This is a genomic window from Bradyrhizobium sp. WYCCWR15520, assembly GCF_056174665.1.
Genome location: NZ_JBWBWM010000001.1, coordinates 112693 through 169567 on the forward strand (window position 1 = coordinate 112693; position 56875 = coordinate 169567).

At 63.3% G+C, this 56875-nt stretch carries 52 protein-coding genes and 2 pseudogenes (2 of these 54 running past the window's edge); 9 read left to right on the forward strand and 45 right to left on the reverse strand.

Going from position 1 to position 56875, the window contains the following annotated elements; translation table 11 throughout:
• From bamA to AC0QUY_RS00595, 10 genes are all read right to left on the reverse strand, one after another.
• Positions 1 to 933 carry the beginning of an outer membrane protein assembly factor BamA gene (bamA, locus tag AC0QUY_RS00550; protein ID WP_475385348.1) on the reverse strand. It extends 1626 nt beyond the left edge of the window, so only the first 933 of its 2559 coding nucleotides appear in the window; it begins with the start codon at positions 931 to 933; its stop codon lies off the left edge, out of view.
• Between the two features lie 171 nt (positions 934 to 1104).
• Positions 1105 to 2280, reverse strand: a complete 1176-nt coding sequence (gene rseP / locus AC0QUY_RS00555) for an RIP metalloprotease RseP (protein ID WP_475385349.1) — start codon at positions 2278 to 2280, stop codon at positions 1105 to 1107.
• A gap of 43 nt (positions 2281 to 2323) precedes the next feature.
• Positions 2324 to 3547, reverse strand: coding sequence for a 1-deoxy-D-xylulose-5-phosphate reductoisomerase (dxr, locus tag AC0QUY_RS00560; protein ID WP_475385350.1), 1224 nt, complete (start codon positions 3545 to 3547; stop codon positions 2324 to 2326).
• Positions 3548 to 3551: 4 nt separating this feature from the next.
• A complete protein-coding gene (locus AC0QUY_RS00565; protein WP_475385351.1) occupies positions 3552 to 4400 on the reverse strand; it encodes a phosphatidate cytidylyltransferase in 849 nt (282 codons plus the stop codon).
• A complete protein-coding gene (locus tag AC0QUY_RS00570; protein ID WP_161854868.1) occupies positions 4397 to 5152 on the reverse strand; it encodes an isoprenyl transferase in 756 nt (251 codons plus the stop codon). Before AC0QUY_RS00570 ends, AC0QUY_RS00565 begins: the two co-directional genes overlap by 4 nt.
• A gap of 42 nt (positions 5153 to 5194) precedes the next feature.
• Positions 5195 to 5758 carry a ribosome recycling factor gene (gene frr / locus AC0QUY_RS00575; protein WP_161854869.1) on the reverse strand — a complete coding sequence of 188 codons (564 nt, stop codon included), beginning with the start codon at positions 5756 to 5758 and terminating at the stop codon, positions 5195 to 5197.
• A gap of 69 nt (positions 5759 to 5827) precedes the next feature.
• A complete protein-coding gene (gene pyrH / locus AC0QUY_RS00580; protein WP_475385352.1) occupies positions 5828 to 6544 on the reverse strand; it encodes a UMP kinase in 717 nt (238 codons plus the stop codon).
• A 71-nt stretch (positions 6545 to 6615) separates the two neighbouring features.
• On the reverse strand, positions 6616 to 7539 hold the full coding sequence (gene tsf, locus AC0QUY_RS00585; protein WP_475385353.1) for a translation elongation factor Ts: 924 nt from the start codon (positions 7537 to 7539) through the stop codon (positions 6616 to 6618).
• A 132-nt stretch (positions 7540 to 7671) separates the two neighbouring features.
• Positions 7672 to 8670 carry a 30S ribosomal protein S2 gene (locus AC0QUY_RS00590; protein ID WP_161854872.1) on the reverse strand — a complete coding sequence of 333 codons (999 nt, stop codon included), beginning with the start codon at positions 8668 to 8670 and terminating at the stop codon, positions 7672 to 7674.
• A 225-nt stretch (positions 8671 to 8895) separates the two neighbouring features.
• Positions 8896 to 11343 (reverse strand): caspase family protein, encoded by a 2448-nt coding sequence (locus AC0QUY_RS00595; protein WP_475385354.1) that lies wholly within the window; start codon positions 11341 to 11343, stop codon positions 8896 to 8898.
• Positions 11344 to 11605: 262 nt separating this feature from the next.
• Here AC0QUY_RS00595 and AC0QUY_RS00600 point away from each other — a divergent pair, with 262 nt between their 5' ends.
• Positions 11606 to 12073, forward strand: coding sequence for an aminoacyl-tRNA deacylase (locus AC0QUY_RS00600; RefSeq protein ID WP_475385355.1), 468 nt, complete (start codon positions 11606 to 11608; stop codon positions 12071 to 12073).
• Positions 12074 to 12155: 82 nt separating this feature from the next.
• Here AC0QUY_RS00600 and AC0QUY_RS00605 read toward each other — a convergent pair whose 3' ends face one another.
• The 10 genes and pseudogenes from AC0QUY_RS00605 to AC0QUY_RS00650 all read right to left on the reverse strand — a co-directional run bounded on the left by AC0QUY_RS00605 (position 12156) and on the right by AC0QUY_RS00650 (position 24580).
• A complete protein-coding gene (locus AC0QUY_RS00605; RefSeq protein WP_161854874.1) occupies positions 12156 to 12575 on the reverse strand; it encodes a CBS domain-containing protein in 420 nt (139 codons plus the stop codon).
• A 193-nt stretch (positions 12576 to 12768) separates the two neighbouring features.
• Positions 12769 to 14286, reverse strand: coding sequence for an aldehyde dehydrogenase (gene adh / locus AC0QUY_RS00610; protein WP_475385356.1), 1518 nt, complete (start codon positions 14284 to 14286; stop codon positions 12769 to 12771).
• Between the two features lie 136 nt (positions 14287 to 14422).
• Positions 14423 to 15388 carry a helix-turn-helix domain-containing protein gene (locus AC0QUY_RS00615; protein WP_475385357.1) on the reverse strand — a complete coding sequence of 322 codons (966 nt, stop codon included), beginning with the start codon at positions 15386 to 15388 and terminating at the stop codon, positions 14423 to 14425.
• Positions 15389 to 15673: 285 nt separating this feature from the next.
• Positions 15674 to 16651 carry an FHA domain-containing protein gene (locus AC0QUY_RS00620; protein WP_475385358.1) on the reverse strand — a complete coding sequence of 326 codons (978 nt, stop codon included), beginning with the start codon at positions 16649 to 16651 and terminating at the stop codon, positions 15674 to 15676.
• Positions 16648 to 17991: a S1C family serine protease gene (locus AC0QUY_RS00625; protein ID WP_475385359.1), complete on the reverse strand. Its 1344-nt coding sequence runs from the start codon at positions 17989 to 17991 to the stop codon at positions 16648 to 16650. Before AC0QUY_RS00625 ends, AC0QUY_RS00620 begins: the two co-directional genes overlap by 4 nt.
• Positions 17992 to 18023: 32 nt before the next feature.
• The gene (locus AC0QUY_RS00630) at positions 18024 to 18497 is read right to left on the reverse strand and encodes a DUF2846 domain-containing protein (RefSeq protein WP_246738243.1); all 474 of its coding nucleotides are present in this window, start codon (positions 18495 to 18497) and stop codon (positions 18024 to 18026) included.
• A 150-nt stretch (positions 18498 to 18647) separates the two neighbouring features.
• Positions 18648 to 18887: pseudogene (locus AC0QUY_RS00635) on the reverse strand (hypothetical protein); the annotation flags it as partial.
• Positions 18888 to 18927: 40 nt separating this feature from the next.
• Entirely contained in the window at positions 18928 to 19662 is a 735-nt protein-coding gene (locus AC0QUY_RS00640) for a carbonic anhydrase (protein ID WP_475385360.1), read from the reverse strand.
• A gap of 202 nt (positions 19663 to 19864) precedes the next feature.
• A complete protein-coding gene (gene dnaE / locus AC0QUY_RS00645) occupies positions 19865 to 23374 on the reverse strand; it encodes a DNA polymerase III subunit alpha (protein ID WP_475385361.1) in 3510 nt (1169 codons plus the stop codon).
• Between the two features lie 468 nt (positions 23375 to 23842).
• Positions 23843 to 24580, reverse strand: coding sequence for an outer membrane protein (locus AC0QUY_RS00650; RefSeq protein ID WP_475385362.1), 738 nt, complete (start codon positions 24578 to 24580; stop codon positions 23843 to 23845).
• 324 nt (positions 24581 to 24904) lie between these two features.
• On the opposite strand from AC0QUY_RS00650, the gene AC0QUY_RS00655 reads away from it, so the two are divergent.
• Both AC0QUY_RS00655 and AC0QUY_RS00660 read left to right on the forward strand, forming a co-directional pair.
• Positions 24905 to 25195: a DUF3551 domain-containing protein gene (locus tag AC0QUY_RS00655; protein ID WP_161854880.1), complete on the forward strand. Its 291-nt coding sequence runs from the start codon at positions 24905 to 24907 to the stop codon at positions 25193 to 25195.
• A 148-nt stretch (positions 25196 to 25343) separates the two neighbouring features.
• Positions 25344 to 25610 carry a DUF3551 domain-containing protein gene (locus AC0QUY_RS00660; RefSeq protein WP_161854881.1) on the forward strand — a complete coding sequence of 89 codons (267 nt, stop codon included), beginning with the start codon at positions 25344 to 25346 and terminating at the stop codon, positions 25608 to 25610.
• Positions 25611 to 25742: 132 nt separating this feature from the next.
• On the opposite strand, the gene AC0QUY_RS00665 is transcribed toward AC0QUY_RS00660, so the two are convergent.
• The 8 genes from AC0QUY_RS00665 to AC0QUY_RS00700 all read right to left on the reverse strand — a co-directional run bounded on the left by AC0QUY_RS00665 (position 25743) and on the right by AC0QUY_RS00700 (position 34651).
• Positions 25743 to 26441, reverse strand: coding sequence for an ABC transporter ATP-binding protein (locus tag AC0QUY_RS00665; protein WP_057834405.1), 699 nt, complete (start codon positions 26439 to 26441; stop codon positions 25743 to 25745).
• Between the two features lie 7 nt (positions 26442 to 26448).
• Positions 26449 to 27729 carry a lipoprotein-releasing ABC transporter permease subunit gene (locus AC0QUY_RS00670; protein WP_475385363.1) on the reverse strand — a complete coding sequence of 427 codons (1281 nt, stop codon included), beginning with the start codon at positions 27727 to 27729 and terminating at the stop codon, positions 26449 to 26451.
• Between the two features lie 69 nt (positions 27730 to 27798).
• Entirely contained in the window at positions 27799 to 29118 is a 1320-nt protein-coding gene (gene proS / locus AC0QUY_RS00675; RefSeq protein ID WP_161854884.1) for a proline--tRNA ligase, read from the reverse strand.
• Between the two features lie 306 nt (positions 29119 to 29424).
• A complete protein-coding gene (locus AC0QUY_RS00680; protein WP_475385364.1) occupies positions 29425 to 29931 on the reverse strand; it encodes a copper chaperone PCu(A)C in 507 nt (168 codons plus the stop codon).
• A gap of 109 nt (positions 29932 to 30040) precedes the next feature.
• Positions 30041 to 30541, reverse strand: coding sequence for a TlpA family protein disulfide reductase (locus AC0QUY_RS00685; RefSeq protein WP_475385365.1), 501 nt, complete (start codon positions 30539 to 30541; stop codon positions 30041 to 30043).
• On the reverse strand, positions 30538 to 31752 hold the full coding sequence (locus tag AC0QUY_RS00690; RefSeq protein ID WP_475385366.1) for a sialidase family protein: 1215 nt from the start codon (positions 31750 to 31752) through the stop codon (positions 30538 to 30540). Before AC0QUY_RS00690 ends, AC0QUY_RS00685 begins: the two co-directional genes overlap by 4 nt.
• 29 nt (positions 31753 to 31781) lie before the next feature.
• Positions 31782 to 34184 (reverse strand): TonB-dependent receptor family protein, encoded by a 2403-nt coding sequence (locus AC0QUY_RS00695; protein ID WP_475385367.1) that lies wholly within the window; start codon positions 34182 to 34184, stop codon positions 31782 to 31784.
• Positions 34185 to 34276: 92 nt separating this feature from the next.
• Positions 34277 to 34651 carry a DUF2946 domain-containing protein gene (locus tag AC0QUY_RS00700; protein ID WP_475385368.1) on the reverse strand — a complete coding sequence of 125 codons (375 nt, stop codon included), beginning with the start codon at positions 34649 to 34651 and terminating at the stop codon, positions 34277 to 34279.
• 463 nt (positions 34652 to 35114) lie between these two features.
• Between AC0QUY_RS00700 and AC0QUY_RS00705 the strand changes: the two are divergent.
• From AC0QUY_RS00705 to AC0QUY_RS00725, 5 genes and pseudogenes are all read left to right on the forward strand, one after another.
• A pseudogene (locus AC0QUY_RS00705) lies at positions 35115 to 35368 on the forward strand (globin); the annotation flags it as partial.
• Between the two features lie 66 nt (positions 35369 to 35434).
• Positions 35435 to 35626 (forward strand): hypothetical protein, encoded by a 192-nt coding sequence (locus AC0QUY_RS00710; RefSeq protein ID WP_475385521.1) that lies wholly within the window; start codon positions 35435 to 35437, stop codon positions 35624 to 35626.
• Between the two features lie 153 nt (positions 35627 to 35779).
• The gene (locus tag AC0QUY_RS00715) at positions 35780 to 36799 is read left to right on the forward strand and encodes a sugar ABC transporter substrate-binding protein (RefSeq protein ID WP_161854894.1); all 1020 of its coding nucleotides are present in this window, start codon (positions 35780 to 35782) and stop codon (positions 36797 to 36799) included.
• Between the two features lie 6 nt (positions 36800 to 36805).
• The gene (locus AC0QUY_RS00720) at positions 36806 to 38308 is read left to right on the forward strand and encodes a sugar ABC transporter ATP-binding protein (protein WP_161854895.1); all 1503 of its coding nucleotides are present in this window, start codon (positions 36806 to 36808) and stop codon (positions 38306 to 38308) included.
• A 10-nt stretch (positions 38309 to 38318) separates the two neighbouring features.
• Entirely contained in the window at positions 38319 to 39353 is a 1035-nt protein-coding gene (locus AC0QUY_RS00725) for an ABC transporter permease (protein ID WP_475385369.1), read from the forward strand.
• Positions 39354 to 39372: 19 nt separating this feature from the next.
• Here the strand turns inward: AC0QUY_RS00725 and AC0QUY_RS00730 are convergent, their stop codons facing one another.
• The 4 genes from AC0QUY_RS00730 to AC0QUY_RS00745 all read right to left on the reverse strand — a co-directional run bounded on the left by AC0QUY_RS00730 (position 39373) and on the right by AC0QUY_RS00745 (position 42641).
• Positions 39373 to 39852, reverse strand: a complete 480-nt coding sequence (locus tag AC0QUY_RS00730) for a hypothetical protein (protein ID WP_161854897.1) — start codon at positions 39850 to 39852, stop codon at positions 39373 to 39375.
• Between the two features lie 309 nt (positions 39853 to 40161).
• The gene (mtnK, locus tag AC0QUY_RS00735; protein ID WP_475385370.1) at positions 40162 to 41469 is read right to left on the reverse strand and encodes an S-methyl-5-thioribose kinase; all 1308 of its coding nucleotides are present in this window, start codon (positions 41467 to 41469) and stop codon (positions 40162 to 40164) included.
• A 141-nt stretch (positions 41470 to 41610) separates the two neighbouring features.
• A complete protein-coding gene (locus tag AC0QUY_RS00740) occupies positions 41611 to 42219 on the reverse strand; it encodes a class I SAM-dependent methyltransferase (RefSeq protein ID WP_475385371.1) in 609 nt (202 codons plus the stop codon).
• 32 nt (positions 42220 to 42251) lie between these two features.
• The gene (locus AC0QUY_RS00745) at positions 42252 to 42641 is read right to left on the reverse strand and encodes a hypothetical protein (RefSeq protein WP_475385372.1); all 390 of its coding nucleotides are present in this window, start codon (positions 42639 to 42641) and stop codon (positions 42252 to 42254) included.
• Positions 42642 to 43130: 489 nt separating this feature from the next.
• Here AC0QUY_RS00745 and AC0QUY_RS00750 point away from each other — a divergent pair, with 489 nt between their 5' ends.
• Entirely contained in the window at positions 43131 to 43370 is a 240-nt protein-coding gene (locus AC0QUY_RS00750) for a PilZ domain-containing protein (RefSeq protein WP_161856704.1), read from the forward strand.
• Positions 43371 to 43392: 22 nt separating this feature from the next.
• On the opposite strand, the gene AC0QUY_RS00755 is transcribed toward AC0QUY_RS00750, so the two are convergent.
• The 13 genes from AC0QUY_RS00755 to AC0QUY_RS00815 form a co-directional block, all read right to left on the reverse strand.
• A complete protein-coding gene (locus AC0QUY_RS00755; RefSeq protein WP_065750677.1) occupies positions 43393 to 43668 on the reverse strand; it encodes a DUF1467 family protein in 276 nt (91 codons plus the stop codon).
• 6 nt (positions 43669 to 43674) lie between these two features.
• The gene (mce, locus tag AC0QUY_RS00760) at positions 43675 to 44079 is read right to left on the reverse strand and encodes a methylmalonyl-CoA epimerase (protein WP_475385373.1); all 405 of its coding nucleotides are present in this window, start codon (positions 44077 to 44079) and stop codon (positions 43675 to 43677) included.
• Between the two features lie 55 nt (positions 44080 to 44134).
• Complete coding sequence (locus tag AC0QUY_RS00765; RefSeq protein ID WP_475385374.1) at positions 44135 to 45805, reverse strand: ribonuclease J; 1671 nt, start codon at positions 45803 to 45805, stop codon at positions 44135 to 44137.
• Complete coding sequence (locus tag AC0QUY_RS00770; protein WP_475385375.1) at positions 45805 to 46617, reverse strand: biotin--[acetyl-CoA-carboxylase] ligase; 813 nt, start codon at positions 46615 to 46617, stop codon at positions 45805 to 45807. The genes AC0QUY_RS00765 and AC0QUY_RS00770 overlap by 1 nt, the downstream gene beginning before the upstream one ends.
• Position 46618: 1 nt before the next feature.
• On the reverse strand, positions 46619 to 48055 hold the full coding sequence (gene nuoN / locus AC0QUY_RS00775) for an NADH-quinone oxidoreductase subunit NuoN (RefSeq protein ID WP_475385376.1): 1437 nt from the start codon (positions 48053 to 48055) through the stop codon (positions 46619 to 46621).
• 66 nt (positions 48056 to 48121) lie between these two features.
• Entirely contained in the window at positions 48122 to 49633 is a 1512-nt protein-coding gene (locus AC0QUY_RS00780) for an NADH-quinone oxidoreductase subunit M (protein WP_475385377.1), read from the reverse strand.
• Positions 49633 to 51702 carry an NADH-quinone oxidoreductase subunit L gene (gene nuoL / locus AC0QUY_RS00785; RefSeq protein WP_475385378.1) on the reverse strand — a complete coding sequence of 690 codons (2070 nt, stop codon included), beginning with the start codon at positions 51700 to 51702 and terminating at the stop codon, positions 49633 to 49635. Before nuoL ends, AC0QUY_RS00780 begins: the two co-directional genes overlap by 1 nt.
• Positions 51703 to 51710: 8 nt before the next feature.
• Positions 51711 to 52019, reverse strand: coding sequence for an NADH-quinone oxidoreductase subunit NuoK (nuoK, locus tag AC0QUY_RS00790; protein WP_161854908.1), 309 nt, complete (start codon positions 52017 to 52019; stop codon positions 51711 to 51713).
• Positions 52016 to 52654 (reverse strand): NADH-quinone oxidoreductase subunit J, encoded by a 639-nt coding sequence (locus tag AC0QUY_RS00795; RefSeq protein WP_161854909.1) that lies wholly within the window; start codon positions 52652 to 52654, stop codon positions 52016 to 52018. The genes nuoK and AC0QUY_RS00795 overlap by 4 nt, the downstream gene beginning before the upstream one ends.
• Positions 52655 to 52773: 119 nt before the next feature.
• Entirely contained in the window at positions 52774 to 53268 is a 495-nt protein-coding gene (gene nuoI / locus AC0QUY_RS00800) for an NADH-quinone oxidoreductase subunit NuoI (RefSeq protein ID WP_475385379.1), read from the reverse strand.
• Positions 53269 to 53275: 7 nt separating this feature from the next.
• On the reverse strand, positions 53276 to 54346 hold the full coding sequence (gene nuoH / locus AC0QUY_RS00805) for an NADH-quinone oxidoreductase subunit NuoH (protein ID WP_161854910.1): 1071 nt from the start codon (positions 54344 to 54346) through the stop codon (positions 53276 to 53278).
• A 10-nt stretch (positions 54347 to 54356) separates the two neighbouring features.
• Positions 54357 to 56435 carry an NADH-quinone oxidoreductase subunit NuoG gene (nuoG, locus tag AC0QUY_RS00810; RefSeq protein WP_475385380.1) on the reverse strand — a complete coding sequence of 693 codons (2079 nt, stop codon included), beginning with the start codon at positions 56433 to 56435 and terminating at the stop codon, positions 54357 to 54359.
• 7 nt (positions 56436 to 56442) lie between these two features.
• A protein-coding gene (locus AC0QUY_RS00815) for a hypothetical protein (protein ID WP_161854912.1) crosses the window boundary here: on the reverse strand, positions 56443 to 56875 show its 3' portion. It continues 56 nt past the right edge of the window; the window shows 433 of its 489 coding nt (coding positions 57–489); its start codon lies off the right edge, out of view — the gene reads right to left on this strand; the stop codon is at positions 56443 to 56445.

Here is a 56875-nt window from a genome sequence, read left to right on the forward strand (position 1 = left end):
TTTCTCGAGTGCCTCGGCATTGTAGACCGAGCCGACGGCGACGCGCGAGAAGCTGCGCATCGAGGCCGCATCGAGGGTTGGAATAGAGGTCTGGAAATCGACGGAGGCAACGCGATATTGCTGCCCTTCCTCGATCTTGAAGGTGACGAGGAAGCCCTTCTTGTCGGGATCATACTCGGTCAGCGCCGCAATCACCTGCACGTCAGCGTAACCGTTCTTGAGATAGAAGCGGCGAATCAGGTCGCGGTCGGCCTCGACCCGATCCGGATCGTAGACGTCGGCGCCGCCGAGGAAGCTCAGCAGGTTCGATTCGCGGGTCTTGATGACGTCCTTCAGGCGATAGGACGAATAGGCGACGTTGCCGACGAACTCGATCGACCTGACGCCGGTTTTGGTGCCCTCGGTGATCGTAAAGATCAGGTCGACGCGGTTGTTCGGCTGCTCGATGATTTCAGGGGTCACGCGCACGTCGTAGCGGCCGGAGCGCCGGTAGATTTCAGCGATTCGCTGGGCATCCGACTGAACCATCGGGCGCGAGAATGTGCCGCGCGGCTTGGACTGGATTTCGGCCGAGAGCTGCTCGTCCTTGACCTTCTTGTTGCCTTCGAAGGCGATGCGCCCGATCACGGCATTTTCGACCACGGTCACGACCAGTCGGCCGCCGACTTGGCTGATTCGCACGTCCTGGAACAGGCCGGTTTCGATCAGCGCCTTCAGACCATCGTCGATCTGGGCCTGCCCGAGGCGGCCGCCAGGTCCTGGCTTGAAATAGGAACGGATGGTCTCGACTTCGACACGCCGGTTCCCCTCAACGGCGATCGACGCCACTGTCTGGGCCGCAGCCGGCACAGACACCAGCGCGCCCCCCATCGGCGCGGCCAACATGATCAGAGTGCCCAGCAGAGCCCCCCGCACTCGCATTCCCAACATCATGCGCAACGCGCCCTCGTCATTGCATGCCGGCCCGTACCCCTACGAACCGGCAGATTCCCAAGTTGCATTGCTTGTAGCTAATTTCGACAGGGGGGCAAACCAGACTTCACGCGGCAATTCCAATTTCATTCCAAGGCGTTGCCAATGGGCAACGTCACAAAAAAGCCGCTACTACGATCTTCCGAACAGCCCCTTCAGCCACGGCACCTGATGGAAATCGTTATAGAAAGCGAACACCATCAGCATCAGCACCAGAACAAGCCCCACGCGGAACCCGTATTCCTGCGATTTTTCCGACAATGGGCGTCCCCGCAGCACCTCGGCCGTGTAGAACATAAGGTGGCCGCCATCCAGCAAGGGAACCGGGAACAGGTTCAGCAGCCCGATCGAAATCGACAGCACCGCCGCCAGATGCAGCAAGGGAATCAGCCCCAGCGTGGCCACCTGCCCTGAAATCTGCGCGATCCGAATCGGCCCGCCGATCTGGTCCGCGCTGGCCCGGCCGGTGAAGATGTTGCCGATATAGGACAGCGTCTGCTCGATAACGAACCAGGTTTCCTTGATTCCGAGCCAGAGCGCGGTCGCCGGGTCGACCTTCTCGGTCGTCACTTCGCCCGGCGAAGTTGCGCGGGTGATGCCGAGAATCCCGAGCCGCTGCGTGTTCCCGAACGGATCCTTCACTTCACGCAGTTCCGGCGTGCCCTTCAATTGCAGCGTGGAATCGCCGCGCTTGACGGTGAAGGTCAGGGTGTCGCCAGCACGCACGCTGACTAGCCGCTGCATGTCGGAAAAGCTGCCGACCTTCTTGCCGTCGATGGCGGTGACGATGTCGCCGACCTGGAAGCCCGCCCGCTCGGCGGCGCTCGCGGCTTCGATCTTGTCGACGCGCGCCGTCGTGCTCGGCTTGCCGAAGAAGGTGAACAGGCAGGTGAAGATGACGATCGCGAGAATGAAATTCGCGATCGGACCGGCGGCCACGATGGCGGCGCGGGCGCCGACTTTCTTGTGATGGAAGCTGCCAGCCCGCTCTTCGTCGCTCATGCGGGCAAGCGTTTCGGCCGAAGCCGGCGTCGAGGCTTCCGATTCGTCGCCGAAGAACTTCACATAGCCGCCGAGCGGGATCGCGGAGATCTTCCAGCGGGTACCATGGCGGTCATTGAAACCGGCGAGTTCCGGCCCGAAACCGAGAGAGAAGGTCAACACCTTCACGCCGGCCCAGCGGGCGACGAGGAAGTGGCCGAGTTCGTGGAAGAACACGACGATGGTCAGCACAAACAAAAAGGGAATGATGTAGCCGATGAGCCCGTGGCCCAACGTATTGAAACTGTTTAGAAAAAACTCAATCATCAGGTTCCCCTCGACAAGAGCCAAAGGCTCCGTCCCCAACCCTCTAGGATGCCTTTAAGGCAATTTGAGGCAATAGGGAGGCGGCTCTGTTTCGCGCGTTTTGGTCAACGGAGATCGCGTCGTCAGCCGAGCTCAGAGGCGCAAGGTTCCCGGTGCGAATCCAGTCATTAATGGTGGCCTCGACGAGGCGCGCGATCGATCCGAACTTGATCTTTCCGGCAATGAACGCCGCCACCGCCACCTCATTGGCGGCATTGAACACCGTGGTCGCGCCACGCCCCGTACGTAACGCCTCGTAGGCCAGCCGCAAGCCCGGAAACCGCTCAAAATCCGGCGCCTCGAAGGTGAGCTGACCGATTTTCGCGAGATCGAGCCTCGCCGACGGGCCAACGATTCGCTCGGGCCATCCAAGGCAATGCGCAATCGGGATGCGCATGTCGGGTGCGCCGAGCTGTGCGACCACAGAGCGATCGGAGAATTCGACCATGCCATGGATGATCGACTGCGGGTGCACGAGAACGTCGATCTCGTCGGCGGAGAGCGCGAAGAGATAGGAAGCTTCGATGACTTCGAGGCCCTTGTTCATCATCGAGGCCGAATCGATCGTGATCTTCTGGCCCATGCTCCAGTTCGGATGCTTCAACGCCTGCTCCAGCGTCGCCTGCTCGATGTCGGCCGGCGCCCAGGTGCGGAATGGGCCGCCGGATGCGGTGATGATCACGCGCACCAACTCTTCGCGATTGCCGGAAGAGAGCGCCTGAAACAGCGCGTTGTGCTCGGAATCCGCCGGCAGAATGCATGCGCCGGCTTTTGCCGCGCGCTGCATGAAGAAGTCGCCGGCACAGACCAGGCATTCCTTGTTCGCCAATGCGACGGCAGCGCCGCGATCGACCGCGGCGAGCGCTGGCTTCAGCCCGGCCGCACCGCTCACCGCCGCCATCACCCAGTCGGCGGGACGCGCCGCGGCCTCGATGATCGCGCTTTCGCCGGCACCGCATTCGATGTTCGTGCCTGCCAGTGCGTCCTTCAGTTCGCCAAGACGCGCGGGATCGGCGATTGCAGCGAATCGTGCGCCGAATTCCTTTGCAAGTTTAGCCAGCGCTTCGACATTGGAATTCGCGGTCAGCGCTTCGACCTGGTAGCGGTCGCGCGCGCCACGCAGCAAATCCATGGTGCTGTCGCCGATCGAACCGGTGGCGCCTAGCACCGTGACCGTACGCACGGCGGCCAACGCGGCCTTGTTGTTACGCAATGGAACTGCGCTCATCCTGTCACCAAACCATAAGACCGCGGCCGACGCCATCGGCGCCGCCCCGCAGAAGGCCGAAAAGTGCCGCCACGACGACGGCTGCGACAAATCCATCCAGGCGATCCATTAGTCCGCCGTGGCCGGGAATAATGTGACTTGAGTCCTTTACGCCAAAACGCCGCTTCACGGCGGATTCGAAGAGATCGCCGAGCTGCGAAACCACCGAGAGGACCCCCGCAAGCATCAATAGCGGCCCCATTCTGCCCAGATCGAACACCGCAAACCCGATTGCCACGGCGAGGCTAGCGGCAAAACCGCCGATGGCGCCCGCCCAGGTCTTTTTTGGGCTGACGCGCGGCCAGAGTTTCGGTCCGCCGATGCCGCGGCCCGCAAAATAGCCGCCGCTGTCGGTGACCCACACGATCAGCAGCACGAACATCAAGGCGGCAAAGCCCTTCACGGAATCGAGACGCACCAGCACCGAGGCAATTTCGGCCGCCGCCGCGTACAAAAAGCCCGCCGCCGCCCAGTTTCGCCGTTCCGGGGCGATCGCCACGACCGCGACGAAACCAACCGCCAACACAATCAGCGCGGCATCGAGCCGGCCAAACGCAAAGCAAAGTCCGGCAATCGCAAGCGCCGCCACGCCGGGCACGATCACACGCATCGCGCCGGCGAGACCAACGATTGCCAGCCATTCCACAAACAGGCCGATCGCCGCCAGCGTCACCAGCGCGGCCCACAGAAAACCGCCCGCATAGGCGATAGCGACCGCAAGCGGGATCAGTACCGCGGCGGCGGCGATGCGCATCACGAGATTGCGCGAATCGGGTGCGCTTGCTGCCGCCGGTGCGGCCTCGGGCTCGGTCACGATCCGGTTTTCGCGGCCAGACCGCCGAAACGGCGTTCCCGTCTGGCATATTCGGCAATGGCGCTTTCGAGCGCGGCCTTGTCGAAATCCGGCCAGTGGATCGGCACGAACACGAGTTCGCTGTAAGCCGCCTGCCACATCAGGAAGTTCGACAGCCGCTGCTCGCCGCTGGTGCGAATGATCAGGTCGGGATCGGGAATGTCGGGCGCATCGAGATATTGCCCGAGTGCATCGGCATCGATCGATGCCGGATCGCGTTTGCCCTCGGCCACTTCGCGCGCCAAGCGTTGCGCGGCGCCGGCGATTTCCTGGCGCGATCCGTAATTGAACGCGACCACGAGATTGAGCTTGGTGTTGGTCTTGGTCAGTTCCTCGGCCTCGTTCAGCAGCGTGCAGATGTCGGGCTCCAGCCCTTCCCGCTCGCCGATCACGCGGACGCGCACGCCGTCGCTATGCAGCGTCGCCAGATCGTTGCGGATGAAGCGGCGCAGCAGGCCGAACAGGTCGCCGATTTCGGTCGCCGGCCGCGACCAGTTTTCGGAACTGAACGAAAAGATCGTCAGATAGAGCACGCCGAGTTCATGGGCGGCGCGAACCACGCGACGCAGCGCGTCGACGCCGCGGCGGTGGCCTTCGGCGCGCGGCAAGCCGCGCGCTGCCGCCCAGCGCCCATTTCCGTCCATGATGATCGCCACATGCAACGGGACGGATCGGTCAGATCCTTCCGTGGCGGGGGCGGCGGCGTTCGGCATCATCAATATTCCAGGACCAGTCTCAACTCTTCAACGTTGCTCTCAAACGGTGAGGATTTCCTTTTCCTTCGCCGCCAGCAACTGATCGATTTCCGCAATCATTCCGTCGGTCGCCTTCTGCACATCGTTGGCGAGCCGCTCCTGATCGTCCTCGGAAATCTCGTGATTCTTCTCGAGCTTCTTGACGATATCGAGCCCGTCGCGGCGGACATGGCGAACCGCAACCTTGGCAGCTTCGGCGTATTTATGCGCGACCTTCACCAGTTCCTTGCGCCGTTCCTCATTGAGCTCGGGAATCCGCAGGCGCAGCACCTGCCCTTCGGTCGCCGGCGACAGGCCAAGATTGGAATCGACGATGGCCTTTTCGACGGCTTTCACCATCGACTTGTCCCATACCTGCACAGAGAGCAGGCGCGGCTCGGGCACACTGACGGTCGCGAGCTGGTTGAGCGGCATGTGCGTGCCATAGGCATCGACCTGCACCGGCTCCAGCATGGACGCCGCCGCGCGGCCGGTCCGCAAGCCGCCCAGCTCGTGCTTGAGCGAGTTGGTGGCGCCTTGCATGCGGCGCTTCAATTCGTTGATGTCAAAACCGGGCGTGGGCATAACACTCTCCCCTCCTTAGAAACCAGCCGCCGGCATCAAAAGCTGGCGGTTCGAAGCAGCACCAGCCTGTCAGCCGGCAACCACCGTGCCGTGGCCGGTCCCGCGCAGGATCGCGCCGATCGAACCCGGCTCGGCGATCGAGAATACGATGATAGGCAGTGACGTCTCGCGGGCAAGCGCGAATGCGGTCGCATCCATCACCTTGTAGTCGCCGGCAATCGCCTGCGAATGCGTCAAACGGTCAAAACGCTTGGCCGACGGGTCTTTTTTGGGATCGGCGCTGTAAACGCCGTCGACGTTGGTAGCTTTGAGCACCGCCTGCGCCCCGATCTCGGCCGCCCGCAGCACCGCCGTGGTGTCGGTGGTGAAGAACGGATTGCCGGTTCCTCCGCCGAGCAGCACGATTCGTCCCTCCGCGAGGTATTTGTGCGCTGCACTACGGGTGAACACCTCGGAAATCTCGGGCATCACGAACGCCGAAAGCGTCCGCGCCGGCGCACCCTTGCGCTCGATCGCGGCTTCCAGCGCCAGGCAGTTCATCATGGTGGCGAGCATACCCATGGTGTCGCCGGTCGGACGCGACACACCGCGCGAGGACACTTCCACGCCGCGAACGATGTTGCCGCCGCCGATCACGACGGCCACCTCGACGCCGAGCTTCTTGGCCGCGATCAGGTCGTCGGCGATGCGATCAACGGTGGGCTGGTCGATGCCGAAGGACTGGCTGCCTGCGAGATACTCGCCCGAGAGCTTGATCACGACGCGACGATAGACCGGCTCAGCCATTGCTTATCGCTTTCCTCTCCCGCGCAGGCGACTTCCGGCGCGGCCGCGCCGGAAGACTAGTACCGCAGCGGTTACTTCTTGCCGCTGGCCGCCGCGACTTCGGCTGCGAAATCGGATTCCTGCTTTTCGATTCCCTCGCCGAGAGCATAGCGCACAAATCCGGCAATCTTCACCGGCGCGCCGACCTTGCCTTCAGATTCCTTGACCGCCTGCGCCACCGACTTGCCGGTGTCGTGGATGAACGCCTGCTCCAGCAGGCAGACTTCCTTGTAGTAGGTCTTCAGGCCGGACTCGACGATCTTCTCGATCACGTTGTCGGGCTTGCCCTGCTGGCGGTACTTGTCGGCCAGCACGTCCTTTTCGCGCTTCACGATCTCGGGGTCGAGGCCGGACGGATCCAGCGCCTGCGGATTGGTCGCGGCGACGTGCATCGCGAGCTGGCGGCCGAGAGCTGCGAGTTCATCGGTCTTGCCGGTGGACTCCAGCGCGACCAGCACGCCCATCTTGCCGGCGCCATCGATCACGGCGCCATGGACGTAGCTTGAGACCACGCCCTTGCCGACCTCGAGCGAGGCCGCACGGCGCAGCGACATGTTCTCGCCGATGGTGGCGATCGCGTCCGAAATCGCGGTCTCGACGGTGACGTCGCCAACCTTCGCGGCCTTGATCTTCTCGACGTCGGCGCCGTTGTGGAGCGCGACCTGGGCGATCATCTTGACGAGGCCCTGGAACTGCTCGTTGCGAGCCACGAAGTCGGTCTCCGAATTGACCTCGACCACGACGCCCTTGGGGCCCGAGGTCACGGCGCCGATCAGGCCTTCGGCCGCGACACGGCCAGCCTTTTTCGCAGCCTTCGACAGGCCCTTCTTGCGCAGCCAATCCTGCGCCGCCTGCATGTCGCCGGAGGTTTCGGTGAGGGCTGCCTTGCAGTCCATCATGCCTGCGCCGGTCGACTCGCGCAGTTCCTTGACCATCGCCGCCGTGATCGTTGCCATCGTCGAATATCCTTCTTGCCTGCTAGCCGCGGGCGCGGCGCGCTTTGCGCCGTGCCGTCGTCAGCTACAGGGAATGCCGTAATCTGGGGAGCAGAACCGGCGGCCGGAAGACCCGGCCACGCGGCGTAACAATTATTCCGCTTCCGCGGTCAGCGTCTTGGCCTGGGCAACCCAGGCATCGGCGCGGCTCGGAAGACCAACCTCTTCACCAATCTTGTGCGCGGTGTCGTGATCGAGCTCGGCGAGCTGCCAGTAATGGAAGATGCCGAGGTCGTTGAGCTTCTTCTCGATGGTACCAGACACGCCGGTGAGCTTCTTGAGGTTGTCTGCGGTGCCGCGCGGACCGGCCAGCCCCTGGAAGCCGGCCGGCTGCGGAGCCGCCGGAACTTCCTCGCGAACCGGCTGAACCGCGGCGCCGATGTCGATGCCGGAATCGCCCTGCGCGCGCGAAATGCCGTCGATGGCGGCGCGGGCCACCAGATCGCAATACAGCGAAATGGCGCGGCCGGCGTCGTCATTGCCCGGCACCACGAAGGTGATGCCCTTGGGGTCGGAGTTGGTGTCGACGATGGCGGCGACGGGAATGTTGAGCCGCTGCGCTTCCTGGATCGCGATGTCTTCCTTGTTGGTGTCGATCACGAAGATCATGTCGGGAAGCCCGCCCATGTCCTTGATGCCGCCGAGCGAGCGGTCGAGCTTGTCGCGCTCGCGCTGCAGCGTCAGCCGCTCCTTCTTGGTGTAGGAGTTGGCTTCGCCCGACGAGAGCACCTCATCGAGGTGACGCAGGCGCTTGATCGAACCCGAGATCGTCTTCCAGTTGGTCAGCGTGCCGCCGAGCCAGCGCGAGTTGACGAAATACTGCGCCGAGCGCTTGGCCGCGTCGGCCACGCCGTCCTGCGCCTGGCGCTTGGTGCCGACGAACAGGATGCGGCCGCCCTTGGCGACGGTGTCGGACACCGCCTGCAGCGCACGATGCAGCATCGGCACGGTCTGGGCGAGGTCGATGATGTGGATGTTGTTGCGGGCACCGAAGATGTAATCCGCCATCTTCGGATTCCAGCGATGCGATTGGTGACCAAAGTGCACGCCAGCTTCGAGGAGCTGACGCATAGAGAAATCGGGTAGCGCCATAGTTATAGTTCTCCGGTTGGTTCCTCCGGAAACGTGTGAGCAAACGAGCCTGATTGGCCCGGTTGCCACCGGACGGCCTTTGAGAGCCATGTTTCCGTGTGAGATGGCGCGCTATATAGCCGGATTCCAGCCAGAAGCAAGGAAATACGGCCGGATTTTCGGTCTTGTAGATCAGCGATTCAGGGCCGCCTCGGGCCAGACCCGGCGGATCTGGCCCTTTAACAATCAGCATCGGGCTCCTGGCGGGCAGCTCCTGGCCGGAGCTGGGCGGGCCGCGGGCGGCGGTGCAGCCATCCGAGGCGGCGGCGGCGGTGGCGCGGCCATACGCGGTGGTGGCGGCGATGGTGCCGCCATCCTCGGTGGAGGAGGCGGCGCAGCCATACGCGGTGGCGGGGCCGGTGGCGCGGCCATCCTGGGTGGCGGCGATGGTGCCGCCATCCTCGGTGGAGGAGGCGGCGGCGCAGCCATGCGCGGCGGCGGGGCCGATGGGGCGGCCATCCTGGGTGGAGGCGACGGGGCTGCCACCCTCGCCGGTGGAGGCGGCGCGGCCATCCTGGGCGGCGGTGCCGACGGAGCAACGCGTGCAGCGGACGGTGGCGGAGGCCGGGCCACCTGCACTGCGGACGGCGGCGGCGTTCGTCGCGATTCAGGCTGCAATTCAGGTTTTGGACTAACCGCAGCCGCAGGTCTTGAGGGCGCGGCGGCGCTTGGGGGCGGTGTGACCACCCTTGACCCTTCTCTTGGCCCTTCTCTTGGTTGCTGGCCAGCCGGCGCCGTTGCGCCGATCGCGGGTCTGGCTCCGGCAGCGGAAGGTGCCGCCGATCCCGGCGGCGGACCGCCCGGCCCAGGCCTCGCGTTCGGACTGACGGCGGCGCTCGGAGGCGCCGGTGGCGTGCCCCTGGCGCCCGGGACCGGCAGGGCGTTGGTCCTCGGCACGGGCTGCTGTGTCGACGGCAGCGCGGCTGGCGCGTTTGCCGGTTGCACTGCGTTCGGCCTTCCGGTCTGCCCCGCGGGAGTACCGGGCAGACCAGTTCTCACGGCGGGATTGATCGTGGCGCTCGGCGGCACCGGCGCCTTGCCCTGCTGGATCAGCGTCGCCCGTTGCGCCACCGCAGGCGGCAGCACCGGCGTGGCGCTCCCCTGCCCCGGCGCGGCCACCCGATCCGGGGTGCCGGGGCGCCCGACCGGCCTGCCAGCAGGTCCGGCCATACCAGGTCCGGCGATAGGCGCAGCCGGCGGCCGGTTGATCACGTTGTTGATGACGGTCCTGTTGTGAATGTTGGCATAGATGATGTTGTTCGGCGGCGGCGCCACGTAGCGCGGCGGCCTGACATAGACCGGTATCGGCACGAAGATCGGCTGCGGCAGAATGAACAGCCCGATCGGCGGCGGCGGCGGCTCCAGCACCACGAAATCATCCGGCGGCGGCGGCAGGTAATAGACCGGCGCCGGCGGCGGGGCGACGAAATCGAACTCGGGATCGCCGAAGGCCAGCACCGGACGATCGATATAGATGAGCTCGTCCGGCGGCGGCGGCGGCACATCGTAATCGATCACGTCGAATGTCGGCGGCGGCTCCAGCGGCGCGGTGAGAATGGTGAGGCGCCGGCGTGCGTCGGCCGCATGCGGCCCGCGCGGGTAGCGTTGCAGGTACGACCAATAGGCGTTCGGAGTGTCGGTGCGGTAGGTGCGGCGCCAGGTGATCGCCTCGCGCCGTGCCGCCGCGATCGCCCTCACCCGCTTGGCCAGGGGATCGCTCGCATAGGCGCCGAGAAACTCCTCATAGCCCTGCAGCGTGTCGCGCTCGACCGCCATGGCGTAGGCATCCTGCACGCCGAGTTCGCGGATCGGCTTGCTGCGGACGGCGGCGGCCTGATCCGCCGACGGCGGCGCCGGCGCGTCGGGCTCACGCTCGAAGAACGTGAAGGCCGCATCGACCTTCTGGCTGTCCCAGGGCATCTGCGCGCCCTTGCTCGCCTCGTTGACGCGGAGCCGCAGGCGATTGAAGACCTCCGGCAACGGCAGTCCGCCGGTCCGGATCATCTCGGCCAGCGACTGGGCGTAAATGCCGTACGGACCCTGCTCGGCCGGCGCCACCGTTCCGGGCGCCGCGTTGAACGCGATCAGCATGTGCGGGTCGGCCTCGACGAGGGCGAGGCCACTTGCGATCTGCCCGTCGACGAAAGGCTGCTGGCGCGCCGCATCCAGCACGACGATGCCGGCCTTCAGCGGCAGCGAGGCGAGCTGGCGGATGTAGTCGCCGGTCCGCAGCGCCTCGGTCGGAACGTCGGTATCGCGGTTGATCGCGGAATCAACCGGCACGAAATAGTTGTCGCCGGCGAGCTGCAGCCCGTAACCGGCCAGATAGACCATTGCGACCGTATCAGGCCCCGAGCTTTCGGCCTTCTGGATGAAATCGCGGAAACTCTTGCGCAGCGTGTCGCCATCGAGATCGCGGGCGCCGACCACGTCGAAGCCTGCCGCCTGCAACGTCTGCGCGATCAGGCCGGCGTCGTTGGCCGCGGTCGCCAGCGGCGATTTCGCGTAAGCGCCGTTGCCGACCACCAGCGCAATGCGCTTTTCCGGTAGCTGCGCCGCGGCGGGGCTCAAATATCCCGCCAGCGCCGTGACGAGACACATCGCGAGGATCGACAGACTTCTTACTAACCGCATGGCTTCCACCCTGTCGCCGCCCGAGCGCCGCATCGAAGGCTCGTTGAGCTGAACATTTCTTGAATAAATGCGCTCGCAGCAAGGCAATTCGCGCAAAATCCGATCGAGACGGGTCCTCCCTCGACGGTTCCAGCACCGAATTCGCATTGTCGCGGCCTGCCGGCGGGCGTATCCTTGCTGCAAATCGTGTTCGCCCGCATCGTGAGGCGACTGCGCGAGTTCCTCCCGGTGTGCGGATTGCCCATGCAATGGAGGAGCCGCCATGACCGTTTCCCCGACCCTGCAGAAGTACCTGGATCAGAGCGTCACCTACGACGTGATCCCGCATGCCCCAACCATGTCATCGAACCGTACGGCCGAGGCTTGCCACGTGCCGGGCGAGGCGCTGGCGAAAGCCGTCGTGCTGCGCCGTGACGGCGGCTACATGATGGCCGTGCTTCCGGCCTCCCATCACCTGCATCTATCGGCCCTGAAAAGTCAGCTCGGCCACAAGGTCGACCTGGCGAGCGAGGACGAGATCGAACGGCTGTTCGAGGACTGCGAGCGCGGCGCGATCCCGCCGCTCGGAGAATGCTATGGGCTGGACGTCATCATCGACGACAGCATCGACGCGCGACGGGAGATTTACCTGGAAGGCGGCGACCACGCGACGCTGATCCGCATGGATGGCGAGCAGTTCGCCCGACTGACGGCGAAGGCCTGGCGCGGCCACTTCAGCACCCACGATTGAGGCCCGCGCACTTCCTTCGGTCGTCCGCGTCGATTTCGACGCGGACGCCATCGCGCGTGAACGGCAAGGACTGCCGCCGTGTTCAGTGATGGGCCGCCACGCTCTTCACGCACCCGGCCAGCAAATCATTGGGTGCAAAGCGGCTGACATCGCCCAGGCTGATCATGCCGACCATTCGCTTGCTCTTGTTGATCACCGGCAACCTTCGGACCTGCAGCGCCTCCATGTGATGGACGGCCTTGGCAAGGTCATCGTCCTCCCGGCAGCAATGAATGCCTTCGGTCATCACGTCGCGCGCCAGGGCGCGGCTGGGGTCGAACTTGCCGTTCGCAATTCCTTTGCAGACGATGTCGCGATCGGTCACCATCCCGACCAGCTGGTCGTTCTCTCCGATCGGAATGCAGCCGATGTCATGTTCTCGCATCAGCTTGGCAATTTCGGTGATGGGCGTATCGGGATTGACCCAGTCGACGCCCTTGTGCATCGCGTCTTTGACTTTCATGGCGGACCTCCGTCACTGCGATATCAGGTGAAATTCACGTGATGCAGCACAGTTCCCCCTCGATGCGATTATACGCCGGTTCGGCCGGGGCGGAATCGCAAAGGCAATGAAAACTTCTTGAAAAGACGATCGCGACGTAGCGCGCTGGACCGAAATGGTCCGCGCGCTACGCCGTTACCGATGTCAGGACAGGTTAGAAGAAGCCGAGCTTCTTCGGGCTGTAGCTGACGAGCAGGTTCTTGGTCTGCTGGTAGTGGTCGAGCATCATCTTGTGGGTCTCGCGACCGACGCCCGATTGCTTGTAGCCGCCGAAGGCGGCATGCGCCGGATAGGCGTGGTAGCAATTGGTCCAGACCCGACCGGCCTGGATGGCGCGGCCGAAGCGGTACAGCCGGCTCGCATCGCGGCTCCAGATGCCGGCGCCGAGACCGTAGAGCGTGTCGTTGGCAATCGCGAGCGCCTCGTCGTCGTCCTTGAAGGTCGTGACCGAAACGACGGGCCCAAAGATCTCCTCCTGGAACACGCGCATCTTGTTGTTGCCCTTGAACACCGTCGGCTTGACGTAGAAGCCACCGGCAAGATCGCCCGGGAGTTCGTTGCGCGCCCCGCCCGTCAGCACCTGCGCACCCTCCCCGCGGCCGATGTCGATATAGGACAGGATCTTCTGCATCTGTTCGGAGGACGCTTGCGCGCCGATCATGGTGGCCGGATCGAGCGGATCGCCCTGCACGATCGCCTCGACGCGCTTTAAGGCTCTTTCCATGAAGCGGTCGAAAATCGATTCATGGATCAGCGCGCGGCTCGGACAGGTGCAGACCTCGCCCTGGTTGAAGGCGAACATCACGAAGCCTTCGATCGCCTTGTCGAAGAACTCGTCGTCTTCGGCGGTGACATCCTTGAAGAAGATGTTAGGCGACTTGCCGCCGAGTTCGAGCGTCACCGGAATGAGGTTCTGGCTGGCATACTGCATGATCAGCCGGCCCGTCGAGGTTTCGCCGGTGAAGGCGATCTTGGCAATGCGCGGCGAGGAGGCCAGCGGCTTGCCGGCCTCGAGGCCGAAGCCGTTGACGATATTGAGCACGCCCGGCGGCAGCAGGTCGCCGATCAGCCCCGCCCACACCATGATCGCGGCCGGGGTCTGTTCGGCCGGCTTCAGCACGACGCAGTTGCCGGCAGCCAGCGCCGGCGCCAGCTTCCAGCACGCCATCAGCAGCGGAAAATTCCACGGGATGATCTGCCCGACGACGCCGAGCGGTTCGTGGAAATGATAGGCGACGGTATCGTGGTCGATTTCGGAAAGGCCGCCCTCCTGCGCGCGGATCGCTCCGGCGAAGTAGCGGAAATGGTCGATCGCGAGCGGCACGTCGGCAGCAGTAGTCTCGCGGATCGGCTTGCCGTTGTCCCAGGTTTCGGCGAGCGCGAGCAGATCGAGGTTCTGCTCCATGCGGTCGGCGATGCGATTGAGGATCAGCGCGCGTTCGGCGACGCTGGTGCGGCCCCACGCTTCCTTGGCGCCGTGCGCCGCATCGAGCGCAGCCTCGACGTCCTTGGCGTCAGAGCGCGCAACCTCGCAGAGCAACTGCCCATTCACCGGCGAATGATTATCGAAATATCTGCCCGAGCGCGGCTCGGCCCATTTTCCGTTGATGTAGTTCCCGTAACGCCTTTCGAACGGGGCCTTCGCAGTCCGTGAGAATTCGACCTTGTTCATGGCTCTTCCTCGCTATGGCGTCGCTGGATGCGGCGCTCTGGGAAAACCATGGCGAAGGCCGGTTACGTTGTCAGTCCGTCCAAACTTGATCGCCGGCGCGCGTGTCGCAGAACTGCGACAGTGCGCGGGGCAATCGTCAGTGCGCGCGATGGAGGTCGAGGCGCCGCAGCTTTCGGTGCAGCGTCGCGCGGCTGATGCCGAGCGCCTCGGCGGCGGCCGAAACGTTGCCGTCGCTGCGCGCCAGCGCCCGTTGTACCGCCGCCCGCTCGGCCTGATCGAGGTCGCGCGCCGGGCTCGATGCACCGCCGAGCAGGTCAGCCGCCGGCAACGGTTTCTTCAGAAAGTCCCGCGTCACGCCGAGCGCCAGCCGCGCCGACCGTGTCGCACCGATGACGAGATCGTCGGCATCGACCGCAATCAGCCCGCCGCCGCCGCGATTGATGTCGGGAGCGAACAGAAAGCGCGCATCGGGAAACGCCAGGCGGAAATTCTCCGTCTCGATCCGCCGCGCGGCGTCGCTGACGGCAACCGATATGAGGTTGACGAAACCTTCGGTCAGGTCGGCGCGACAGGAGGAAACGTCGAGCGCCGCGGCCAGCCTGCCCTCGTGATCGTAGATCGGCGCCGAGGTGCAGCTCAACAGCGTGTTGCGCGCGTAAAAATGCTGGTCGCGATGAACGGTGAGCGCGCGTTGTTCGGCAAGACAGGTGCCGATGCCGTTGGTGCCCTCGCAATCCTCGCTCCAGACCGTTCCGGTCCACAATCCCCACGCCTTGAACGTCTCGTCGTCACACGCAGCGCCGCGCCGGTCGACCGGCACGCCGTTTCGGTCGGCCAGCAGCACGCAACATCCGACGCCGCCGACCGCGAGGAACAGGCGATCTAGGTTGGACTGAGCGGCGCGGACCAGCGGTTCGATCTGCTGCCGCGCCGTTTCGAATTCAGCCTGGCTCAGCCGGCGCGGCAGACTGCATTCGGCGGGATCGAGGCGATGAAAATTGGAGGACCGGCGCCAGGACGCGACCATGGCTGACGTCGCGGCCGAGCCGCGCGCGACGGTCGCCTGTACCTGATCGGCATGGTGTCTGGTGGTCTGCGCCACGCTTGATCCTCCCGTGCTGTAAATTATTCTGCCTGGAGCGGTTGACGAGTTGATGCAGATCAAACGCGCGGTCGTAACTGTCCCGTCCCCAAGCCGGCAATAGCCGATTATGCCTGACGATGCTGACAGGTTTGGCAGCATGTCCTGGTAGACTTTAGTCGGCTTGGTAACGGGGCGATCGATGGCGCGATAGCCGCGCAAAAGCTGAATGAGATCAAGCAGGCGCTGCGCGGCGTCGGGTGAGCGGGCTCGTGCTGGCCGAGGCGCCCCTTGGCGGGCCAATGTTTATCGGCCCGCCTCCCCGGCCCTCGCCTTGCCGCGATCAGCATCGAGCCTGGCTTTCAACTGGCCGACATCACGGAAGAAGGTATCCTCCTCCTTGACCGGCACCACGCGAAGCGCCGGCGGCATCAGCAAGCGGGCGTTGTTCTGCCGGCCGGATTCGGAGAAGGCTTCGGACTGCTGCAGGGTCTGCGCTGCGACCGCGGTCGCCAGCACCGTGGTCACGATCGCGCCCTTCAGCCACAGTCGCGCCGGGCCGATCTCGCGCAGATGCAGGAAGCAGATTGTCGCAAGGACCGTCCAGGCGGCGGCATACTGATAGATGATGCCCGAAGGCCAGTTGAGGGCGAACGCGAAATAGCGCGCGAATTCGTTGTAGACGGTCAGCGCCAGTATGCCGGCAAGCGCAATCAGCAGGTTGCGCAGGAAGCGCGATCGGCCGGAAAAGATGCGCGATAGCAGCGCCCACAGCCCGGTCCAAAGCAATACGGCGGCGATGATCCCCAGCAGCGGCGTCAAATAGGACGAGGCCCGCGGCTCGGAAGTCTGGGCGAGCCAAATGGTAAGCGCAGACAGCCCGAGAACAGCGCTTGCGAGCCCCACAGCCAGCGCGACCGGCAGCGCTGGCCGATCGCGTGGCGCAAGCCGCTCGGGCTCGACCGCGTGGCTCGCCTGGCGGACACGCAACAACGTCTGCCCGATCCGGATCAGTTGCCTGCCGTCTGTCGCAAAGCGCGCTTGTTTCGCACGGACGCCATCGAGGAACGTGCCGTTGGCGCTTCCCAGGTCCTCGGAGATCCATTGCCCCGCATCGTCGCGAAAGATCCGCAGATGGCTCGCGGCAACATAGGGATCATCGACGATGACGTCGTTGTCGTAACCGCGGCCGATCCGCGCTTCCGCAGAGACGATCCGGAAACGTGCGGTGACCTCGCGATGGCGCGACAGAATCTCGATCCAGATTATCGCTTCACTTGTCATCGAGTCACTTGCACCGATTCAAGGAACCGTTTGCCGAGCGCGATCGCGTCCTCATAACCGATCGCCGGCAGGTTGAGCCGCGACACCAGCGCCTCGCGACCGTCGTCCTGGCTGACGGCGACCATGACAACGTTATAGAGGCCGTCGAATTCACGGTACGCCTGCGCGCACCAGATGGCGCGGAACGGCGGGTGGCTCGACGTGACGGCGGCGGCGACAAAGTCCTCGTGGCAGCGCTCCGGCGTGTACCATTTGCGGAACGGCCCACCGCCGACCACGCGCGGCTGGCTGAGGTTTGTCAGGAGCGAGGCGAGCTGGAATTGGTTGAGATCGATCGTCTTGACATAGGAATGGTTGATCTGGATCGAGCCGGTTGTGAGATCGGAGGCGACATACAGGCCGGTGTCGCTGGTGCAGGTCGTCGAATTGATGCTCGCGCGCGGCTTGGGCGTCGCATCCGCATTGGTCTGCGCCCAGCAATTGAACCACGATGCCGAGGTCTCAGGCGCACGGTACGGCCCGAGTGTGGCGGAACGGAAACCCCGCTCGGCAAACGATCTGTAGAGCGAGGCCTGCCAGGCGGCGAGCTGGCGCCCGACCTCGCCACGCAGTTCGGAAGGCGCAGCGCTGCGGCCGCGTACGCGCTCGAGCAGCGCCTCAGCGAAACGGGCGGGGACGAGGAAGCTGACGAGCTGGCCGCCGCGCCTGGTGGCGACATTGACGCCGACGACGCGGCCGTCAGCGGTGACGGCGGGGCCGCCGCTCATGCCCGGATTGAGCGCCCCGGTGAAGTGGACGCGTTCGTTGTAACTATGTTCGACCAGGCCGTTATAGGTGCCTTCGACGATGGTGAAACCGAGGTCGAGCGGATTGCCCATCGAGTAGAGCCGCTCGCCCTTGGGCATGGCTCCGTCCATCGCCGCCTTGTTGAAGGTGAAGAACGGCGCATCGCGCTTGTCGAGTTGAACGATCGCGAGATCGTTCGGCACGTCCACCCCGATCAGGCTGAGATTGCCGTGGCTGCCGTCAGCGCCCCGGTATTCGAGCCGGTAAGTCTTCGGCTCCAGTGCGGCCTGCGAGATCACATGATAGTTCGTGACCGCAAGCCCGTCGGCGGAGACGAGGAAGCCGGAGCCGATCGATGTCTGCCGTCCGGCATCTGCAAGCAGCGTACGGATTTGCAATAACCGCGGCGGCGCGGCAGCGTAAATGCCTTCCGCGGAAGACGATGGCGGACCGGCAGCAGACGCTGCGCTTGGTGCAAATGTTGCAGCAGACAGAAGCAGGAACGACAGAAGCAGGAGGGAGGCGCGCAACGCGCAGGCAATCAAGACAATCAAATCGTTCCCCAGTCCCGCGCTTCGAATTGACGCTAATCGGCCAGTTGCAGGTCCGCGAGCATCGTTCTCGCGGTTGGCTCGTCCAGCGGAATAAATTCGCCCGGCCCGAGATTATCGCTGCCGGACGTTGCGACAGCCGCGACCGCGACGCCAGCCAATCCTCCGACCAGTGACATTCCGCTCACCGCATCATGCCTCGGGCTCGATTTGACGAGAAAGAAGTAGGTGCGGCCGGGCGCGGTGGTGAAATCGCGCCTGGTCTCGCCCGGAAACAGCGTTTCGCTTGCGACAAGCTGATGCGGACCCGCCGGGAGATCGGCATAGGCGTAGGTGCCTACCAGCACCTTACCCATTGGACTGCTATCCACCCTCACCTCACAGGCACAAAAGGCCATGGACAGCCCGTCGCGCTTTTTTTGAAGCACCACCACCCGGGACTGCCCCGGCTTCGGCGGGCCGATCTTTTGCGAGATCGCCGCATAGTCGGTACCGACCTTGGCCGTCATGCAGCCCGACAACAGTAGCGCGCACGACAGCAACGCAATTCCACGCCCCAACATAACGCCCCCCAAACCTATTCCCCTCAACGGGCATATCCGGAAACACCGTGAGGTTGCAATAGCACTTATGGCGTTATCCGCGGGCGCCGGGTAACCCTACAGCGTCTGCACGTCGACCACGCCGGGGACCGCCTTGATCGCGCCGGCGATCTGCGGCGAGACCTTGAAACGGCCCGGCAGCTTCATTTCCACCTCGGTCTGCAGGTCGAGCATCATGACCATCGACACGTCGCCATCGGCGCCGCCCGATGGCGCGGGCGCGGGCCTTGCCGGCAGGCCCTTGGCCGGACCGTTTGGCGCCGATGCATCCGGCATGTTGAGCCGCCGCGCGACCGCGCCGCGGGAGATGACGGCGCCGCGCCCTATCCGGCTGCGGTCAGCTCAACAGCTCGACCTTGCCGGTTGCAAGCCGGTAGATGCCGCCGACCACTTTGATCTTGTTCTGCTCGACGGCGGCGTTGAGGATCGGTGCGGCCGACTTCAGCTTGGCGACGTTATCAATCACGTTCTGCCGAATGGCGTTGTCGAGCGCATTTCCGCTCTGCTGGGCCGACGCCTTCACCGAGGGTGCAATCGCAGCCACCAGAGACGGAATATGTCCCGGAGGCGGCTTGTCGTCCTTCAGGGATTTGATCGTCGCGTCGACGGCACCGCAACTGTCGTGACCCAGCACGAGGATCATCGGCGTGCCAAGCACGGCGACGGCATATTCCATGCTTGCAACCGTATCGTCGTTGGCGAAATTGCCGGCCACGCGACAGACGAACAAGTCACCACGCGCGCTATCGAAGGCATATTCGGGCGCGATGCGCGAATCCGCGCAGCTCAGAACGGCTGCGTAGGGGTTCTGACCTCCGACCAATGCTTCCCTTTCATGCTTGAAGTCGTGGCGCCGCGATGTGCCGGCAACATAGCGCGCATTTCCTTCCATCAATTTCTTGAGGGCGGCGTCCGGCGGCAACACGTTCTGCGGCTTGGGAGGAGTCTTCGTATCCTTGGCGTTAGCTATGTCGGCGAGCATTAGCCCGAGTGTCGAGGCCGCGAAGAGAACTACGGAACGCCGCGAGGGCGCCGTCGAATGAAGCTGATTTGAGACGCATTTTTCGCACATTGCACCTCTCCTTGCCTTCGGCGTCCATGTCGCTGACGCCTGATCCGTGATAACGGTTATGATGGAGCGGCAAAGCTTCGGCGGAATCGGTTCTTGAGCCGCCGTAACAGATCGAGGATTCCCGCACACAATTAACGGTTGGCAGAGGCGAATTCGCTGCATGGCTCGCGAAGATGTTGCATGCGCCATGTCCAAGCGTTGGTTATAGCGTCTGCACGTCCACCACGCCAGCGACCGCCTTGATCGCGCCCGCAATCTGCGGCGAGACCTTGAAGCGCCCCGGCAGCTTCATTTCCACCTCGGTCTGCAGGTCGAGCATCATGACCACCGACACGTCGCCATCGGCGCCACCCGATGGCGCGGGCGCGGGCTTTGCCGGCAGGCCTTTGGCCGGACCGTTTGGCGCCGATGCCTCCGGCATGTTGAGCCGCCGCGCGATCGAATCCAAAGGCTTGGTGTCGCGAACGAAAATCCGCAGGCCCTTTTGAGTTTTGGCCGCGGCATCATCCAGCGGCTCGGCATGCAGCACCCGGGCGCGGACGTCCTCGCCCTGCAGTTCGGCGCCGAGTTGCAGCAATACGGCAGCGCCCGGCTCGAGCACATCGCGATATTGCGCAAGGCCTTCGGAAAACAGCACGGCCTCGAAATGCCCGGTCGGGTCCGACAGGCCCATGATGCCCATCTTGTTGCCGGTCTTGGTACGGCGCTCCATCCGCGACACCACGGTGGCCGCGACCTTGCCCGCGGTCGCGCCGGTTTTGACGGCGCGGGAAAATTCCGCCCAGGACTGCACCCGCAGCCGCTTCAACACGGTCGCGTAATCGTCGAGCGGATGGCCGGACAGGAAGAAGCCGACGGCGTCGTATTCGCGGCGGAGTTTTTCGGCCGGCAGCCACGGCTCGATCTGCGGCAGCATGATGGTCGGCGCGTCGGCGGCATTGCCGAACATGTCGTTCTGGCCGATCGTCGCCGCCTCGTGGCTGCGCTGGCAGGCGGCGAGAATGGCGTCGGCACCGGCGAAGACGCGGGCGCGGTTGGATTCGAGCGTGTCGAATGCGCCGGCCGCGGCGAGACTCTCGATGATACGCTTGTTGATCGCGCGCGGATTGACCCGCGCGGCGAAGTCCGCAAGCGAGGTGAAGGCGCCCTTCTTGCGCTCTTCCACGATCTGATCGATCGCCTGTTGCCCGACGCCCTTCAGCGCGGCCAACGCGTAGTAGATGGTGTTGTCACCGACCTCGAAGGTGGCGCCCGAACGGTTGATGTTCGGCGCCTCGACCTTGATGCCGAGCCGCTGCGCCTCGGCGCGGAATTCCGAGAGCTTGTCGGTGTTGTTGAGTTCGAGCGTCATCGACGCCGCCAAAAACTCCACCGGGTAATGCGCCTTCATGTAGGCGGTGTGGTACGACACCAGCGCGTAGGCGGCGGCGTGGCTCTTGTTGAAGCCGTAGTCGGCGAATTTTGCCAGCAGTTCGAAGATCGTATCCGCCTGCCCTTTCGGCACGCCATTCTTCACCGCGCCGGCGACAAAGATGTCGCGCTGCTTGTCCATCTCGGCGCGGATCTTCTTGCCCATTGCGCGGCGCAACAGGTCGGCGTCGCCGAGCGAATAGCCCGACATCACCTGCGCGATCTGCATCACCTGTTCCTGATAGATGATGACCCCGAAGGTCTCTTTGAGGATCGGCTCCAGGACGGGGTGCAGATATTCCGGCTCCTCGTCGCCGTGTTTGCGGGCGCAATAGGTCGGGATGTTAGCCATCGGGCCCGGGCGATAGAGCGCCACCAGCGCGATGATGTCCTCGAAACGGTCGGGCCGCATGTCGATCAGCGCGCGCCGCATGCCCTGGCTTTCCACCTGGAACACGCCGACCACATCGCCCCGCGCCAGCATCTGGTAACTCGGCGCATCGTCAATCGGCAACGTCGCCAGATCGACCTGGATGTCGCGCTGTCTGAGCAGTTTTACCGCGACGTCGAGCACGGTCAGCGTCTTCAGGCCGAGGAAGTCGAACTTCACGAGTCCCGCGGGCTCGACCCATTTCATGTTGAACTGGGTCACAGGCATGTCGGATTTGGGATCGCGATAGAGCGGCACCAGTTCGCTCAACGGGCGATCGCCGATCACGATGCCGGCCGCGTGGGTCGAGGCGTGGCGCGTCAGCCCTTCGAGGCGCTGGGCGATGTCGAAGGCGCGGGCGACCACCGGATCCTCGTCGCGGAACGCCTGCAGCTTCGGCTCGCCTTCGATCGCCTGCGCCAGCGTCACGGGTGCAGCGGGATTTTGCGGCACGAGCTTAGTGAGCTTGTCGACCTGGCCGTAGGGCATCTGCAGCACGCGGCCGACGTCGCGCAGCACGCCGCGCGCCTGCAGCGTACCGAAGGTGATGATCTGCGCCACCTGATCGCGGCCGTAGCGCTCTTGCACGTAGTCGATCACCTCGCCGCGGCGGTCCTGACAGAAGTCGATGTCAAAGTCCGGCATCGAGACGCGCTCGGGATTGAGGAAGCGCTCGAACAGCAGGCCGAAGCGGATCGGATCGAGATCGGTGATCGTCAGCGCGTAGGCGACCAGCGAACCGGCGCCGGAGCCGCGGCCGGGACCGACCGGGATGTCGTGGGCCTTGGCCCATTTGATGAAGTCGGAAACGATCAGGAAGTAGCCCGCATAGTTCATGCGGTTGATGACGTCGATCTCGAAGGCGAGACGCTTCTGATAGTCCTCTTCCGTAGTGCCGGGCGACAGGCCATGAACCTTAAGACGCCGTGCGAGCCCCTCCTCCGCCTGGCGCTTCAGCTCGGCCGCTTCCTCGGTTGCCGCATCCGAGCCCGATCCGGCACCGACGGTGAAACGCGGCAGGATCGGCTTTCGCGTCTTCGGGCGGAACGAACAGCGCTCGGCGATCTCGACGGTCGAGGCCAGCGCTTCCGGAATGTCGGCAAACAGCACCGCCATTTCGGCGCGGGTCTTGAAGCGGTGGTCCGGCGTGAGCTGTTCGCGATCGGTCTCGGCGATCAGCTTGCCGCCGGCGATGCAGAGCAGCGCGTCATGGGCCTCATAATCGTCATTGGATGCAAAATACGGCTCGTTGGTCGCGACCAGCGGCAGGCCCTTGGCGTAGGCGAGATCGATCAGGCCGCCCTCGACGCGGCGCTCCTTGTCGATGCCGTGGCGCTGCAATTCGATATAGAGGCGATCGCCGAACAAATTCGCCAACCGCTCGCAACGGCTTGCTGCGAGCGCCGTATGATCGGCCTGCAGCGCCAGCGAGATCGGCCCGTCGGGACCGCCGGTCAGCGCAATCAAATCCTCCGAATCGCCCTCCAGCCATTCGAGCTTGATATGCGGGGATTGATGGACCGGCGTTTCCAGAAACGCCCGCGAGTTCAGCCGCATCAGGCTGCGGTAGCCGCGCTCCCGCGCCGCCAGCAGCACGATTCGCGACGGGCTAGCAGCCAGCGCATTGCGCGCGTTCGGATCCTGGTCGCCGAAATCGACGGCGAGCTCGCAGCCGACGATCGGCTGGATGCCATAGCCCGCCATCTTGTCGGAGAATTCCAGCGCCCCGAACATGTTGTCGGTATCGGTCAGCGCCAGCGCCGGCTGGCGGTCGCCTTTCGCCAGTTCGCCGAGCTTGGCAATCTTGATCGAGCCTTTCAGCAGCGAATAGGCCGAATGAACGTGGAGATGAACGAATCCGGCACTGGACATGTGCTAAATGGGCTCTTGCAGCGTGGTGGGGAGCGATCGCCGGCCGCTTACGTGCGCACCGACTCGCCGCCGCAATGGTGATGCCTTGGCCTGACGGAGTCCACGCGGAACGCGCGCTCCGCGCCCGCCATCCGGCTTTTCCCCAACCCGTCCGCTACCAAGTCCGGGTCGGCTTCCGCCACCATCAAAGCTGCGGAATCACCTGCGCCCAGACCGCAATCATGCCGACGAACAGCGTAATCGACGCCAGCGCCGCCGCTTCTTCCACGAACATCCGCAACATGGTCCGACTCCTTACGATCTGAGAACATATGAGGAACATTGTTCCTTTTTTGTTCTAGGAGTCAAGGCCCGTCTCACGGCATGTTCTGCGACACCTCCGCTTGGTTAACCGGCCCCGGGCCGCCGCAATAAAAAAGCCCCGGGACAGCGCCCGGGGCTTCCATGATTCGCGAGAATTGCGAACGATCAGTACCGCGAGACGGCCGGGCCACCGAACTTGTAGTTCAGGCGGGCGGTGACGAGATCGACGTCCTGACGGATGCGGTCGGTGCCGAAGGCAAGGCCGCCCGGCGTGGTGAAGTTGTAGGTACGGTCCTGCATGAACAGGTGATTGTACTCGACGCCAACCGACCAGTTCGGGGCAAAAGCGTATTCGAGGCCGACACCGATCGTGCCGCCCCAACGGGTGTCGTCGCCGGTCACGCCAGCGAGCGCGCCGCCTACAACGTTGGTGACGCGGTAGCTGTTCGAGGTCACCGCAGCACCGCCTTTGACGTAGAGCAGGACGTTGTTGACGGCATAACCGACCTGGCCGGTGAACAGGCCGAACGCATCGACGTTCGTGTGGTTGCGGAAGGCCGGGAACTGCTGGCTCACATTGCTGCCCGAGAAATCGGCCCAGTTGCCCTGGGCTTCAAGGCCGAACACGAACGTGCCAGCCTGCCAGCGGTAGCCGACCTGGCCACCGATCGTGCCGCCGGTCGCGTCATGGGAGCCCTCTGGGCCAAACCCAACCAGATCCCAGGAGTTGCGGCTCGAACCCCAGCCGCCGTTGGCACCGATGTAGAATCCGGTCCAGTCATATACAGCAGCAACCATCGGGGGCGCCTTGGTGTAAGGACGCGCAGCGAGATCCGCAGCGAGTGCCGGCGCAGTTGCGCCGAGCGCAATCAGACTGGCCGTAACAAGCAAAACCTTCTTCATTCTTATTCCCGTTCCTTCGTTGACAGCCCCCAAGGCCGCGGCATGCTCTTAGCATCGTTCGCTCGAATTGCTGTAACCTCACGGCCACAGCACACACCAAACGGCCGCAGTGTGAACGTAAATTAATGTTGTCTTGCAGGCGTTTTTCGAAACATTGCTTCGCAATGCTCGCCGCAAATAATTCACATTCGATTTACAGCGAAGTAACGATCAATTTTTGCAGCGACGTAACGATGTGAATCGGTTGACGGGATTGCGCAGCTGCGGCTTGTCGACGAAAATGGAACAGCGCAAAACGCCGATGCGCCATGAAGGAGATTCGAAATGCGTAGAGCGATTCTGGCCGTGCTGGCCGCGAGCGGATTGGCAGTTATCGGTGCCGCTCCCGCCGAAGCCGTCGGCACAAGATATCCGTTCTGCCTTCAGGGCAACGAGTATCCGGGACTGAGCTACTGCACCTTCACGAGCTACGAGCAGTGTCAGGCGACCGCGTCGGGGCGCTTTCTCTACTGCATCGCCAATCCCTATTATATCGGCGAGAGCGAACCACCGCCCTCCGCCTACCGCCCGCTGCCCGGCCGCGCGCTGCCGCCCGCCCCCGCTTACGGCAGATAACGAGCGGCGCGGCTGTCCGCCCGCGAGACATTCCGCACACGCGCCTGCGCACGCCTACAACGCGTGAACGTGATTTGACGCCCGGTCGCGTCGAATATCTGCTGGCCGTCAGCCCTCGCGGATCGGCCGCGCTCTCAAGGAGGTTCTGATGCGCAATCTGGCTTTGGCAATTTTAGCGATCGGCGCGGCCTCGGCGGCTGTACCGGCGCAAGCGCAGACGTACGATCCCAGCTATCCGGTTTGCCTGCATGTCTATGGCAGGATCAGCTATTACGAATGTGCTTATACGTCGCTACCCCAATGCAACGCGACCGCGTCGGGCCGCTCGGCGCAGTGCGTTATCAATCCCTATTTCGCCTATGCTTCTCAGGGGCCGTCGGCACCTCGCAATAAGCGGTACCGCAGCGGCTACTGACTCCGTTAGAGCATGACCCGGAAAAGTGTGTAGCGGTTTTCCCTCGCGACAAACGCGGAACGCGTTTGCGCGGAGATCATGCTCAAACAAAAGAAAAAGCGGAATGACGATCCGAAGAAAAGTCATCACGCTTTAGTCCATTTCGACGACTTGGCCGTCGACCAGCGACACCCGCCGGTCCATCCGACCGGCCAATTCCATGTTGTGGGTGGCGATCAGCATCGCGACCTGAGTCGCCTTCACAAGCTGCATCAACGCATTGAAGACATGGTCAGCCGTGGTCGGATCGAGATTGCCGGTCGGCTCGTCCGCGAGTAGCACCCGCGGCGCATTGGCGACCGCGCGCGCGATGGCGACGCGCTGCTGTTCGCCGCCGGAGAGTTCGGCCGGGCGGTGCGTTATGCGGTCACCGAGGCCGAGATAGGCCAAAATCTCCTGCGAGCGCTTGATGGTCTCGGAACGTTTCAGGCCGCGGATCATCTGCGGCAGCATGACGTTTTCGAGCGCGGTGAATTCCGGCAGCAGCCGATGCGACTGATAGACGAAGCCGATGTCGGAGCGGCGGATCTGGGTGCGGTCGATGTCTGATAATTGCGAGGTCGGCGTGCCCGCGACATAGACCTCGCCATCATCGGGGGTTTCGAGCAGGCCAGCGATATGCAGCAACGTCGACTTGCCCGACCCCGACGGCGCCACCAGCGCCACCGACTGTCCCGCCCACAGCGCGAGCTTGGCGCCGTTCAGAATCGTCAGCGTCGCCTCGCCCTGCCTGTACTCGCGTTTTATCTCGTGGAGATAGATAACCGGTACGTCTTCCGCCTCTTCGGCCATCTCGCCCTCACTCATACCGGAGAGCGTCGACGGGATCGAGCCGCGCGGCGCGCCACGACGGATAGAGCGTCGCCAGGAACGACAGCGTCAGCGCCATGATGACGACCGCAGTGGTTTCGCCGAAATCGATCTCGGCCGGCAGGCGCGAGAGGAAATAGAGTTCCGGCGAGAACAATTCGGTGTTGGTCATCCAGGACAGGAACTGCCTGATGGATTCGATGTTCAGGCAGATCAGCATGCCGACGAAGAACCCGGTCAGCGTGCCGACCACGCCAATCGCGGCGCCCGTGATCAGGAAGATCCGCATGATCGAGCCCTGCGAGGCACCCATGGTGCGCAGGATCGCGATGTCCTGCCCCTTGTCCTTGACCAGCATGATCAGGCCGGAAACGATGTTGAGCGCGGCAACCAGCACGATCATGGTCAGGATCAAGAACATCACGTTGCGCTCGACCTGAAGCGCGTTGAAGAAGGTCGAGTTGCGCTGCCGCCAGTCGACCAGGAACACCGGGCGCCCGGCGGCCTCCGTCACGCTCTTGCGGAAGGCGTCGATGCGGTCGGGATTGGTGGTGAATACCTCGATCGCGGTCACGTCGTCCTTGCGGTTGAAATAGGCCTGCGACTCCGGCAGCGGCATGAACACGAAGCTGGCGTCATATTCCGACATGCCGATCTCGAACACGGCCGCCACCTTGTAAGGCTTGATGCGCGGCGTGGTTCCCATCGGCGTCACCGCGCCCTTGGGCGCGACCAGCGTAATGGTGTCGCCGGCATGCAGCGACAATTGATCGGCGAGCCGTCGTCCGATGGTCACGCCCTGCCCCTCGTCAAACCCCTCCAGCGTGCCCTGCTTGATGTTCTTGGCGATCGAGGTGAGCTTGTTGAGGTCCGCAGATCGCATACCGCGCACCAGCACGCCGGCGGCGTTGAAGGCGGAAGACGCCAGCGCCTGGCCGTCCACGACCGGCGCGGCAAGACGAATGCCCTCAAGCTGGCTGATACGCTCGGCGACATCCTTCCAGTCGGTCAGGGGCGATTCCAGCGGCTGCACCAGAAGATGGCCGTTCAGCCCGAGGATCTTGTCCAGGAGTTCCTTGCGAAAGCCGTTCATGACGGCCATCACGATGATCAGCGTGGCGACGCCGAGCATGATGCCGAGGAACGAAAAGCCGGCGATGACGGAAATGAAACCTTCCCTGCGGCGCGCGCGCAGGTAACGCCCGGACAACAGCCATTCGAAGGGCGCAAAAGGCTTGGTTCGGGCTGTATCGCTCATGGTCTCATCCATTACTCGATAATCCCATGATTCGGGCCAAATGTGGCCTTATTGACCAACATTACCGTCGCGGTGGATATCTTATCCCGCGATCTTCGCCACCACATCGGCCGGGCTGAGATTCTCGCGCGAGCCGTCGCTGCGCCGCTTGATCTCGAGCTTGCCCTCGGCGAGGCCCTTGGGACCTACCAGAATTTGCCAGGGGATGCCGATCAAGTCAGCGGCGGCGAATTTCGCGCCGGCGCGCTGGTCGGTATCGTCATAAAGCACATCGACGCCCTTGGCCTGAAGCTCGCGATAGAGTTTCTCGCAGGCGCCATCGACGGCAGCATCGCCCTGCTTCAGGTTCAGGATCACGGCCGTGAACGGCGCCACGGCGTCCGGCCATTTGATGCCGGCATCGTCATGGCAGGCCTCGATGATGGCGCCAACCAGGCGCGAGACGCCGACCCCGTAGGAACCGCCATGGATCGGCACGTCGACGCCGTCGGGGCCGGCGACCAGCGCCTTCATCGCGTCGGAATATTTGGTGCCGAAATAGAAGATCTGGCCGACCTCGATGCCACGCGTGTTGACGCGCTTGTCGGCCGGCACTTCGCTTTCGTAGCGCGCGGCATCGTGAACGTCCTCGGTTGCCGCATAGACCGACGTCCACTGCTTGATGATCGGCGTCAAATCGCCGTCATAATCGACATCGTCCGGTGGAATCGGCAGGTTGAGCACATCGCTGTTGCAGAACACGCCGGATTCGCCGGTCTCCGCCAGCACGATGAACTCGTGGCTGAGGTCGCCGCCGATCGGCCCAGTCTCGGCGCGCATCGGGATCGCCTTCAATCCCATCCGCGCGAAGGTGCGCAAATAGGCGACGAACATCTTGTTATAGGCGCGGCGCGCCGCCGCCTCGTCGATGTCGAAGGAATAGGCGTCCTTCATCAGGAATTCGCGGCCGCGCATCACGCCGAAGCGCGGGCGCTGCTCGTCACGGAACTTCCACTGGATGTGATAGAGATTGAGCGGCAGGTTCCTGTAGGATTTGACGTAGGCGCGGAAGATCTCGGTGATCATTTCCTCATTGGTCGGCCCGTACAGCAATTCGCGCTTGTGGCGGTCGGCGATGCGCAGCATCTCCGGGCCGTAGGCATCGTAGCGGCCGCTTTCGCGCCAGAGGTCGGCAAGCTGCAGCGTCGGCATCAACAGTTCCAGCGCGCCGGCGCGGTCCTGTTCCTCGCGCACGATCTGCTCGATCTTCTTCAGCACCCGAAATCCGAGCGGCAACCAGGCATAAATGCCGGCCGCTTCCTGCCGCATCATCCCAGCGCGCAGCATCAGCCGATGCGAGACGATCTCCGCCTCTTTCGGATTCTCCTTCAGGATGGGCAGAAAAAACCGAGACAATCGCATGGGTCAACTCGAGGAATCAGCGGGCTACCGAAAGAAGGTGCAGTGAAAGCGGATCGGCTGCGAAAAGACAAGGCCGGAAACGGCTAAAAAGCCTCTGAAAACGAGGATTTGTAGGCCGTTTTGGCGGTGAATTATTAGTTTCGCAGCCCGTAGCTCGTAGGATGGGTGGAGCGCAAGCGATACCCATCAATCCGGCAACACAGGCTCATGCGATGATGGTTTCGCTTCGCTCTACCCATCCTGCAGAATTATCGGAAGGCGGCGTCAGCGCACCTGCAATCTGTTCAGCGCCGCAAAACCACCGCCCTATTTCTTCATGCCGGAATGATCGTGCTTCATTTCACCGCCGGACGGCCCCTTTGCACCGACGCTCTGCACGTCGAGCGAAAGCGTCACCTTGCCCGCCTTCTCGAATTCAAGCGTGACCGGGATCTTGTCGCCCTGCTTGAATGGCTGCTTGAGGTCCATCAGCATCAGATGATGGCCGCCCGGCGCGAGCTTGACGGTCTTGCCGGGTTCGATCGGCAACCCCTTGTCGAGCGATCGCATGGTCATGACGCCGTTGTTCATGGCCATCTCGTGAACCTCGACCTTGCCGGCGATATCGCCGGAGCCGCCAACCAGCCGATCCGGTGACGCGCCCTTGTTCTCGATGGTGAGATAGCCGCCAGCGACCTTCGCGCCGCTCGGCGTCGCGCGGCTCCAAGCCTGCGTGATGACGAGGTCGCCGGCCTTGACCTCCTGGGCGTGCGCGGGCGTGCCCAGGAAAGCAAACAGGGTGGCGAAGGCGAAGAATGGCAGGACAGGTTTCATCGGATGTCTTTCGATCTATGAAGTATGGCCGGCACAACGGACGACCGAGGCCGCCGTTGCATTAACTTGAGAATGCAACGTTCATGTTCACAATAGCGGGATTGCGTCCTTATTTGTTCGCGGCCTTTTGCTGAACCGACCATTTTTCGAGGTCCGGTATTTCTGCTGAACCTTCGATCGTGGTGACGGTTCCATCCCGCGCGATCAGGAGCGTGCGCGGGATATCGCCCTGCCAGGCCGGGTCGATCTCGAACCGCAGGCGTTCGACAAAGCCGTCGCTGAAAATCCAATTTTCCGCCGACGCGAGCCCCGACTTCTGCAGCATCGCCCGGGTTGCGCCGGCCAGATTCGGGACGAGATCGGCGCTGATCATCACGACGTCGACCTCGGAATGGTCCTTCATGAATTGCCCGAGCAGCGGCAGTTCGACCTTGCACGGGCCGCAGGTGACACCCCAGAAATGCACCAGTGTCGGACGCCCGGCGTGCGAGCGCAGCATTTCCTGCCAGCTTCCGCGCACGAACGGCTTGAGCTCGGACGGCGTCTCCGCTCCCGGCGCGGCGCCCAGACAGGCAATAAGGAAAATAACGGCGAGCAGGAGGCGCTTCATGATCCGTCTCCGATCGGCAGAAGGCGATAGCCGTCGGCCTTGGTCATCCAGGATAGGTAGATCTTCTGTCCGTTGCTGACCAGCAGCGGGTGATCGGAGGTGTCAGTCGTCGTGGCGATCGCGACCGGCTTCGACCAGCTCTTGCCCTCGTCATGCGAGGTCATCGCGCTGACCGCGGTCTTCTCGCCGTCGAACTCCTTCCAGACCACGGTGGTGGCGTGCGGGCCGGCAAGAACATATGGCCGCGTCGGATTGCGGTCGGCGCGGCCGAGCGGAAGCGGATCGGAGAATGTGCGGCCCTCGTCTTGCGAGCGGGCATAGAACAGCCCCTTGCGGGCCTTGCCGTTGGTGTACCAGGTCGCGTGGTAAGTGCCCGCGGACGAGATGGAAAGACTGGGACCATGATGCGGGCACGCGGCGATCTGCCACTCGTCATGACTGACGCGGCGAACCTCGCCCGGCGTCGCCGGATCGGTGAACGTCATGATCGCATGATCCCGCACGCCGCCCTCGAAAATGTTCCTGAACACCACCACGGGACGGCCGGGGCCTGCGAATGCAAGACCGAGCCGGCAGCATTCGCAGGTGTTGTCGCTTGCCAGCCGCGTCTCGGAATAGGTCGCGCCACCGTCCTTCGACGAGGCGAAGAACAGCCCTGCCCCCTCGTACTTCTTGCCCTCCTGTTGCGCTGGCACCCGGTTGCGCTTGTCGATCCAGGCCGCAAACACCGAACCATCAGCATCAAGACCGAGCGCTACAAAGCGCTGGCTCTCGTTACTCGCTGTGATCGGCTGCGGCTCGGCAAAGTTTTGGCCGCCATCGGCCGACCTGGTGGTCAGCACCTGGCCATTAAAAGCCTTGTCCCTGAAGCGCGAAAACGCCAGCGCAATGCCGCCGTTCTTCTCGACAACGATCTGCGGGCGCGCGTCCGGCCCCCAATCGAGCGTGAGCTTTTCGCGTGTCACCTGAACCGGGGTTGAAAAGCTGCGCCCTTCATCCTTCGAACTAGCCACCGAGATGTGGCCGCCCGCCATGAAGGCGAGCCACAGCGTTCCGTCTTGCGCAAAGGCCGGTGCGACTTTCGACGCGCAGCGCAGCGCTGTCTCCTCGCATGCCGCTTCCGAGGCATGCTGGTGATGGCTCATCTGCGCATTCGCAGCCGTGTGGCAAAGCGAGAAAGCGAACGTCGCGAGCAGGCTCATTCGCAGCATGGCTTTATTCCTCCTGCAGGGCTGTCCAGTCATTTGAACGCCAGTTTCATTCCGGCCATGAACGCGCGCGGCGATCCCGCGTAGATCGAGCCGGTCGTACCCGCCAATGCGATCGCACCGTCCGGAATGCCCGTTGCTTGCACCGTATTCGCGATATTGTTGGCCGAAGCTACATACGTGCGGTCGAACACGTTTCTAACTTCAAAGTAGACATTCAGTGACTTGAAGTAGTCGGACTGGAGGTCCGTCTTGTAGTGCACGTTGAGATTGACCAATTCGTAGCCGGGCGCCTTCAGCAGATTGGCGTTGTCCATATAGAACGCGTCTTTCCACTGCACTTCGACAAACGCGCCAAAGCCTGCCAAGGGGCCCCACATTTGGTCATAGCCAAGCCGCGCCGTCAGCTCGTGCGGTGATACGCCGGGAATCTTGTTGCCCGCGCGATTGAAGTTGAAGGCCGCTCCACCTGCGCCGGGGCTCCTGAGAGTTTCCGTATATTCAGTGTAGTATTGATCGAGATAGGTATACGCCGCCGTGAAACGCCAGCCGGGATAGAACTTCCAGTCAGCGGCCAACTCCACCCCGCGATGCTCCGACTTGGGCGCGTTGAAGGTGAAGCTTGCGTTGGGGGCACCAGCAGGCGTTGCCTGAGTCACGAGTTCGTCCCTGAAGAACTCGTAGAAGCCGGTCACGCTGAACTTCAGCGCGCTGTTCGGCGTCCAGTCGAAGCCGAGATCATAGCCCAGGTTCTTTTGCGCTTTCAGTTGCGTGTTGTTGCCGCTGGCGCCCGTGGAATCGACGAAGAGGTTGCCGACCTGTGGCGTGCCGTATCCGGTGGCAACGCGCGCGCGAAGCAGCCACTCCGGATTCAGCTTGTAGAGCAGCGCCAGTTCCGGCGCGGTGTTCTGGAATTGCCTGTCGGCAGACACTAGTCTCGGCGTCGCCGTCGGGACGTTGGGCGTGTTGTAGGCGTAGGATGTATTGATCCCCTTCAAAAGCGTGGTTTCCCATCCGATGCCGGCAATGGCCGTCAGATTGGGAGCGAGCTTGAGCTCTTCGCGCGCGCGGACACCGTAGTTCGTGGTGGAACTCCAGGTATTGCTTTGCAACAGACCAAGCTTCGCATTGCCGCCCGGCATCACGTTGCGCGTATCGCTCGATGCCGTCAGCGTGTTGTAGAACGCGCCGAAATACGTCGTCGATTCCATGCCGAGGATTTCGCCGCGCTTGGTCACGTCACTCATGTAATTGTAGGACGGGAAGTCACCGATCGCGCTGGTTGTTCCCGTCGGCTGATTGATGTTGCGATCGTCGAACACGAACTGGTTGCGCCAGGTGGTCGTGTTGTCGAAATCGTGCTCCCACCGTCCGCCGACGATGGTGCGGCGATCCTCGCGGCCGAGGCCGGCCTGTATGGCGGTGAGCGGCGTTCTGGTCCCGTTGAAGCCGTTGTTGAAGAGGGAGACGGTTCCGCAGCCGGCGACGCCGGCCATCTCGCAGCCCTGCTGGAATGGGTTTTGGTAATATTGATTGAGCGACAGCCTAACCGGCAGCCTTGTATCGAGATTGTTGTTGATGAACTTGACCGTGAAACGGTCGTTGGGCGTCGCGTGCAGGGTGCCGAGAAAATTCACGGTCTGGGTATTGAACCAGCTGTTCTGGATAAACCCATCGCCGCGCGCGTCGCTCGTAAACAGCGAGTACTCGAAATTGCCGACCTGCTTGCCTGCGGCGAGGTAATTGTTGAGATAGCCGAAGCTGCCGCCTTCGACGCCGTATTCGACCCCGTCGATGGTACGGCCCGGCCGGGTGCGGAAATTGAGCGCGCCACCGGTGGCATAGTTGCCAAAGAGCGCCGACGACGGCCCGCGGATGACGTCAATCGCGCCATAGGCCTTGGGATCGATCAGGTCGCTGCGGGAAAGCCCGTCCGGTTGCGTGACCGGAAAACCGTCATCGAAAATCACGAGATTGCGGATGCCAAAGCCGTTGCGGGCATTTGAACCGCGGATCGAGATGCCGATATCGCGGGGCCCGTTGCCCTGCTTCACCGAAATGCCCGGGCTCTCGCGCAGCACGTCGGCCACGGAGAATGCCGGCCGGTTGTCGAACTGGCTGCGATCGATCGTGGTCTGGGTCTGGCCGGCCGGCGCCTGGTACAGCAGCGCGCGCGCCACGCTTGGCGTGATACCGGCGGTCAGGGAGGGAGCCGTTGGCGCGATGGCCAGCGGCTGCCGCGCCTGCGTCCTGGCGGCGGAACGAGCCGCCGGCCTGCGGGCCGCAGGCCTGGCCGCGGCGGTTCGCGGCGCGTCGACCGTCACGGCCGGCAGGCTTTGACTGGCCGTCTGCGCCTGTGTTGCCGAGGGAAACGCCAGCGAGACGCTGCACAATGCAAGCGTGCTCACCCCGGCAAGGGCACGATAACGAAACATGGGAACGATCCTGACGCCGGCCTTCTGCCGGGCTGCTCATGTGAATCAACCGTGACGGCCGAAGGCCGCACCAATCTCGACAGGGATGGAGGTCAGGAAACGGAGGGTGGCGCGCGCGCCTGCGCGTGCGAGCCGGCGCGGGAGGCGAACCGGTCAGGCGTGAATTCGATCCAGACCACGCGCTCGGGCTGGCGATCGACAGTAACGATGTCGGCAATCTTTGGCGTGTCGATCGGGGCGCCGGTCTGCAGCACACTGCAGACCGAACAGCATCCGTCGTGGGCGCGGTGATTGGCCTGATCGGACTGCCCGGCACCGGGCGCACCATTGCCATGGCAGATCACGGCGCCGGTGAGCGGATCGGAGGCCGCGATGCTGGCCGCCCAGCATGCGCCGACCGGTGCAAAAATCTGCACCAGTAGCGCAATCAGGACTATTGGCAGGAAATTCTTCAGCCGCCGACGCATCGCAAACCTATCCGCTTCAGACCTTAATCATCTCAGGGGTCCGAAGTCGAGACGAGGTTCCCGGAACTATGTTGCAGCTTCAAGGAGTAAAGCTGGCGAAAAAAGATGCCTTTTGCAGCATTTGAAGGGCGCCCTACCCCGATACCAAGCCTCGGGCGTATTGTAGCTAAACCAACAACCAACGGTAGCAATTTCCCAATCATTTCGCAGAGTGCTGGAATTTTGAACAAACGTTGCCGAAAATGGTGACAAGACGAAAAAGATGGTCTACCAATTCAACCTCAGGCTGGCCGAGAGGCAAAGCTTGGTGGTCCAAGTCTCGGGAGGAGCCCTGACGCGCACAAGCAGCGTCGCCTCGACAATCAAGATCAAATCTAAATTTTCGAGGAAATTAAGGGTCGACACAATTTTTGAGCAGGGCTCCGAGCCCTGCTCTTTTTTTTCGAGACGATCGCAAACAATAATGACGGCATCGTCAAATCCGATCGAGCGAAGCTTTGAACTCGCCGCCGAGCGCTGCGCGGATCTCACGCCGCTGGTCTATCGCCACCTGTTCGAGGCGCATCCAGAAGCGCAGACGATGTTCCGCACCGAGGGCAGCGAACTCGTCAAGGGTTCGATGCTGGCAATTACGATCGACGCCATCCTGGACTTTGCCGGCGAACGCACCGGCCATTTCCGCCTGATCACATCGGAAGTCTCCTCGCACGACGCCCGCGCGCGATCAGCAAAAGTGGAAGCCGGTTTTGCGTCCGATCGCGCGCTATTCATTTGAATCGGCGCATGATCTTGTCACCAAACCGTGCACACTTTGGCGGATCATGCGCTGGCACGCCGCGCGACTTGTTCGTCGCGTTCTTCGGCATCGTCGCGCAGACGCTGCGTGAGGTCATCGGCCCGGAATGGTCTGATGACATCGACGCGGCGTGGCGGACATTGCTCGGCGACATCGAAAGTCTCGTTGCAGCGCAGTGAAGCGACGAGCACCGAAGTTTCCCTGATCTCATTGATACGGACGATCAAGTCATCCGGTGGCGGAACCGCGCCGAGTGTGAAAGACTGCCTCGATCCGCGGTGCGTGCAATCGACGCCGAGGGCGATAACAAAGACAAAACGAGGGAGCAAACGATGTCCGGAACTGACAAATCCGCAACGACCAGACGCGACCTTCTTCAGGCGGCGGGCGCGGCTGGCGCAGCGACCGCCCTGCTCGGAGGATTGGGCATAAACCCGGCGCTGGCGGCAGCCACACGCTCGGAGAAACCGCTGAAGGCGGCGTTCTCCAACGCCGGCCTGCAGGCGACCTGGTGCGCCCAGGGCAAGCAGGCGGCGGAGTGGTGGGGCAAGCTGTTCAACGTCGAGGTCACCTGGTTCGACGGCCAGCTCGACGCGGTCAAGCAGCGCGCCGCGATCGACAATATGGCCTCGCAGAAATGGGATTTTGTCGCCATCCAGGCATTCGGCATCGGCACGCTGACCCAGCCGGTGCAGAAGATGATCGACGCCGGCATTCCCGTGATCGACATGGACACGCTGATCGCGCCGCTCGACCAGATCAAGGTGCATTCGTTCCTGGCGCCCGACAATGAATTCATGGGCGCGTCGGTAACCCAGGCGCTCTGCAACGCCATGGGCGGCAAGGGCAAGATCATCATGACGCAAGGCGCGCTCGGCCATACCGGCGCACAGGGCCGCGCCAAGGGTTTTGAGTCCGTCGTCAAGCAGTTCCCGAACATCGAGGTGCTCGACACCCAGCCCGCCGATTGGGACGTCTCGAAGACAGCTCGGCTATGGGAGACCTACCTGACGAAGCACCCGCAGATCGACGCGGCCTTCTTCCACAATGACGACATGGCGCTGGCCGCCTACAACATCATGAAGGCGCGCAACCGCACCAACATCCTGATCGGCGGCGTCGACGCCATGCCGCCGGCGATCCAGGCGGTGAGCGAAGGCCGTATGTTCGCGACCGTGCGCAATCCCTCCTGCCGTATCCATGGCGGCGCCATCGTCGCCGGTGTCGCCGCAGTGACCGGAGGCGAGAAGAGCGGACAGGGCATTCCGAAGCACGTCATCACGGACGGACCGGTCGTGACCAAGGCCAACGCCGCCGGCATGCAATGGATGGAGGACCACTTCCTGATCTGAACCAGCATGCCCGCGGGACAACAGCCCATCCTCGAACTGCAAGAGATCACGAAGGCCTTCGGCGGCGTCGAAGCCCTTCGTGGTGTCGATTTCGCGCTGACCGCCGGCGAGATCCACGGTCTCGTCGGCGAGAACGGTGCAGGCAAAAGCACGCTGATGAAGATCATCGCCGGCGTGCATGCGGATTTTTCCGGCCGCTTCATCCTGGACGGAAAGGAAACCCGATTCCGGTCGGTGCGCGACGCCCATGCTGCGGGTATCGCCATGGTGCATCAGGAACTCAGCGTGGCGCCCGACCTGTCGGTGGCCGAGAACGTCTTTCTCGGCAACCAGCCGACCAACCGCCTCGGCTTCGTGCAATGGCGGCGCATGGCGCGCGAAGCCGGCGAGCAACTCAAGCGGTTCGGCATCGACGTCGACCCGATGTCACGGCTCGGCGACCTGCCGATCGGGTTGCAGCAACTGATCGAGATCGCCCGCGTGCTGTTCTCGGGCGCGCGCATCATCATCCTGGACGAACCGACCTCGGCGCTATCGCCGCCGGAAGTGGAGCGGCTGTTCGCGACGCTGAAGCGGTTGCGGGACGAAGGCACCAGCATCGTCTTCATTTCGCATTTCATCGAGGACATCTTGCGCGTCTCCGATGTCGTGACCGTGTTCCGCAACGGCAGGAAGGTCGCGGAAACCAGGGCCGCCCAGACCAGCAAGTCCGCCCTGATCGAGGCGATGATCGGCAAGGGCCGCGAGGCGCTGGAGGAGACCTATACGCACGACATTATGCTGCCGCCGGCCGCCGAAAGGCCGGTCGTGCTGAACGCGAACGGGCTCTCGCTCTCCCGCAGCCTGCGCGATGTTTCGTTCGACGTCCGCGCCGGCGAAGTGCTCGGCATCTACGGTTTTATGGGATGCGGCCAGCTCGAACTGGCGCGAATCCTGTTCGGCAAACTGAGACCCGATCAGGGCTCGCTGACGGTGGCAGGCGACCAAAAGAGCTTCCGCAGCACGGCCGATGCGCGGCGCGCCGGGATTGCCTTCGTGCCCGAGAGCCGGCGCGACATGCTGTTCCACCAGGAGCCGGTCTACAAGAACATCTCGATCAGCGTCCTCGACCGGATTTCATCCCTGCTGCTCAAGCCGTCGCGTGAGCGCGAGATCGCCACGCGGCAGGTCGACCAGTTGCGGATCCGCCCGGCGGCGGTGGAGCTCGATCTCGGCATGCTGTCCGGCGGCAATCAGCAGAAGGTGGCGCTGGCGAAATGGCTGAGCTACCCGCCGCGGCTGCTCGTGCTGTGCGAGCCGACCCGCGGCATGGACGTTGGCGCCAAGGACGACGTCATCCACATCGTCAGGGATCTGCGCGCCAAGGGGCTCGCCGTCATCGTGCTGTCCACCGAGCCGGAGACGGTGCTGTCGCTCGCCGACCGCGTCATCGTGCTCAAGCGCGGCGCGGTGGTGCGGGAGTTTTCCAACGAACGGATCAGCAAGGACCGCCTGCTCGAGGCGGCATGAGGAGAGCGACATGACGACCGGTGACAGCGTGACAGTCGCGGCAGATCGCAAACGCCCGCACCGGCTCGCCGCGATACTGCGCTCCCAGATGCGCAACATCGCGCCGTTCCTGACGCTGATCTGCCTGTTTTCGTTCTTCGCGGTCGCAAGCCCCTCTTTTGCGACGCTCGACAATTTCGGCAACATCCTCACCCAGATTTCGGTTACCGGCATCATCGCCGTCGGCCTCACCTTCGTAATCCTCTGCGCCGAGATCGACCTCTCGATCGCCGCGATTGCCAACGTCACTGGCATCGCAGTTGCCTATTTCACGCTGCAGGAATCCTACGTCAACATCGCCAATGTCCCGATGCCCGGATGGGCCGCGATCTTGTTGGCGCTGGCGCTCTGCGCCCTGCTCGGCCTCGTCAACGCGTTCGGGTTGACGGTCATCGGCATCCCCTCCTTCATCATGACGCTGGCAATGATGCAGATCGCGGCCGGCATCTCGGCGCTACTCGTGCGCGGCCAGATCGCCTACAAGGTGCCGCCGCTGGTCTCGACGCTCGGATCGACATCCATCGGCGGCATTCCCTGGATCGTGATCGTGGCAGCGCTGATGCTGCTCGGCGGCCATCTGGTGCTGACCTACACCCGCTTCGGCCGCTACGTCTACATGGTTGGCGGAAACCGCGAGGCCGCCGAATATTCCGGCCTCAACGTCAAGCTCATCCTCGGCAGCGTGATGGTGATTTCAGCCGTCTGCGCCGGCATCGGCGGCATGCTCGGCGTCGCTCATTTCGGCAGCGCGCAGCAGAACGAGTTCGACACTTATTTGCTGGACTCGATCGCCGCCGTCGTTGTCGGCGGCACCAGTCTCTTTGGCGGCCGCGGCGGCATCGGCAACACCATCGTCGGCCTGTTCGTGCTCGGCGTCCTTAACAACGGCCTCGACCACGTCAACATCGACAGTTTTCTGAAGATTTTGATCCGCGGCCTGATCCTGCTGGCGGCGCTCATCATCAACGTCTATGCGCAGCGGCTGCGGGAGAGGACCGCCGAATAGGACTGCGGTGTGGCTCGCTTTACTCCCCGGCTTTGGCTTCGGCCATGGCCGGAGCTGCGATCTTTTCCTTCATTTCCTCGCAGATCTTGCGGACTTCCGCCGTCAACAAAGAACAGCTCTCAATTTGAACGAAGACGCGTTTGGCCTCCGCGCGGTAGCGCGCCGCGGTTTCCTTCAGTTCTTCGGTCACCACGAGCGCCTCGCGAGTCATGGCCTCGCACTGCCTGGCCTGTTCCATGAGTTCAACGCCCAGGGCCTCGATGTCCTTTGCCGCAGCTTCGTATTCGCGAACGACGGCTTCCGCCGACAGCCTGCCGATCTCCGTGGCCCCGTCGTTGTGCTCCACATAATCCGGCATCCCTAAATCGGGAGCGCGCACCGAGGGCGGCGCGAATTCGGTCGGCCCGGATTCGTGGGGCGGAAATTTGCGAAACTCTTTTTCAATCTCGCGCTCAAGATCGATCGCATCGAGAATCGGCGGTTTTGCTACCCGTACCATGGGAATGCTCCCTGAATGAAAAATGTGAGCAGAGACAACAACTGTCTCGAAAAATGCAGCTTCGACGGTTAGCTTGCCTGTGGAAGCGAGCAAACCGAATCCCTTGAGTAAGCTTGTTAGTTAACCTTGATGTCCGCGCTGGCGGTTAATTCTGGAACCATCGAACGCTTGCCGTCGTAGCTATTGCGCGCGTTTCAGGCTTGAAGATTTGATCGGCGGTATGATCCTGCTGGCGGCTATCATCAACGTCCATGCGCAGCGCTTGCGCGAGCGGCCCCCCACTTAGAGCAACCATCCCCGCGGGGAGCATCAACGGAAATCCGGCTGCCAGTCGCGAATCTCGCGCGCCGCTTTTGTCACGGCGCCGATCGTTGGAAATGAAGCCGCATCCACCATCATTGCCCGCGCCAGCCGCAGGCTGCGCGCCTCGGAGATCGCTCGCCGCTTCGGGTCTTCGATCAGTTCGAAATCGATGTTGTGGGCCAGCCCCAGAATGCGGCGGATGATTTTCGCGGCCGAGAAGCCGACGGTGTCGCGGAACAGCCGCGCCATGTAGGCCTGACGCTCGGCCTCCAGACGCGCAGCTCCTGCCTCGCCGGGAAACAACGTTCGCGGATAGGCGTCGCCGTGGCCTTCCGTGCGCCAGAGCTCGAGGAACTCACGGGCGAACTCGTTCCAGACGTCTTCGATCGTTTCCAGCACCCAGGCCTCGAACAGCCGCCGTTCGCCCAGTGAGCGCTCGTGACCGGCGGACGCCAGATAAGCCATCAGGAGATTGGCGATGACCGCGCCGACGTCGAAGCCCATCGGTCCATAGAACGCAAATTCAGGATCGATCACCATGGTTGCGCTTTCCGTCACCATGATCGAGCCGGTGTGGAGGTCGCCATGGATCAGGGCTTCCGGAGAGGCCATGAATTTGAGCTTGAGCCGCGATATCGCAATATGCAGGTCGAGGTCTTCGCGAAAGGCCGCCGCGGTCGCATCGAGCCAGGGCTGCGTCCAACGGTTCTGCTCGGCCTCGCGGTAGGGATCGGTGAAGATCAGATCCTCGGTGATCTTGCAGAGCGCATGGTTGCCGGCGAAGGCGGCGATCCCCTCCTTCTTGTGCGCGGCCGTCACCGCCAGATCGGACGAGAAAAACAGCGTCCGCGCCAGAAAGGTCGTGATGTCTCCGACAAAGCGGGGATAGAGCGTGCCGGCCACCAGCCCCTTGCGCATGATGATATGCGGCTTGAGCAATTCCATGACGACAAGCGCCAGCCCCTCGTTGTGGTGCAGCACAACAGGCACCAGACCGGGCGCCAGCCGCGCCTGATGCGTCAGCGCCAGATATTCGTAATGCGAGCGCGACAGCGGCAGCGGCCAGCTTTCGCCGACGAGGCGCACGTAAGGCAGCGCCTGCTTGACGGCAACGCCGCCCGCCGCACCCTTGACGATGAATACGAGATTGAGGTTGCCATCACCGACTTCGCTGATCGACCATGACGCGGGTGCGCCGCCGAGCCATCCGGCGACCTCCGGAAGTCCTGCGAGGTAATCCCGCAGATCGGCCTCGTGAAGAATTCGATACTCGCTCTCCCGCGGATCAGCCAATGATCGGCGCTGTGAACTCATCGTGGTCTCCCCCCATGCCGGCGCCGGGAGTTGCGGTTCACTCCCGTTTCAGGAACTTGATCCGGCCTTTCTTGGCTGGATCATAGCCGCAAGGCGTTGCCGGCGGCCAGCGCGTTCACCGTCCACAGTTGTCCCAACGTCTCAAATGAGCTGCGCGAGCCAGATGGTGTGGCCGCCGCAGTCGGGATCTTCGGCGATATACACCACCACGCGAAACCCGTTCTGATCGAGCAATGAACGATATTCGGCCGGAGCGAGGCTCGCATGGTACAGCGGCTCGCCTGCAAAACTCCCGATTGCCTCGCCATGCACGGGACCGCTGGTGAACATCAGCGCCGCGTTCGGCGCTGCGTGTTCGCGAAACAGCGGAAACATCCGGCGCTGATCGTCGCAAGACAGATGAAAGAAACTGTCCCACGCCAGGATGCCGGAGAATTGCCGCTGCAAGGCAAGCCGACGCATATCGGCCACGATCCATTCCTGCTTGGGAAAATGCTTTCGGCAAACCTCGATCATGGTCGAGGAGGAATCCACGCCAGTGACGGGATGACCAAGCCCGATCAGATAAGCGGCCATCGGCTCGGCGGAGCCGCAGCCGAGATCGAGGATCGGGCCCGCAGGCGGCAGCAGCGCCCGGAAACGGTCGAGCCATGGCTTTTCAATAAGTTTGGTGCGCGCTCGACTCTCGATCCAGTCCAGTGCCTTGCGCTGGTACAGATCGATGATCCCTTCGGCTTCTTCCGACGCCATTTGCGAACTCACGCACCACGTATCGCCAGCGCCTAGAATGTTTCCCGTTCCAGGAAGTTCGAGCCGATATCGGCCTTTTTCTTGATCGGGTCATAGTCGCAAAACACGCTATCGGCGACTAGCGTGTAGCTTGGGATGATCGTGTCCTTGTTCAGCTTCACGGAGGTCAGGCCAATGACCGCGGTCCGCTTGCCATCGGTCCATTTGAATGGGGTCGTGCTCTGCGCCCTCTCGCAGGCCGCGACCGCATCGGCGAAGACGGAGCTCTCAACGAAGGCTTTCACTGTCCGAAGCTGCCCCAGGATTTTCCAGTTCATGTAGAACGATCCGGCAAGGCCGGCGGCGAGCAGGACAACAAACAATAATAAAATGCGCTGAAAATTCATTGATTTCCCCCAGGTGGAACTGACCCGGCGGCACAACTAGCCGATCCCGCCGGATTTGTCAGAGCCGGAATTTACCAATGATTTCGGCCAGCGGGCTATTGTCCCGATCGCCCGGATGTGACTAACGGTATCATCCGGCCTACATGATCGGATCAGGGACATCCGATGACGACTGACGATCTGGAAACGATTGCATTGCGGCCCACCGTCGTTGGCGGCGCCCGCCAGGACGACGACTTTGAGGTGGTCTGGCGCGGCTTCCCGATCGGACGGATCATGAAGCAGGCGGACGGCCCGCACTGGTGGTGGGCCTGCACGGTCTATGGGCTTCCCCCGACCCCCAATGACCGGGGGCCCGCCATCAATTTCAAGGACTGCCAGGTCCGCTTCCGGCTCGCCTGGGCCAGAATCCGGCCTACACTAACGGACGAAACCATCCAGACCGCAACGCGGCACGCCCAAGGGCTGCTGCAGCAACAAACGGCGAAGGAAGAAAAGCCCAAGGCGCCTGAACCGCTTCAGATCATGAACAACCATCGCGCGGCGCCCCGGCACCGGGTATTGAAGGCAGGATCGATCGAGTTCAATGGCGGCGTCATCGACTGCACCATCCGGAACGTATCTGACACGGGTGCCGCGATTGAAGTTGCCAGCCAACTCGGCATTCCCGATAGCTTCTGGTTGGTGATCTCGGGCACTCACACGCGTCGCTACTGCCGGGTTGCCTGGCGAAACGAAAAACGAATTGGCGTCGCGTTCGACTAGCGCCTTTTCAGATCGCGCCGGATCAGAACGGCAGACCCATCAGCTTCGACAGCCGCTCGATATTCAAAAGCCCCTGGTGATAGGCCCACATTCCGATGCCGAACACCACGCCCGAGATCAGCGTGGTCCAGAGCAGCTTCCAGCCCATCCGCGCCATCACCGGCGCGCCGGGGTCGGTGCCGGGCGCGCCCTCCCCATCCTCATGCTGGCTGCGGACGCCGAACGGCAGCGTCACGAACAGCACGACCCACCAGAGCACGAAGTAGATCGCAAGCGCGGTTGAGATGCTGTAGGCCATAAGGGTTCAGGCCTGTTCGATTTCGACGAGCGCGCCGGAGAAATCCTTCGGGTGGAAAAACAGCACCGGCTTGCCATGCGCACCGATCTTCGGCATGCCGTCGCCGAGCACGCGCGCGCCCTCCGCGATCAGCTTGTCGCGCGCGGCGATGATATCAGGCACATCGTAGCAGATGTGATGGATGCCGCCGTCGGCGTTGCGCTCGACGAACTTGGCGATCGGCGAGGCGTCACCGAGCGGCTGGATGAATTCGATCTTGGTGTTGGGCAGCGTCACGAACACGGTGATGACGCCATGCTCCGGCAGCGGCACCGCGCCGGAGATTTCGGCGCCGAACGCGCCGCCATAGATTTTGGCAGCCTTTTCCGCATCCTTGACCGCGATTGCCACATGATTGAGCCGGCCCAGCATGACGCCCTACTCCCTACTTCGTTTCCGGCGGCCAGCCGTCCGGACGCTTTCTACCTCAAACCACCAGAACATGAACGACGCAAATCGGCTTCTTGCCCCATTGCTCGTTGATGACCGCCCGCACCGCGCGGCGGACCGATTCCGCTGTGGCGTCCGGATCGCGCCTCCGCGCCCGCGGCAGGCCTTCGACGGTCGTGACCACCGTATCGAACACGATCTCGTCGATGATCTCGCCAGCCGCATTCTTCTCGGGGACGCCGACGAGATCAACCTCGGGATCGTCGGCCAGCTCGCCCTTGTCGGTCACGCCGATTGCCACGAAGGCGCATCCGGCGAACCCCATCCGCCGCCGTTCCACCACGGCGCGGGATTTGGAATCCTCCAGGATCGCGCCGTCCTTGTAGATCCGGCCCGACGGCAATTCGTCGATAATAGCGGGGTCGCCGGGGCCGAGCCTGACCAGATCGCCATTGCGGCAGGTCAGGACCTTCGGCACGGCGGCGGCGCGGGCGAGCTTGGCATGCTCTGACAAATGCAGCGCCTCGCCATGGACCGGGATCAGGATCTGCGGGCGCACCCAGGTGATCATGTCGCGCAGCTCGTCGCGGCGCGGATGGCCGGAGACGTGGACGAGATCGGTACGGTCGGTGATGACCTCGATCCCCTGCGCCACCAGCCCGTTGATGATGGCGCCCACCGCCTTCTCGTTGCCGGGGATGGTGCGCGAGGAAAAGATCACGCTGTCGCCTTTGTTCAGCGTCACCTGCGGATGGTCGTTATTGGCGATCCGGGCGAGCGCTGCCCGCGGCTCGCCCTGGCTGCCGGTGCACAGCGCCAGCACCTTGTCCGGCGGGAAATGGCCGTAATAGTCGGCGCCGCGGAAATTCTGCACGCCTTCGAGATAACCGGTCTCGCGGGCGACCTGCACCACGCGCTCCATGGCACGGCCGACCACCACCACCTCGCGATCGGCGGCCTTGGCGGCGTCCGCAACCGCCTTGAGGCGGGCGACGTTGGAGGCGAAGGTGGTGACGGCAACGCGGCCCTTGGCGGCCATCACCAGCTTGGCGATGGTCGCGGCGACCTCGGTTTCCGAGGGCGAGCGTCCGTCCCGCACCGCGTTGGTGGAATCGCCGACCAGCGCCAGCACACCGGCATCGCCGAGTTCGCGCAGGCGCCGCTCGTCGGTCGGAAGGCCGATGATCGGCGTCGGATCGATCTTCCAGTCGCCGGTGTGCAGCACGGTACCGGCGGAGGTGTGGATCGCCAGCGCATGCGACTCTGGGATTGAATGCGCGACCGGGATGAATTCGACGGTGAACGGCCCAAGATTGATCCGGCCACCCGAGGGAACCACCGTTACCGGGATTTTGGGCGGATTGCGCTCGGCGGCGCATTTGGCCTCGAACAGCGCGGCGCTGAATTTGGTCGCATAGACCTTGCATTGAAGTTTCGGCCAGAGGTCGATGATGGCGCCGAAATGATCCTCATGGGCGTGCGTCAGCACCAGGCCCATTAGGTTGTTGCGCTCTTTCTCCAGGAAGCTGATGTCAGGCATGATCAAATCGATGCCCGGCAGGTGCTCCTCGTCGCCGAAGGAGACGCCGAGATCGACCGCGAGCCAGGAGCGCTGGTGGCGGTTGCCGAGCCCATAGATCGACAGGTTCATGCCGATCTCGCCGACACCGCCGAGCGGCGCAAAGGTCAGTTCATCCGGCCGCGCCATCAGGCCGCTCCCACAGACGCCGCGGCGCCGAAATAGACTTCGCCCGCGGCGATCGGAATACGCTTGCCCTCGGCCGTGCGGACGATCAGGCAGCCGGTTTCATCGATGGTATCGAACGCGCCTTCGACCGTCGCGGCTCCGGTCTGGATCGCGACCCGCTCGCCAAGTCCGAACGCGCGCTCCAGCCACAGTTTTCGAATTTCGGCAAAGCCACGGCCATTGTCCCAGATGCCGCGGAACTCGGCCCAAGCCTCCGACAGTGCCGTAAACACTTCCTCCGCGCTGACGCTGACGCCGAGCGCGGCCAGCGAGGTCGCCGGCGTCGGCGTGCCCTCAGGCGCGGCAATGACGTTGGTACCGATACCGACCACCACGGCTAGGCGATTGCCGGCCACAGCCTCGGCCTCCAGCAGGATGCCGGCGAGCTTCTGCCCGTCCGCCATGACGTCATTGGGCCATTTCAGGGCGTATCTCAGAGGCTCGGCGCCGGCGCGGCGCAAATTGGCTTCGATGCTGAGCTTCTGCAGCGCGCTTTCCAGCGACAGCCCTGCGGCAAAACCCAGCGTTGCCGCGACACCGGGAGAGACGTCCATGATTTCGAGGATGCTGCTGGCGAGGTTGCCGCGCGGCGCGATCCAGGCGCGCTGCCGGCGGCCTCGGCCCGCCGTCTGCTCCGTTGTCACGAACCACATCGGGCCGCGCTCGCCATCGCGAGCGCGGGCCATGGCTTCGGCGTTGGTCGAACCGATCCGGTCGAAGGCGGCGAGAGCGTAGCCCGTCGATGAGGCCCTGGGACCGAGTGCGAAGGTCATCCTAGAACAGCGACTTCGCTGCCGCCGTGGCGACGCTGACCAGCGGCCCCGGATAGACGAAGAAGAAGATGTTGAAGATGCCGGCAACCGCCAGCACCGTGCGCAATTCGATGCGCATCGGCTCGACCTGGCCGGCCGGCTCGTCGAAATACATCACCTTGACGATGGTGAGATAGTAGAACGCGCCTACCACGCTGGTCAGCACGCCGATGACGGCGAGCGTGAACAGGCCCGCCTTGATCGCGGCCACAAACACGTACCATTTGGCGAAGAAGCCGGCGAGCGGCGGAATGCCGGCCAGCGAGAACAAGAGCATGGCGAAGAAGAACGCCAGCATCGGATTGGTGCGCGAGAGCCCGGCGAAGTCGCTGATCTGTTCCACCGCCTGCCCGTTCCGCTTCATGGTCAGGATGACGGCAAAGGAGCCCAGCGTCATCGCCACATAGATCGCGATGTAGATCAGAACGCCCTGCGCGCCCTCCACCGTGCCCGATGCAAGGCCGACCAGCGCAAAGCCCATATGGCCGATCGAGGAATAGGCCATCAGGCGCTTGATGTTCTTCTGCCCGATCGCGGCGAACGAACCCAGCGCCATCGAGGCGATGGCGACGAAGACGAGGATCTGCTGCCATTGCGGGACGATGCCGGGGAACGCGGTGAGCGTCACGCGGGTGAACACCGCAAGCGCGGCCACCTTCGGCGCGGAGGCGAAGAACGCCGTGACCGGCGTGGGTGCGCCTTCATAGACGTCGGGCGTCCACATATGGAACGGCACCGCGGATACCTTGAAGCAGAGCCCAGCCAGCAGGAAGACGAGGCCGAACACGATGCCGACACTGCCGGTCTTCACTGCGGCTGCGATGCCAGCAAAATCGACCGTGCCGGTGAAGCCGTAGATCAGCGAGGCGCCGTAGAGCAGCATGCCCGAGGACAGTGCGCCGAGCACGAAATACTTCAGGCCGGCCTCGGTGGACTTGGCGTTGTCGCGGTTCGAGGCGGCGACCACGTAAAGCGCGAGGCTCATCAGCTCGAGCCCGAGATAGAGCATGATCAGGTCGGCGGCCGAGATCAGCACCATCATGCCCAGCGTGGAGAGCAGCACCAGGATCGAATATTCGAAGATGCGCCGCGACGGGTCGGACAGGAACTCCGTCGACAGGATCAGCGCCGCCGCCGAGCCGATGATGGCGAGGATCTTCAGGAAGCGGGCGAAGTCGTCGACGATGAAGCTGCCGCCGAAGGTCGTGAGCTTGCCGGCCGGTAGCATCAGTACCAGCGCGCCGGTGATAACCAGCAGCACCACCGCGAGCGTGGTGACGAGCCGGGTCGTATCCTGCCCGCGATAGGCACCGAGCATCAACAGCGCCATGGCGCCGACGGCCAGCACCAGCTCCGGCAGCACCGGCAGCAACTGATAACCTGCACTTGAGAAGCTCATGGCCTTCTTATCCTTGACGCGTTTTCTTCATGCGAACCGGCTTCCACTTCGCTTGAAAACGCTACGTTATTGCGCGACCAGCGCGGCTGCCTTCACGGCAGTCACGGCGGCATTGTAATTATTGACGAGTTGCTGAACCGAGGCGGCCGACATGTCGAGCACCGGCTTCGGATAGACGCCGAACAGGATGGTGAGGAACACCAGCGGCATCAGCGTCAGGCTTTCGCGGGGCGTCAGATCCTTGATGCTGGCAAGCGACGGCTTGGTCAACGCGCCGAACACCACCTTGCGATAGAGCCAGAGCGCGTAAGCAGCCGACAGGATGACGCCGAGCGTGGCAATGGTCGCGGTCGGGATCGAGACCTTGAAGGTGCCGAGCAGCGTCATGAATTCGCCGACGAATCCGCTCGTGCCGGGCAGACCGACATTGGCCATGGTGAAGACCATGAACACCATCGCATAGAGCGGCATCCGGTTGACGAGACCGCCATAGGCCGCGATCTCGCGGGTATGCATGCGGTCGTAGACGATACCGACGCAGAGGAACAGCGCGCCGGAGACGATGCCGTGCGACACCATCTGGAACACGCCGCCGGCGACACCCTGGGTCGTACCCGCGAAGATGCCCATGGTGACGAAGCCCATATGCGCCACCGACGAATAGGCGATCAGCTTCTTGATGTCTTCCTGCATCAAGGCCACCAGCGAGGTGTAGACGATGGCGATTACCGACAGCGAGAAGATCAGCGGCGCAAAATCATGCGACGCCAGGGGGAACATCGGCAGCGAGAACCGGAGGAAGCCGTAGCCGCCCATCTTCAGGAGGATCGCGGCCAGGATCACCGAGCCCGCGGTCGGCGCCTCGACATGCGCATCCGGCAGCCAGGTGTGCACCGGCCACATCGGCATCTTCACCGCAAAGGAGGCAAAGAACGCCAGCCACGCCCAGGTCTGCAAGGACCGCGGCACCGCGGTGTTCATCAGCGTCGGGATGTCGGTCGTCCCGGCATTCCAGTACAGCGCCATGATGGCCAGCAGCATCAAGACCGAGCCGAGCAGCGTGTAGAGGAAGAACTTGAATGACGCATAGACCCGGCGCGGGCCGCCCCAGACGCCGATGATCAGGAACATCGGGATCAGGCCGCCTTCGAAGAACAGATAGAACAGCACGAGGTCGAGCGCCGAGAAGGTGCCCACCATCAGCGTTTCCAGGAACAGGAACGCTATCATGTATTCGCGCACGCGCACTGTGACGGACTTCCAGCTCGCGATGATGCAGAACGGCATCAGCGCGGTGGTCAGGATCACGAACGGCAGCGAAATGCCGTCGACACCCATGTGATAGGTGATGCCGCTGGCGAGCCAGTTCGCCTTTTCGACGAACTGGAAATCCGCACTGGCGGCGTCGAAGCGCCAGACCAGGATCAGCGACACCGCGAAGGTGACCAGCGTGGTCCACAGCGCGATCCAGCGCGCATTGCGCCGCGCCGCTTCATCATCGCCGCGGGTGAGGTAGATCGCCACCGCGCCGATGACCGGCAGGAAGGTGACGACCGAAAGGATGGGCCAGGTTGTCATTACTGGCCTCCCAAGCCGAACATGAACCAGGTGATCAGCCCGGCGACGCCGATCAGCATCGCGAAGGCATAGTGATAGAGGTAGCCGGTCTGGATCTTCACCACGTTGCGGGTGACATCGAGCACGCGCGCCGAGACGCCATCGGGGCCGAAGCCGTCGATGACGAAGCCGTCGCCCTTCTTCCACAGGAAGCGGCCGAGCCACTTCGTCGGGCGGACGAAGATGAGCTCATAGAACTCGTCGAAATACCATTTGTTGAGCAGGAACTGGTAGAGCATCTGGTGCTCGCTGGCGAGCTGGACCGGAATGTACGGCCGGCGGATGTAGAACAGCCACGACACCAGGAAGCCCACCACCATCATCACCGTCGGCAGCAAGGCGATGGTCTGCGGAACGTGATGCATTTCATCGATGATGTTCGGGTGCATCTTCAGCGACTCGCGGAAGAACTCTTCCACGCCATGGCCCGCGAACACTTCCTTGAACGGGAAGCCGGCCAGGATCGAGCCGGCGGCAAGGATACCGATCGGGACCAGCATCCACATCGGCGCCTCGTGGGCGGCCTCGTAATGGTGCCGGTCATGCGGCTCGCCGTGGAACGTCTTGAAGATCAGGCGCCACGAATAGAACGAGGTCAGACCGGCCGCGATCACGGTCATCGCGAATCCATAGTAGGCGAACGGATTGTGCGCGACGTAGGCGGACTCGATGATCGCATCCTTGGAGAAATAGCCGGCCGTGAGCGGGAAGCCGGTCAGCGCCAGCGTGCCGATCACCATCACGCTGTAGGTATAGGGAATCTTGTCCTTCAGGCCGCCCATGTTGCGGATGTCCTGCTCGTGGTGCATCGCGTAGATCACCGAGCCGGAGCCCAGGAACAGCAGCGCCTTGAAGAAGGCGTGGGTGAACAGGTGGAACATGCCGACCGAATAGGCGCCTGCCCCCATCGCCACGAACATGTAGCCGAGCTGCGAACAGGTCGAATAGGCGACGATGCGCTTGATGTCGTTCTGCACGAGGCCCACGGTCGCGGCAAAGAACGCGGTGGTGGCGCCGAAGAACATCACGACGGCCTGCGCGTTGGGCGCCAGCTCGAACAGCGGCGACAGCCGCGCCACCATGAACACGCCGGCGGTCACCATGGTCGCGGCGTGGATCAGCGCCGAGACCGGGGTCGGGCCTTCCATCGCGTCCGGCAACCAGGTGTGCAGCAGGAACTGGGCCGATTTGCCCATCGCGCCCATGAACAGCAACAGGCAGATCAGGGTCAGCGCATCGGCGTTCCAGCCGAAGAAGTTGATGGTCTTGCCCGACAGCCCCGGCGCGCCTGCGAAGATCGTCTCGAAATCAGTGGTCTTGAGCAGCATGTACACGGCGAAAATGCCGAGCGCGAAGCCGAAATCGCCGACGCGGTTGACGATAAATGCCTTGATCGCCGCCGCATTCGCCGAGGGCTTCTGATACCAGAAGCCGATCAGGAGGTAGCTGGCGAGACCGACGCCCTCCCAGCCGAAGAACAGCTGGACCAGGTTGTCCGCGGTCACCAGCATCAGCATCGCAAAGGTAAACAGGCTGAGGTAGCCGAAGAAGCGCGGCCGGTACGGATCCTCGTCCATGTAACCGATGGAATAGAGGTGCACGAGCGACGAGACAGTGGTGACCACCACCAGCATCACGGCGGTCAGCGTATCGACGCGGAGCGCCCACGACACCTGCAGATCGCCGGAATTGATCCACGGGAACAGCGCGATCCGGGCGTCATGGTGCATGAAGCCGACATCGACCAGCGCCACCCACGACAGCGCCGCCGAAACGAATAGAAGTCCTGTCGTGATCAGTTCGGCCGCGCGCGAGCCCTGAGCCGGCGGCTCGGAAACGTGATGGTCGTCATGGCCGTGATCGTCATGACCATGGTCGTCATGTGCTTCCGCCGCGTGGGCGTGATCGCCATGCCCGTGGGCATGTTCCACCGTGTCGCCGCTCGGGTTGCGCGCATGCGCCCCGAAGATCGCGATCAGCCCCGCCAGAATGGCGCCGAGCAGCGGCAGGAATACTATGGCCTGATACATGCCCCGCCCTAACCCTTCATCAGATTGACGTCTTCAACCGCGATCGAACCGCGGTTGCGGAAATAGACCACCAGCACGGCCAAACCGATCGCGGCTTCCGCAGCCGCCACCGTCAGCACCAGCAGCGCGAACACCTGTCCGACGATGTCGCCGAGGAAGGTCGAGAACGCCACCAGGTTGATATTGACGGCGAGCAGGATCAGCTCGATCGACATCAGGATGACGATGATGTTCTTGCGGTTCAGGAAGATGCCGAGGATCCCGACCGTGAACAGGATGGCGCCGACCGCGAGATAGTGTCCCAGACCGATCGTCATTTCACCCACTCCGCCGCGTCCGAATCCTGCAGCCCCTGCCCCGACGCCACCTTGCGCACGGCCATCGCCAGTTCCGGCGTCCGCGCGTTCTGCACGTTGATGTCCTGCCGCTTGACCTTCGCCTTGTGGCGCAGCGTCAGCACGATCGCGCCGATCATGGCGACCAGCAGCACCATGCCTGCGATCTGGAAGTAATGGATGTACTTCGTATAGAGCACCAGCCCGAGCGCTTCGGTGTTGCTGACATTCGTCGGGATCGCCGCCGTGATCTGTTTGGCGGTATCGGGCTTCATGACCCATCCGCCCGCGACCAGCAGCAGTTCGGCAAGAAAGATGCCGCCGATCACCAGACCGATCGGCAGGTACTCGATAAAGCCCTCGCGCAGCTCGGTGAAATCGACGTCGAGCATCATGATCACGAACAGGAACAGCACCGCGACCGCGCCGACATAGACTACGATCAGCATCATGCCGAGGAATTCGGCGCCCATCAGCACGAACAGGCCGGAGGCGTTGACGAAGGCCAGGATCAGATACAGCACGGAGTGCACGGGATTGCGCGAGACAATCACCATGACAGCCGAGGCCACGCAGACGCCGGCGAACAGATAGAAGAACAGCGCGGGAAGGATCATGCGAATGTTCCTCTCGTCATTCCGGGGCACGCGAAGCGTGAACCCGGAATCTCGAGATTCCGGGTCTGGTCCTTCGGACCATCCCGGAATGACGTTGAAATCTGGATCATGCCCTCACCTCACCGGTACGGCGCGTCGAGCTCGATTGCTTTCGCAATCTCGCGTTCCCAGCGATCGCCATTGGCGAGCAGCTTGGCCTTGTCATAGTAGAGTTCCTCGCGGGTCTCGGTCGCGAATTCGAAATTCGGTCCCTCGACGATGGCGTCCACCGGGCAGGCTTCCTGGCACAGGCCGCAATAGATACATTTCACCATGTCGATGTCGTAGCGCACGGTGCGGCGGGTGCCGTCGTTACGGCGCGGGCCGGCCTCGATCGTGATCGCCTGCGCCGGGCAAATCGCCTCGCATAGCTTGCAGGCGATGCAGCGCTCCTCGCCGTTCGGATAGCGGCGCAGCGCGTGCTCGCCACGGAAGCGCGGCGAGATCGGGCCCTTCTCGAAGGGGTAGTTCAGCGTCGGCTTCGGCTTGAAGAAATAGCGCATGGCGAGAAAGAACGCCGATACGAATTCGCTCAAGAGAAGCGCACGGGCCGTTGCGTTGACGTTGATACTCATGATGGCCTCACTTCGGCGCAATGCCGGCGAATTGCAGCACGGCGGCCACAATCACCACCATCGCCAGCGACAGCGGCAGGAACACCTTCCAGCCCAGCCGCATCAGTTGATCGTAGCGGTAGCGCGGCACGATCGCCTTCGCCATCGCGAACAGGAAGAACATGAAGAACAGTTTCAGCGCGAACCACACCACGCCTGGGATCCAGGTAAACGGCGGCAGCGCCACCGGCGGCAGCCAGCCGCCGAGGAACATGATCGTCGCCAACGCGCACATCGTGGTGATCGCGACATATTCGCCGAGCATGAACAACAGATACGGCGTCGAGCCGTATTCGACCATGAAGCCCGCGACCAGTTCGGATTCCGCTTCCACCAGATCGAACGGCGGGCGATTGGTCTCGGCCAGCGCCGAGACGTAGAACACCACGAACATCGGGAACAGCGGCCACACATACCAGTTCAGGATGGTGAGTTGCGGCAGCCCGATCAGGCTGGCGAAGCCGCGGGCGTTCTGCGCTTCCACCACCGCCGAGAGGTTAAGCGAGCCGGCACACAAGAGCACCGTGATGATGACGAAGCCGATCGAGACTTCGTAGGACACCATCTGTGCCGCCGAGCGCAGCGCGGCCAGGAACGGATATTTCGAGTTCGACGACCAGCCGGCCATGATGATGCCGTAGATCGACAGCGACGAGATCGCGAAGATGTAGAGCACCCCGACGTTGATGTCTGAGATCACCCAGCCGAGATCCATCGGGATCACGGCCCAGGCGGCCAGCGCCAGCACGCACGATACCAGCGGCGCCAGCAGGAACACGCCCTTGTTGGAGCCGGACGGGATGATCGGCTCCTTCAGCACGAACTTCAGAAGATCGGCGAAGGATTGTAAGAGGCCCCATGGGCCGACCACGTTGGGGCCGCGGCGGATCTGCACCGCCGCCCAGATCTTGCGGTCGGCGAGCAGGATGTAGGCGATCGCGATCAGGAGCACGACGAGCAGCAGGACGCTCTGCGCGACCATGACGATCAGCGGCCAGAGAAAGCCGGTCCAGAACGGGCTTGCGAACAAATCAGCCATCAGATCACGCTCACTCCGCTGCCGTCAGCATTCGCCCGGCCGCCAGCCGGGAACATTCCGCCATCACCGCCGAGGCCCGCGCGATCGGGTTGGTCAGATAGAAGTCCTCGACCGACGATTTCAGCGGGCTCTTGTCGACCTTGCCGCCCTTCTTGCCCGCCAGCGCCTTGACGTCTTCGGCCTTGCCGGGCTCGATCTGGTCGATCCGCATCAGATGCGGCACGGCCTTGAACAGGGCCTGGCGCAACGCCCCGAGCGAGTCATAGGGCAGCTTCTTGCCGAGCACATCCGACAGCGCGCGGGCGATCGCCCAGTCCTCGCGTGCTTCCCCGGGCGGGAACGCCGCGCGGGCGGCGATCTGCACCCTGCCCTCGGTGTTGACATAGAGGCCGGATTTCTCGGTATAGGCCGCACCCGGCAGGATGACATCGGCGCGATGCGCGCCGCGATCGCCATGGGTTCCAATATACACCACGAACGTGCCGTCCGGCACCTTTACCTCGTCGGCCCCCAGCAGGAACAGCACGTCGAGCGTGCCGAAGGTCGTCATCTGCGCCAGGGTCAGCCCGCCCTTGCCGGCCGAAAAGCCGATATCGAGCGCACCCGCGCGCGAGGCGGTATCCTGCAGCACGGCAAAACCGTTCCAGCCGTCCTTGAGCGCGCCGACGCCCGCCGCGACCTTGGCCGCCAGCGCCAGCGCCGCCGCGCCGTCATGTCGCGATAGTGAACCGGCGCCGACCAGCACCATCGGGTTCTTGGCGCCCTTCAGCACCTCGGTGAAGGAATGCTTGCCGCTGGCGAGTTCGTTGAGCGTATCGGTGCCCGCGCCGAGATAGTCGTAATCATAGGTGAGATCGGCCCTGGCGCCGACTAGCGCGACTTTGAGCTGGCCCGTGCGCCAGCGCTTGCGGATGCGCGCGTTGAGAACGGCGGCTTCCTTGCGCGGATTGGCGCCGATGATCAGCAGCGCATCGGCCTGTTCGATCCCGGCAATGGTCGGATTGAAGATGTAGGTCGCCCGGCCGAGCTTCGGGTCGAAGGCATCGCCGCCCTGCACCGCCAGGTTTGTCGAACCATATTGCCCCAGCAGGTCCTTGAACGCGAACATCTCCTCGACTGCGGCGAGATCGCCGGCGATGGCCCCGATCCGCTTGCCGTCGCTCATCCTGACCTTGGCCGCAACCGCCGCGAAAGCCTCCTGCCACGACGCGGCGCGCAGCTTGCCGTTGTCGCGGATATAGGGCCGGTCGAGCCGCTGCGTGCGCAGGCCGTCAACGACGTGACGGGTCTTGTCGGAAATCCATTCCTCGTTCACAGCCTCGTTGATGCGCGGCAGGATCCGCATCACCTCGCGGCCGCGGGTATCGACGCGGATCGCCGAGCCGACGCCGTCCATGACATCGACCGATTGCGTCTTGCCGAGCTCCCACGGGCGCGCCGCAAAGGCATACGGCTTCGAGGTCAGCGCGCCCACCGGGCAGATATCGACGAGATTGCCCTGCAGCTCGGAAGTCAGTGCCTGCTCCAGATAGGTCGTGATCTCCATGTCCTCGCCGCGGCCGGTGGCGCCCATTTCCGGCGCGCCGGCGACTTCGGCGGAGAAGCGGACGCAGCGCGTGCACTGGATGCAGCGGTTCATCGAGGTCTTGACCAGCGCGCCCAGATACTTGTCCTCGACCGCGCGCTTGTTCTCGGCGAAGCGCGAGGTGTCGACGCCGTAGCCCATCGCCTGGTCCTGCAGGTCGCACTCGCCGCCCTGGTCGCAGATCGGGCAATCCAGCGGGTGGTTGATCAGCAGAAATTCCATCACGCCTTCGCGCGCCTTCTTCACCATCGGCGAACGCGTCGAGATTTCCGGCGGCTCGCCCTTCGGGCCGGGCCGGCAGTCGCGCACGCCCCAGGCGCAGCTTGCGACCGGCTTCGGACCGCCCTTCACCTCGACGAGGCACATCCGGCAATTGCCGGCGATCGACAGCCGCTCGTGGTAGCAGAAGCGCGGAATTTCGGCGCCCGCGGCCTCGCACGCCTGCAGCAGCGTGAATTCTCCGGGTACATCGATCTCTTTGCCGTCGATGATGAGTTTGGTCATTGCGGTCTCAGGTCTTTCCCAGCTTGCAATCTGGCGGTGTAACGCTGGCGGTCTTCAGCGACGCCTTGATCCATTGCTGGGTCTCGGCGCCATAGGTGGCGAGATAGGCCGGCTGCGCCGCGCTCTTCTCGCACAGGAACGGCAGATGCGGCTTCAGGTCGTAATCGCAGGACGCCAGCCACTCACGCTTTCCCGCGAACGCACCGATCGCTTCCTCGCAGGCGTAGAGGAAATACGTGACGAAGCTCTCGTACTGCACCTGCTCGTCGCGCCCGGCCGCCTTGATCTTCTCGTAGTCCGGCTGCGCGAACTTTGGATTCTTGAACGCCAGATCGGTGTAGCCCAGAAACGCCTGCCGCGCGCTGGATGCACGGTTGCCGGTGCGGATTTCGTTGATCTGGAACAGGATCGCAACAAAGCCGAGCAGCGCCACGGTCGCC

Bases quoted from the DNA above. Each gene is read 5' to 3' on its own strand.
- tsf (WP_475385353.1), bottom strand. From the start codon at position 7,539: ATGGCAACGATCACGGCGGCGATGGTCAAGGAACTGCGCGAGTCGACC.
- AC0QUY_RS00680 (WP_475385364.1), bottom strand. From the start codon at position 29,931: ATGAAACCTGTCCTGCCATTCTTCGCCTTCGCCACCCTGTTTGCTTTC.
- AC0QUY_RS00660 (WP_161854881.1), top strand. From the start codon at position 25,344: ATGCGCAATCTGGCTTTGGCAATTTTAGCGATCGGCGCGGCCTCGGCG.
- dxr (WP_475385350.1), bottom strand. From the start codon at position 3,547: ATGAGCGCAGTTCCATTGCGTAACAACAAGGCCGCGTTGGCCGCCGTG.
- AC0QUY_RS00600 (WP_475385355.1), top strand. From the start codon at position 11,606: ATGACCGTTTCCCCGACCCTGCAGAAGTACCTGGATCAGAGCGTCACC.
- nuoG (WP_475385380.1), bottom strand. From the start codon at position 56,435: ATGACCAAACTCATCATCGACGGCAAAGAGATCGATGTACCCGGAGAA.
- AC0QUY_RS00695 (WP_475385367.1), bottom strand. From the start codon at position 34,184: ATGTTTCGTTATCGTGCCCTTGCCGGGGTGAGCACGCTTGCATTGTGC.
- dnaE (WP_475385361.1), bottom strand. From the start codon at position 23,374: ATGTCCAGTGCCGGATTCGTTCATCTCCACGTTCATTCGGCCTATTCG.
- mtnK (WP_475385370.1), bottom strand. From the start codon at position 41,469: ATGAGTTCACAGCGCCGATCATTGGCTGATCCGCGGGAGAGCGAGTAT.
- nuoL (WP_475385378.1), bottom strand. From the start codon at position 51,702: ATGTATCAGGCCATAGTATTCCTGCCGCTGCTCGGCGCCATTCTGGCG.
- AC0QUY_RS00670 (WP_475385363.1), bottom strand. From the start codon at position 27,729: ATGGATGAGACCATGAGCGATACAGCCCGAACCAAGCCTTTTGCGCCC.
- rseP (WP_475385349.1), bottom strand. From the start codon at position 2,280: ATGATTGAGTTTTTTCTAAACAGTTTCAATACGTTGGGCCACGGGCTC.
- AC0QUY_RS00770 (WP_475385375.1), bottom strand. From the start codon at position 46,617: ATGACCTTCGCACTCGGTCCCAGGGCCTCATCGACGGGCTACGCTCTC.
- nuoI (WP_475385379.1), bottom strand. From the start codon at position 53,268: ATGAGTATCAACGTCAACGCAACGGCCCGTGCGCTTCTCTTGAGCGAA.
- AC0QUY_RS00795 (WP_161854909.1), bottom strand. From the start codon at position 52,654: ATGATCCTTCCCGCGCTGTTCTTCTATCTGTTCGCCGGCGTCTGCGTG.
- nuoH (WP_161854910.1), bottom strand. From the start codon at position 54,346: ATGGCTGATTTGTTCGCAAGCCCGTTCTGGACCGGCTTTCTCTGGCCG.
- AC0QUY_RS00640 (WP_475385360.1), bottom strand. From the start codon at position 19,662: ATGTGCGAAAAATGCGTCTCAAATCAGCTTCATTCGACGGCGCCCTCG.
- AC0QUY_RS00655 (WP_161854880.1), top strand. From the start codon at position 24,905: ATGCGTAGAGCGATTCTGGCCGTGCTGGCCGCGAGCGGATTGGCAGTT.
- AC0QUY_RS00690 (WP_475385366.1), bottom strand. From the start codon at position 31,752: ATGCTGCGAATGAGCCTGCTCGCGACGTTCGCTTTCTCGCTTTGCCAC.
- frr (WP_161854869.1), bottom strand. From the start codon at position 5,758: ATGCCCACGCCCGGTTTTGACATCAACGAATTGAAGCGCCGCATGCAA.
- AC0QUY_RS00710 (WP_475385521.1), top strand. From the start codon at position 35,435: ATGATCTTGTCACCAAACCGTGCACACTTTGGCGGATCATGCGCTGGC.
- AC0QUY_RS00630 (WP_246738243.1), bottom strand. From the start codon at position 18,497: ATGACGGCCAAGGTCGGTACCGACTATGCGGCGATCTCGCAAAAGATC.
- AC0QUY_RS00765 (WP_475385374.1), bottom strand. From the start codon at position 45,805: ATGGCGCGGCCGGATGAACTGACCTTTGCGCCGCTCGGCGGTGTCGGC.
- AC0QUY_RS00700 (WP_475385368.1), bottom strand. From the start codon at position 34,651: ATGCGTCGGCGGCTGAAGAATTTCCTGCCAATAGTCCTGATTGCGCTA.
- AC0QUY_RS00725 (WP_475385369.1), top strand. From the start codon at position 38,319: ATGACGACCGGTGACAGCGTGACAGTCGCGGCAGATCGCAAACGCCCG.
- AC0QUY_RS00720 (WP_161854895.1), top strand. From the start codon at position 36,806: ATGCCCGCGGGACAACAGCCCATCCTCGAACTGCAAGAGATCACGAAG.
- AC0QUY_RS00650 (WP_475385362.1), bottom strand. From the start codon at position 24,580: ATGAAGAAGGTTTTGCTTGTTACGGCCAGTCTGATTGCGCTCGGCGCA.
- AC0QUY_RS00730 (WP_161854897.1), bottom strand. From the start codon at position 39,852: ATGGTACGGGTAGCAAAACCGCCGATTCTCGATGCGATCGATCTTGAG.
- AC0QUY_RS00780 (WP_475385377.1), bottom strand. From the start codon at position 49,633: ATGACAACCTGGCCCATCCTTTCGGTCGTCACCTTCCTGCCGGTCATC.
- AC0QUY_RS00590 (WP_161854872.1), bottom strand. From the start codon at position 8,670: ATGGCGCTACCCGATTTCTCTATGCGTCAGCTCCTCGAAGCTGGCGTG.
- AC0QUY_RS00570 (WP_161854868.1), bottom strand. From the start codon at position 5,152: ATGCCGAACGCCGCCGCCCCCGCCACGGAAGGATCTGACCGATCCGTC.
- AC0QUY_RS00620 (WP_475385358.1), bottom strand. From the start codon at position 16,651: ATGACAAGTGAAGCGATAATCTGGATCGAGATTCTGTCGCGCCATCGC.
- AC0QUY_RS00665 (WP_057834405.1), bottom strand. From the start codon at position 26,441: ATGGCCGAAGAGGCGGAAGACGTACCGGTTATCTATCTCCACGAGATA.
- adh (WP_475385356.1), bottom strand. From the start codon at position 14,286: ATGAACAAGGTCGAATTCTCACGGACTGCGAAGGCCCCGTTCGAAAGG.
- AC0QUY_RS00595 (WP_475385354.1), bottom strand. From the start codon at position 11,343: ATGCGGTTAGTAAGAAGTCTGTCGATCCTCGCGATGTGTCTCGTCACG.
- proS (WP_161854884.1), bottom strand. From the start codon at position 29,118: ATGCGATTGTCTCGGTTTTTTCTGCCCATCCTGAAGGAGAATCCGAAA.
- nuoN (WP_475385376.1), bottom strand. From the start codon at position 48,055: ATGAGCTTCTCAAGTGCAGGTTATCAGTTGCTGCCGGTGCTGCCGGAG.
- AC0QUY_RS00755 (WP_065750677.1), bottom strand. From the start codon at position 43,668: ATGGCCTACAGCATCTCAACCGCGCTTGCGATCTACTTCGTGCTCTGG.
- mce (WP_475385373.1), bottom strand. From the start codon at position 44,079: ATGCTGGGCCGGCTCAATCATGTGGCAATCGCGGTCAAGGATGCGGAA.
- AC0QUY_RS00740 (WP_475385371.1), bottom strand. From the start codon at position 42,219: ATGGCGTCGGAAGAAGCCGAAGGGATCATCGATCTGTACCAGCGCAAG.
- AC0QUY_RS00605 (WP_161854874.1), bottom strand. From the start codon at position 12,575: ATGAAAGTCAAAGACGCGATGCACAAGGGCGTCGACTGGGTCAATCCC.
- pyrH (WP_475385352.1), bottom strand. From the start codon at position 6,544: ATGGCTGAGCCGGTCTATCGTCGCGTCGTGATCAAGCTCTCGGGCGAG.
- AC0QUY_RS00685 (WP_475385365.1), bottom strand. From the start codon at position 30,541: ATGAAGCGCCTCCTGCTCGCCGTTATTTTCCTTATTGCCTGTCTGGGC.
- nuoK (WP_161854908.1), bottom strand. From the start codon at position 52,019: ATGACGATCGGTCTGGGACACTATCTCGCGGTCGGCGCCATCCTGTTC.
- AC0QUY_RS00715 (WP_161854894.1), top strand. From the start codon at position 35,780: ATGTCCGGAACTGACAAATCCGCAACGACCAGACGCGACCTTCTTCAG.
- AC0QUY_RS00750 (WP_161856704.1), top strand. From the start codon at position 43,131: ATGAACAACCATCGCGCGGCGCCCCGGCACCGGGTATTGAAGGCAGGA.